Below are 56,895 nucleotides of genomic sequence, written 5' to 3'. Positions count from 1 at the left end.
CGGTCGATACCGCATTGCTATCGATCGACCTGGCCTTGCTGGCCGGATTGATCGCGGTGGCGCTGTTCGCGAACCGGTTCTGGCCGATCTGGATCAGCGCGCTTCACCTGCTCGCGATCGCGGTGCACGGCGTCCGCGCATACGACCCGGACCTTGTGCCCTGGATGTACGCCGCGGCGATCAGCAAGATCGCCTATCCGATGCTGGCTCTGTTGGTGGTCGGCACCGAACGCCACCGCCGGCGACGATGGTCGCATGGCTGCGATCCGGACTGGTCCAGCGCGTCAAAATCGCCCTGACCGCCGAATTTACACCGACACCGACACCGACTTCAAAATATGGATCGACGCCGATGAGCGACCCCCTTCGTTTGCGTTACCCAGCGCACCACCCCTTGCCCGACACCTTACCGCAGGAGGGTACGCCACCACAGATGCCGCTTGGTGACGCTCCCCCCGGCGACACCCCCCCGGGTAACGGGGCTGGATCGGGTATCGAGCCGCCATCGCCGACCGAACTCGACCGCGCCCGCGCCCTGCTTCATCAGCAACGCGCCCGATCGGCCGCATTCGCGTCGGCTCGGGCGCTGTTCCAGGATCCGGCATGGGATATATTGCTAGGGCTGTTCGTCGCGTACGAAGAGGGCACACCGCTGACCATCGACGCGGTGCAGGCCGCCACCGGGCTGTCCGAAGTGACGATCCGACGCTGGCTGCTGACACTCGAGCATCGCGGGTTGATCACGTGCTGGCCGCACACCGCCGCATGGCCGCAACGTTCGCTCGGCCTGACCGACGAAGCCCTGACGATGATGCTGCAATTCCTGCAGGAAATTTAGCAAGCGTGTCCTTTGACACGAAAACTTGCCCTCTCAGGTCAGAACATATCGTGATCTGTCAAAACCAAGTGACAAAGCTTTTGACCGATCAGCGAGAATTCTGACACCGATTTGTCCGGCGCGGTTGAGTTAGGATTCCATCCTACAGGCCGGTTGTGGGAAGGTCGGCATTATGCCGCCACCGTCAAAGCCGTCAGTGCCCGGTAGAGCGGGGCATGTTGGCCCTCGAAAAGCTTGGCTATTCGTGCACCGACTTGCCGGCGCTCGCCCAACGCGGTCCGATCAGATTTGAGCTTGGGCGGGCGTCCGAATCGGACTCCCCTCGCCTCAGCCGTCAACATACCGAATGACGCAAATTCCATCGTTGCATTGACCACTGGCCTCGCCACGCGGTTCGATGTCCGCCTTCGAGCGAGCACCACCTACAATTTGCTGCAACCGATCCATACCTGACAAGCCCGCAATTGAGTCCATGCTGTTGGCAAGGACTGTGCGTCGATGCTCGTTGCGGGATCCGCGTCATTCCGGACCAAGATACTCCAGCAGCATCGTGATTAGTGAACGCAGCTCCCCCCGGAGCTTCTCGCTCTTCGCTGCGTGTTGTATCTCATACCGGTCCGCGAGTTCGAGAACGGCTAGCATGACCGCATCCGAATGGCGCATCAGCACCACTAGCCCCGCTCCGCTCGGACCGTTCCTCCCATAGAGCCAGTTTTGCACCGTCCGCGCGTTCGCTCCCGTAAGACGGGCGATATGCTTCACCTTCGCCGGGGATGTGCCGAAATCTCGACGCAGCGCGTCGGCGATGACACTGGCGAATGACGCCACCGTGTCTGCGGCCGGATCAATGGGAAACTTGTTTCCGTCTCCCGCGCGAAGTTTTCGGTCCTTATCCGACAACGACATTCCATCCTCCCGCGAATAGAAAGACGTCAGTCGGACACGGGAGCGACACGCCCGTGACAAGCGTCAGGAAAAGCGGTGCGGGAAGAACCTCCGGACATGAAGCTGGTGCGGGCCGCTCAGTACATGCGCATGTCGACCGACCTCCAAAAGTACTCGACCGAGAACCAGGCCGAAGCGATCGCGGCATATGCCGCCAGGCGGGGCATCGAAATTGTCCGCACCTATGCGGACGAAGGTCGTAGCGGACTGAACATCGCCGGACGCGATGCGCTCAGACGTCTCATCGACGACGTGCAGAGCGGCAAGGCCGACTACGACGCGATCCTCGTCTACGACATCAGTCGCTGGGGGCGCTTCCAGGACGCGGATGAGAGCGCCTACTACGAATTCATTTGCCGGGAACGCGGCATACACGTCCACTACTGCGCGGAGCAGTTCGACAACGATGGCAGCTTCCAGGCGAACGTAATCAAGACCGTCAAACGGATGATGGCCGGCGAATATAGCCGTGAACTGTCCACGAAGGTCTTCGCGGGGCAGTGCCGCCTAATCACTATGGGCTATCGGCAGGGCGGCCCCGCAGGATACGGCCTGCGTCGACATCTTGTGAACGAGCGCAACGAACCAAAGACGCTCCTCGCAGCCGGCGAACGGAAGAGCCTCCAGACGGACCGCGTCATCCTTGTGCCGGGACCGGACATCGAGATCGAAACGGTGCGCCGGATATACCGATGGTTCGTACTCGAGCATAGGTCGGAGCGCGAGATCGCGACCGCCCTCAACGGCGAAGGCTTCGTCACCGATCTGGGCAAGTCATGGACCCGCTCCGTCGTCAGGCAGATTCTGAGCAACGAGAAGTACATCGGGAACAACGTCTACAACCGCGTCTCCTTTAAACTGAAGAAGCAGCGCGTGGTGAACTCACCGGACATGTGGATCCGGCGGATCGGTGCGTTCGAGTCGATCGTCGATCCGGGGCTGTTCGAAGCCGCGCAGAAGATCCTCGCTGAGCGCGCCCGGCGCTTCTCGGATTCCGATCTCCTGACCATGCTGTCGGACCTGCTCTCCGCCAAAGGCGTCCTGTCGGGCATGATCATCGACGAGGTCGAGTCGATGCCATCAACGGCTGCCTATAGACATCGGTTCGGCAGCCTGCTGCGGGCATACCAGCTGATAGGCTACACCCCCGACCGCGACTTCCGCTACGTCGAGACCAATCGCCAGCTTCGCCTGATGCACCCCGAGGTGGTCGCCAGCACCGTCTTGGGCATCGAGGCGGTCGGCGCCCATGTCTCGGTCGACGGAACGACCGATCTGCTCGTCGTCAACCACGAGGTGACGATCGCGCTCGTTATCGCTCGATGCCGGACGACCGCCGCTGGATCGCTACGCTGGCGGGTCCGCCTCGACGCTGGCCTGCGGCCCGACATCACAGTGATCGTTCGCCTTGCGCCGGACAACAGGACGGTGCGCGACCACTATCTCCTTCCGTGGATTGATCTCGGTGCCGAGCCGCGTTTCGGCATGGGAGAGGACAACGGCATCATGCTCGATGCTTATCGCGCCGAAGACCTCTCGCCGCTGTACCACCTGCTGCGCCGTCACGCCGTGGAGTATGCTCTGTGACGCCCGACATAATCGACATCTCCATCGCGTCGATCGAAGTGCTGAACCCCCGGGTACGCAACCGGAAGGTCTTTGAAGAGCTCGTCGAAAGCATACGCGCGGTCGGACTGAAGCGCCCCATCATGGTCAGGCGTTCACCAATCGGCCAGGGCTTCGAACTAATCTGCGGGCAAGGTCGCATGGAGGCATTCGTCAAGTTGGGCGCGACCGCGATCCCAGCCATCGTCATCGAAGCCACGCGCGACGAATGCTACGTAATGAGTCTCGTCGAGAACATGGCGCGCCGCAACCTGTCCCCGCTCGAGCTAATCCGCGAAGTGGGCGTGCTACGGCAGCGCGGCTACAGCCATACGGAGATAGCGCGGAAGGTGGGCTTCAGCCCCGAGTACGTCTGGACGATCAACTTCTTGCTTGAGAAAGGCGAGGAACGGCTGCTGGACTCCGTTGAACGTGGTGTCATTCCACACACCATCGCCGCCGAGATCGCCCGTGCCGACGACGCGCAGGTGCAGCGGGCCCTTACGGAGGCGTACGAAGCGGGGTCGCTACCGGGCGCTCAGGTTCTCGCGATCCGGAGGATCGTCGATCAGCGGAACCTGATCGGCAAAGGCATCAAGTCCGTTCGAAGCGGACCGAAACGCAGCCAGCCCACAACCGCCGCTGCGCTCGTCCGCGCCTACCAAAAGGAGGTCGAGCGCCAGCGGCTTCTGGTGAAGAAGGCAACGCTAACGGAAGGACGTCTCACGTTCATCGTCGGCGCGATGGGCAAGCTGCTGGCGGACGAGCATTTTGTCACGCTTCTTCGAGCCGAAGGGCTGGCCAGCCTCCCTCATCCTGTCGCTCAGCGCCTTGGCATCGCCGGGGACCCGACGTGACAGATCCGATCCGGATATCGTTCGCTCGCGAGGTGTTGGACCTTCGTCTTGACGCGATCCTGCCGGTCCGCCCCATGACGGTCCGCATAGTCGAGTCGAAGCGCTATGTCCGCATCGCGACATCGGTGCGTGAGATCGGCATCGTCGAGCCACTGGCCGTCACGGTCGCCGATAAGAACGGACGGCACATGCTGCTCGATGGCCATCTTCGTCTGCATGCGCTCCGCGAAGCGTCCGTGGAGTCGGCTCCGTGCATCGTCGCTGACGACGACGAAGCCTTCACCTACAACAAGCGGGTGAATCGTCTGGCTACGGTGCAGGAGCATTACATGATCACGCGTGCCCTTGATCGCGGCGTACCGGCCGCCATGATCGCGGCGGCGCTGGGCATGGACGAAACGCTGGTAGCCCGCCGACGGACCATGCTCGACAGAATATCCTCCGATACCGTCGAGATACTCAAGGACAAGCACGTCAACGCGGTCGTCTTCGACATCCTCCGCAAGCTGAAGCCGGAGAAGCAGTTTGCCGCGGCCGAGATGATGGCGGCGATGAACAACTTCACCGCCAGCTACGCTCGAGCGATCTTGGCCGCGACCCGCCAGTGCGATCTCGCCAAACCCGATCAGCCGAAGAAGATACTTGGCGTCACGCCGGAACAGATGGCGCGGATGGAACGTGAACTCGAAACGCTCAATGCCGATTTCCGTGCTCGGGACTCCAATTTCGGCGACGACGTCCTCGAACTCGTGCTGTCGTCGCGCTACTTGAAACGGTTGATCGGCAACGACAAAGTCGCAAGCTATATCACTTCAAGGCATCCTGAAATTATGAGCCAGTTCCAAGCCATAGTTGACGCGACCTCTCTGGACGCCAGCTGAGGCATTGCTCGGAAGTCGCCTGAGCCGTATTCAACATCTGTACTGATCGACGATCACCGTTGGGCCGGAGCTCGAAGATTTAAGACGAAGTTGCCCCGGTTCTGGCGGCTGTAACGGTAGGGTCGCTACGTTCAGTTAAATCTTGACCGGCGCGGTCCAGCCGATCCGCGCAAGCGTGCCGAGCAAGGTCGAGCGCGGCACCTTGAAGCTTCGGCAGACTGACGCCTTGCTGGCCCCTCCCTCCAACGCGGCAGTAATCCGTTCGAGCGTTTCGGCCTCGATCATCGGCGGTCGGCCACCTTGGCGTCCTCGGCGTTTGGCTGCGGCCAGTCCTGCCATTACCCGCTCGCGTGTCAACGCCCGTTCATATTGCGCCAAGGCGCCAAACAGCGAGAACAGCAATTCGCCGTGCGGCGTGGTCGTATCCATCTGCTCAGTCAGCGACCGGAACGCGATGCCCCGCACTTTAAGGTCTGTGACGATCGTAAGCAGATGCGGCAGCGAGCGCCCGAGGCGGTCGAGCTTCCACACGATCAGCGTGTCACCCGCGTTCAGATAGTCGAGACAGTCTTTCAACCCCGGCCGATCGTCGCGCGCGCCTGATGCTTTGTCGGTATGGAGATGACGATGATCGACGCCAGCTGCGACTAGCGCATCGCGCTGGAGATCGACCGTTTGGCGATCGTCGACCGACGACACCCGCATGTATCCGACCAGCATGTACGACAAACCCTCAAACGCATGTTTCCGAACAAACTATCAAAGCGACAGGGTTTGTCGACTTTTATGAACTGAGAGGGTCTAGGGTTTAGCAAAAGCGGGCGCCGGGGTGTCGCCTATCATGTGTTTGCCGACAGGCGGCAATCGACCAGGCCGAGGCTTACACGTGGGTCCTAAAAACGTCCGATCCGGATAGAAGCTACCGATCAGACTATTCTAATTAGCAAATCGATGAGATGCCGTAGTCGTCGTTCTTCGACGTCGCAGAAACGTTCGCGACCGAGCGCTCTTCAACGACGTCTTTGCCGCGGTGGCAAGCCGAGCGGAGCAAAAATCGTTATCGTACATAACCGGGCATGGTAAGAGATCGCGATGTGGATCTGGCCTACGAAAAACACACCCGCGATTATTCGCAATAATATGATTTCGGTGTCAGGCGGCAATGACGCCGCACCGTCCGTCCACATTGGGCATCGTCGGGCGGTCTGTTGGTGGGAACCGATATACTCTCCCGCTTTGGAAATTGATAAAGCCCCCTATGATTGGAACGCTACCCGCGATGCGGGGCCAGCTAACCGTTTTATCTCAGGATCAAGTTTGAACAGCCAGATATCTCCAGGAGATACCTACACAGTAAAGGGAAAGACGTTTAAGAATTGCGATTTCCAAGGAATGTTTTCACCGACCCCTTTGGTTATGTTTGATGAATGTAACTTTATAAACTGTGACTTTGCATACTCGAAATGGCAAGACGCACATTTCCGCAAGTGCAACTTTTCCGATTCCTCGCTCTCACTGACGGCCTTTAGCGGGTGTGATTTTCGAGAATGTAAATGGCATAACATTGGCATATCTAGCAGGATCGATCTAAACAAAACCTATATTAGTAATCCAGATGATCTTATTAATGCTTCAGTCAGCAGTCGAAATCCGAAGGATAAGACGATTAAGCATCGTCTCAATCAGTGGTTTAGACTGAAAGGAACTAGGGCACACTTCCTTCGTACGGTCATGATAAGCCATCAGTCGGTGGGCGACGAAAGAACATACTATAACACCGTGAAACTTCATGAGCTTCGGAGGTCTACTGAGCGAATGTCGCAGGATATCTTTGAGATCTACACGGAGCCACCATTAAATAAGATCACGTCGGTTTTGAAACTTGCCTTGCATATCATTAATTATGCAATCATGCGCGCATTTGGCTGGCTTAATGGGTGGGGCGAATCCGCCGGCCGACCATGCATCGCGCTGGGCGCCTGTTTTCTACTATTTGGAAGTATTTACAGCTATTTCCCGTCTTTGAAATTTACTGGCCACCCTTTTCAGAAAAGCTTTGATATCACCTTTCTAGTGGGATTTACTAACCAAGGCGAAGCTGTAGGAAGTGACTTAGCCACAATACAAAACGTTCACGTTCTCATTTCTATAGCAATATACTCAGTATTTTTTGCTACTGTTATTTCAAAACTATCTAGAGCACGTTAGATGGCAGATTCTCTAATACTATACGGAAGTCGAGCTCGTGGTGATTCACGTGCTGGCTCCGATGTTGATCTAATATCTGCATCCGACGGCCAAGGCATCGTTTCACCAGTCGAGCTGAACGGTATCAGCGTTCATCGATATTCTAAAGGGTGGCTTGAGCAGCAGGCGTGCGAAGGAAGCCTATTCGCCTATCACGTTGCCTTCGAAGGCATCGGCCTCTTGGATCCCGACAGCTTTCTTTGCCGGCTGAAAGCTGCGTATCGCCCGAAGCACTCATATCGCGATGATGCCAGGATAGCTGCGTTGATTTTACGATTCTTTATGGAGCGAGATTGGAACAAAAGTGACGAGGCAAAGCGCCGGCTATTTTGGGCAATCCGAACGATCTTGATTTGCGCCTCCGCAGACGCCGGCACACCTTTGTTTTCGTCTAGGGCACTTGAGCAGTTCGCTGATCTGGACGGCCTAAGCAGCCTAATTGACCGCCGCTCCTTAGCGTCGTTGGCAGAGGTGAACGCAATGGGCACGCGGGTGTTAGATATGTTTCAACCAGCGCTCGACGATATCAATGGCGAGCGCCTCGCCAAGTATCTTGCTGAAACTGGAGGAATTGCGCGCGACTCTGTGCGGATATTAGGCGAGATTGAAGCCATCGAGTTAATCGGTTTGTCGATCTACATGTGATAATAACGATAAGCCACCAAAACGATTTATTGCTCTCGAATATAACTATCAAAACAAATAAGTAATCTGCACCTAGCTTTGCACATCGCAACGAAAGCCGTTGGACCACATAACTTCGGTAGGCGTAAGACTGACCACCTTAGCGGTATTTAACGATCCTTCGATCGGGTGCCAATCCTCAGCTATCATGGATAACGCATCGCCGACCTGGCGACTTGTCATACCCGAGGCGATCGTAATGTGAGGGAACCAAGTCCCTGGACAGTAATGAGGCAAGCTACCGTGTTGCGTGCCGACTAGACCATGATACAACTCATGGAATTCTATCATTGCTTTCGTGGGCAACGGCGCTGCAAATAAGACCGAACTTGTCCCAGGGAAGCATCCTATACTTGGTATAATAATATCTATAGCTGAAAAGAGAGATAATGAATAGGCTAGAGCTTCAGTTATTTTATCTAAGTCTATGTTTTTATATACACCAATTGTAAGATGGTGAGAATGTCCGAAACGCCTAGGAATGGAAATTGACGGATCTATTTTTGCGATAACGTCGCTCAGCCAATCGAACTTATTCGACGTATCGGGGTCAACTTCAAGATAGACGGCATACGCCACGATACTGGCCTCAGTCTCAGGTACGATGTAAGCTGAACTAGCATCTAGTTTGAAAAATAGCATCCTTCATCCGGATCAATCCCTCAAGTCGATCAAAAACGCATCGTTAGGTGCAAACGAACTACCGCAATCTGGTGTGGGCGGGGCCTAAGGCAGACGCAAGCCTGCTCCTGCTCCTGCTCCTGCTTCGCGCGAGCGCACGACCGGACAAGCGGAGGAATCACGGGCTGGCGCCCTCGATACAGGGAGCTAGCCCGTGATTACGTGCCATTTATCGCTGACAGAACCGTGCCAATTAGCGCTGATATCTACAGGTCTGTTCCATGCCACCGAGTGCGGCTCGTCCATGTCCAGGGGCTCAACGCGCATCATGCCGGTCTTTCGAGCCGCTTCATCCTAGACGAGCAGAAGTGCCCTAGTTTCCTCCGCGGCAGCCTTAGAGAGGCGGTCTGCCTTAGCGCGTACCTCTCTGTCGCCGAGTAATTGTTCGCGTGGGCCCGGGACCATTGGATCGGCAATGCTGGCGTATAAGAGACGATAGAGATCTCGCGCGCGTTCGGCGGTTTGAATCGCGTAATCAAAATCTGCTTTGCGGTAGACCATGATTTTCGTGTCATCGATAGGCATTGGTCTGATCACGCCTCTTCTGTCCGGCAGTTCGAGCACCCGCTGTCTGAAACTGGCGTTGTGCTCGACAATTGTTTTGGGGTGCGTGAGCAGAAGGGCATCCGGAACTTCCGTGCAATGGCCCCAAACCCAGTGTGCGAATTGGTTGCGTTCCGTACGCAGCGGGTCCGTGACGCTCAAGATTACCCGCAGCAAGATTTCTTGCCATTCAGGCAGCGCGGCCTTTGCAGCGGCCTTAAGAGCCGACTTCTGACTGCCCGAACTAACTAGCGCCAGATACATGGCGGTACCAACTGCGATATCCGCTTTTAGCATACGGCTGAGAATAGACGCGATGTCACCATCAGTATGCGCCCAAAGAGCGATTACATAGGCAACGTCGCCTGCGAACGGAGAGCCTCGAAGAACGCCTGCTGAGAAGAACAACTCTCCTTTAATTGAGACGTCGCAAAGGGGTTGTGGCATGTGGTTTCTCATTTGCTAGCAAGCGGCAAAAGGGATCTCTTTCGCGACAAAAACGTCAGAAGGAGATTATTGAATCTAGGTCCTATTTGAGGGGGGCGACCCGCCGTGGCTAGCAGATGCACGACAAACAGATATTTTCGGACGGTAGCCTCTAGATCATCGCAAAATGCTGTCGCCAACCTCGATCGGCGACTATCGTGTGTTTTACGACGTGGGGTTGCGGAAGCGTTCGACCGACTTATGCCGTTCCCCGATCCGGGCGTGAATGGCCGCTCCTCTCAGAACCTGCCGTTTTCGTTCCGCTGAGCGGTCAGGCCGCAGCGCGCCCTAATCGACCGTTCAAAGAACTTTGCACTGTTCCTGAAAGCGCTCGCGATGAGATCAGGGCAGCCGTCGTCATGGAACGGGCGGCCAACAGCTTTGCGCTTGGTTACGTCGCCGCCTCGATGGATATGGCGGCGATGAGGGTCGTTCAGGTAAGACGATGCTATGAACAAACAAGCCATAAAGACGAAGACCGGAGCTGCCAAGCGGTCCATCCCGCCCAAGCCCGCCGCCAGCACCGCAGCGAAGTCGCCCAAGGCGAGGAACGAGGCTGAACTCGAAGCTCGGATCACGCGGGCACTCGCGGAGGCGTTCCCCAACATCGCCGACGATGCGATCGTGCTGCAGCGACATTTTACCGTGCGTCTTGGACACGAGACCCGTGACTTGGACAGTGCAGCACTATGGCACAAGACCGGCCGCGCTGACATTTTGCTGTTCCACGACGATCGGCCGCTAGCCGTACTTGAGATCAAGCGCGACACCGTCGCGATCACGCGCCAGGATTACGAGCAGGCGCAAAGCTATGCAAACATGCTCACCCCGCGCCCACCGTTGGTGATTGTCAGCAACGGCAACGACACCCGATGCTACGAAGCCAATACCGGCGCGGAGTGGAAGCCCGACTCTGACGCAGGCGCTAAGGTGCAGAAGCTGCTGGCCAACACGGCTAAGATTGCAGCGGCAGACATGCGCTGGGCGATCGAGGCGCTGCTGGGCCGTGACCTCGATCTCTGGCCGAGCGCCATGCGGAGCTGCACCGCGCGGTTGCTCGGCGACCTGACCGATCCGCCGGGCGCGAGCGGGCGGCCGGTTGCGCGCGATTTCCTGTTCCCACGCATCGCGACCGCGCAGGCCGCGGCCGCGCTGAAGACGGGCACGCTCTTCACGTTGATCGATGGCCCGCCGGCGGCGGGCAAGACCAACCTGCTGCGCGAGCTGGCGCAGGACACGGCGGCCAGCGACGAGCTGGCGGTGCTCATGCTGCGCGGGAGCGGCCCGGGCCTGTTCCAGTCGATCGCCAACCTGTTTGCTGCGGCGTTCGAATGGCCGCTGACACCACACGACGCGCGCCAATGGATGCGGCGGATGTCGCAAGCCGATGCCGGCCCGAGCTTGGTAATAGCGATCGACGGGGTCGAGCCCGGCACCGTGATGGCGGCGGATCTACACGAACTGGCGAGCATCGAGGTGGGGCCGAAGCTAAAGGTTATCCTGACCGCCGACCAGCGCGAGGGCCTCACGCGCACGACAAACGGGCGCGCGACCACGGGAATCGGCGCCCTGGGCACCGAGATCGAGCTCGGTACGCTCGGCCTGGAGGAGTTCCGCGTGGCCCAGCGGATCCTGGCGGAAGCCCGGATCGGGTTCGTGCCGGGCGCGGAATATTGCCAGGACTATCGCGCGCCGTGGGTGTTGCGCGCGCTATACGATGATGTCGCGCGCGATCCCCGCTACGGCGATGGACGGAGCGGTGTGATCTTGTCTGCGGCGCTCGGCCTGCGACTGGTAGATACGACGCGCGAGACCTATGCCGGCCAATCCGATCTGCTGCGCGGCTATCGCGTGCTTGCACGCGACGCAATCGCCGACAATCATTCGGGCGTTGGCGACTTGGCTATTGCTCAGTCCAACGCCTTCGTCGTGCGGCAGGACGCCTTGTCGCCTGAGTCCCGCGAACGGCTGGCAGGACTGCGTGCGGCAGGACATGTCCGTGTGTATCGCCAAGGCCGCGAGGACGTCGTGCTGCCGACTGTCCCGGCGGTGTTCATGGTGGAACTTGCGGACGCCGCGGCGGCCATCCTGGAAGCGCGCGGCGCTGCCGATGCGAAGGCGGCAGGCGAATGGCTCGGTCGCCGGCTAGAAGGTGTCTATCTCGGCGACCTGGTCGGTGCGCAAGCAATTCGCACTTTGGCCGAGACGACCGGCCGGTTTAGCGAGGGCATTGTCCACGGACTGTTCTCGATCAAACCGCGGGAAGAGCTGGTCGAAGACCGGCTGATCGCGTTCGCGACGCCCGATGGCGAAATCGTCCACCTCAAAATCGAGCGCGGCAAGGCATGGGTGTCGGACCGGTTCGGTAATGTTCGAGGCGAGCCGATCAACATGGGGTCGGAGCGCAGTCAGATGATGGGCGACGTCACCGGCTGGATGATCCTCGGGCAGCTGGCGCAGCTGCCTACCGCACGAGTCGGTGACGATGCCGATCGTATCGACGCGAAGATCCTGTTCGAGGTAGGGCAGTGCCCGTTTCCGCTATTGCGGGCGAACGAGCGCGGCCTCGGCCATCTTGAGCATGATCTCGGCGACCATGGTCGCGTGCTGTGCACCGAACAGGGCGCGATCGAGGCCACGACGCAGGCGATGGCGGAGATGCTGTCGCGTCCTTGGGAGGGGGCGGAGGATTTCGTCGCTGCCGTTCTGGAGGAAGGCTCACTGCCGCTGCTCCACCGGCTGATGATCGCGCTCCGCACCGTGCGTGGCTACCGGGAGGACCGCACGGAATGGGCTAGTGAAGTGCTGCGCGATCACGTCGCGCCGGAGATCAAACGCCTGCTGAAGACCGCGGCCAAACCGAAGCAGGCAACTAGATCCAAGCCATCGATCAAGCGCAAATCGGCTAAGCGGCGATCGCGCAAGCGCTGAAGCGGTCAGCCTGAAGCTCCTGCCACTGTGTGCGATGCGTACTTCCAGTTCGACCGGTTCGCCGAGCCGCATCCCGTTGGGGACCGGTTAGAGGATGTTCGGAAACGTACGCTAAGCGTCGCGGGTTGTCCGTTGGAGGCGTAGCGGCCTGAAGCATTCCCGGAGTTTGTCCATCTCGCTCCACAAATAGTCGCCGGTAAGGCCGATGTGCTCCCAGCCCAGCGGCGCGACATGGGCGAGCAGTTCGTCCGGCACCTCGACACCGCTGGCGCGCAGATGCCGGACGGCGCGGTCGAGATAGACCGTGTTCCAGAGGGTGACGGCTGCCGTGAGAAGGGTCAGCCCGGAGGCACGATGGCGCTGGTTCTCGAATGTGCGGTCTCGCAATTCGCCGAGGCGGTTGAAGAAGATGGCGCGGGCGAGCGCCGGCCAAGACCAGGATTCCCATTTAAGGTTCCCTTTCGAAAGGGCCGGATCGCATGGAACAATCCGGCCAACGAGGGAAAGGACCAGCCGTTACGCGACCTTTGCAGCAAGCGTCACAGCATCAGTACCGGCAGGGATGCGAAACGGTGAGGACGCATCGGTAACGGCCTGCCAGATCGCTTCCGCCACATCAGCCTTAACGGTGACTTCGGCGGGTTGCTGTGGCGCTGCGGAAAACACTTGCTTGGCCCATGCGGCATAGGCTTCGGGAATGCCGTTCTGCGAACGGGCGCGGGCGGTCGCGCTAAACGACGTTTCCGGAGCGCGGCCGGGAATGACTAGCCGCACGCGGACGCCGAACGGCTCTACCTCAAGGGTGAGGTTTTCGCTGAACGCCTCTACAGCCGCCTTGCTGGCGGTGTAGGCGGACAGCATCGGCAATGGCTTGAGCGTTACGGCCGACGAAACGTTGACGATCACGCCCGACCCTTGCGTACGAAAGCCTGGCAGAACGGCTTGCGTCATCGCCATGGTGCCGAACGTGTTCAGCTCGAAGAGCTGGCGCATCGCGTCGATCGACACGCCTTCCAGCGCGCCCATGAGTCCGGCACCGGCATTGTTGACGAGGGCGTCGATCGGTCCTGCTTCCTCTACGGCGCGGGCGATGCTGGCGGCGTCGGTTACGTCGAGCGCGACGACGCGCAGCCCCACAGCTGAAAGTGCACATTGAGGCGGGATTGAACGTCGGGCTTACACGCGATGAGGTCACGGAGATCCTCATGCAGATGGCAGTCTATGCCGGGTTCCCTGCCGCACTCAACGGCTTGTTTGCAGCCAAAGAAGTGTTTGCGGCCAAAGCCAGCATTGCCGACTAGCTCTTGGAAGATGCGCCGACCCTAGCGATGACGAAAAACCCTGTCGCCATCACGGATGCGCGACAAACAGGTGATTTCGGACGGCAGCCCCTTGATGATCGCAGAACGCCGTTGCCAACCCCGATTGGCGACTATCGTGTGCTTCCCGTCATTACCCAGATAGCATCTAGTGCCCGCAATATACGCCATTCGTCATCGACGTTTCACAGCGCCGTTCCTTGCACAGATGTCGCGAAAATCAGGACAAGCGACGAAGGACTGCGACGATCATGCCGCTGTCGTTCCTACCGCGGTGTCAGCTAACGAGCAGACCCGGGATAAGCTGTTCGGCCTCAGTACGGCTGAACAAGCCCGAAGCCTGAGGTTTAACTCCATGAATTCTAGCGAAATTGCCAACTGCGCGCCGGTACAAACGTAATTTTCGGCTCATCTCACTCGTGCAGATATACCTTCGGGCTAATTCATGGGCTGTATCCATAGTTATCTCCCGAAAAGCGGGGCCTGGCCCAAGGAGGAACTCCGAATGCCGACTAAAGTGCGGGGGACTGATGTTCATGATTTCAGCAAGATCGGATTTTGTTACCATGCAGGCGCTCCAATCCATGCCTTCGGTAGGCTGGAAACATTCGAGTGAGAGTATCGCCTCCGATCTTATTGTTATACGATCTGCCAAAGGTGCGTCCCCGTCAACTGCGCTTGCCGCCAAGTCGCCCTCCGCAATCGCTTCAAGCACTCTCGCCCAAGGCTTTGAATACCCGCCAATCCCCCGCATCGCCTCTGTAAGCCTAATTGGATACCCCCCTTTTGACGGGCTTAAACGGCGAGACAACTTGCCGTGGAAAGCCTCCAAACTGTCTCGGCACACGGCAAGCTGCTGAGAGTCTCCACGGCCCGGCGGTACGGATGCAACTGCTACCAAGCCGAGATGAGCCAATTCGCGGATAGCGTACGTCGGCGTACCGAGCATCTCGGCGGCATGAACTAAACGCAGGCGAGGCTTTTTGCGGGTGAGCATTGGCGCCACCGCTTCTCGATCGACGAGAACCTGCAACCTGATCCCGTCAAGCGCCAGGAACGAAGGCAGCTTGCCCGCCTTGCGCATTTCGAAAAGGGTTGGCCGGTCCGCACCGGTCAATTTCGTCATTTCCGCGATGGTAACGCCATTTGAGCGTGCAGCCCGGCATCGCTCAACGAGTTGGGAAAGAAGCTTCTGGACGACAGGCGATAGTCGCGGATCGTCGCGATCGCACAGCACCTGATAAAATGCTTTGCGGGTACTCCCACCTTTCTCGCGACCACCGACGTTAAGCTTTTCGGCGACATGCTGCTCGATCGCGCCGGGCCAGCCAGCTAGAAAGGGCCATGTCGCTGCAAGGGCCGGAACGACATGGTTCCGAGCGCTGTCGATACAAAGCGATCTGTCGCCGAACAAGGAACTCACCCGCCGGTCGACGACTGGAGCGAGCGTGCAAGCGAGTTCGAGCAGATGTCCACCGTTCAACTCGGCCAAACCAGGTGGCAGATGAGACCGGGCGATTCGTCGCCTGTCCGGGTCATGGTGTATCAAGCCGACGAGCATCCCGAGGCATTCACGCAGGTTTTCGGGCACTGGTATTGCCTGAGCCCGCGCAAGTGGTTCTGCGCAATAATCACATAGGTCAATGCCTGCCGTGCGTCGCCAGATCTGACGGCGACGGCAGGACGGGTTCGGACAGTGCTCTTCAAGATACTCCCATGTTTCGGTGCAAATCGGCAATTGGCGGACTTGCCATAGGCCACGATGATGCGCGGACATCGCCAATGCCTTTGGGGAAAAGCGCCTGTACGAAAATTGTAGAAAATCCCGAGGTACGGCCGTCCCGAAGAGATTGAGCATTCTCGCATCGGGTGACCATAGCGGGGAGTGCAGCCGGGTGATTTCAGTACTGACGCCCAGACAGTCGGCAAGGATCTCCAAGCCCGTATCGTCGCAGAAGGAGGCGTGAGGGCGATCCGATTGAATGTCACCCGTGACCTCGGTGATCTTTGCCATTCGCGGCATGTGATGCGCCGCCGCAACGCGCGCGACATAGCCATCCAACGATTCCCCTGCGATTATCGGAAGAACACGCGTCACACGCCATGGCGAACGAGCGGTGCTCATTGCCCAGGCTGCCTGGCAAACGGGTTGCTCTGGCAAAAATCGCGCGGGATGCAGTAGCTATCGACTGCTTCTGCAAGATCGTTCCGATCGATGGAGGCCCGTCCATCGTGAAGGGCAACAGCCATAGCAGCGCGGACGATTTTGCAGATGCGCCGCACTCGGCCCGCCGACGCCTCCCAAAGCGGCCGCGCAATATCCTCGTGCGTAAGACCGGACAGGCAAGCCAGAATGCCTGCATCCACCATCGCGTCGTCGAGATCAGCCAGGAAACTCACAAAGAGTGCCCGATCCCCCTTCGTGTCCCAGCGTAGGGGCGAGAGATCGATGTCATCGTCGAGCCGCTCCATCAGTTCGGGCACCTGCGCCAGGACCGATCCGGCATCTTCCGATCCAACAAAGGCTACCGGCGCGATACCTGCGTCCATGATCTTTTCGCGGATCGCCGTGGCGATAGCACGGCTCATTCGGGGTCTACGTGCGGCGCGGTTGAACTCATCGAAGACGACGATCTGCACACCGCAGCGCTGCATCTCCGAGATCGCTCTTGGCCAGCGCGCCTTTTCAGTGCCAACATCCGGCCTAGCTGCCCCGAGAGCCTGCAGGATTGAGGTTGGCAGGGAGTCGGTCGTCCCTGCCCCCGCCGTCTCGACATGGAGCAACGGTTTGCAGCCTTCATCGGCCGCTACTTCCAGACGACGGCGAAGTGTGACGATGGATTCGGTTTTGCCGCAACCATGTGGGGCTACAAGCATGGCTCCTCCGCAAGGAGCATGTGCCGGGCGGCCTATCGCCGCAACGCGCATCTCATCAAGCGCTGCAACGACCGCCGTTTGAGGTGGGTAATCTACGCGAATCGCATCAAACCTTGCCTTGGCGTTGCCCACGCGGTTGGCTGCGCTGGAGGTCGTCTCTTGCTCGGGTGCAGAGCTGAAATGCTCAGTCATTGGTAGCCCCCCTTGGTCATAGGCAGCCGGCGCTTGCGAGCCGGGGCGTCGAGTTCGATTTGCCCCGCTGCAGCGTGCTCACGGCGACGGTCGAGCGCCGATTTGGCCGGTTTGGTACGCGGATCAGGTCGTGATGAGAGGATGTCCTGGTCGAGCGAGGTCAACCTTGCCCGGTCGTTGGCGATGAAATCACCAAGCGTGACCGAAGAGGGCGTCGCATGAACCAGATCAACTATGTTTCCTGTGGCTTGCCTTATGCGTGGAACTTCGATGAGGGTGGCCAGGCGCTTTCGTGAAGCTGCAAGGTCGCCAGGGCTGATGTTGCGGATAGCGTCAATGAGATGCCCGCGGGCGTTCATCCGCTCCTCCTGCGTGTTGAACGCCAACCCCTGCTTTTGCGCCTCGCGTTCGATCTGCTCGTGCAGCCACAAGGGCATGCCGCTGCTGTACCTCTCGTCGGCGCACATCAGTTCGACATATTTCCGGGTCTTACGGTTCCAGACATGGATGCGACTGATATCCATACTGTCGTAGCGGAACTCGACGGTCGCGGTGGCATCGCTGCGCCGCTGGCGGCGCGGCTCGATGGGCACAAGGTCGCGCAACAGTTCCGGCACCGCCTGAATCTCATGATAGCGCAGGTTGAAAGCGCGGATACCGGAGGGAGAAAGCTGCGCGCCGGAGCGCACCTCCATCACGTCGCGCGCAAACGATGCGAAGTCCGCGAAGTCGTTGATGCCGAAGCGATTGATGTCACGTTCGAATACAAGCGCGGGCTGCTGGCTACCCAGGCCGTCATGCGGCTCGACATTGTACGATGCTATGATCTGGTTCGCGATCGCCTCCAGCTCATCGAGCATGACGATGGCTTGAGCCTCAGCATCGTAACCCCAACGTCTGGCATCGTTCAGCGTCAATGCTCGCCCTGGCAACAGACGGGTTGTCTGATCATTCAGGGTTTTGATCGCACGCTCGCCGATCGCTCGGTAGGTTGGCTGCTTGATTGGGCAGAACCGCACGGAAAATCCCGCGTCCCGCGCTGCCGCTTCGAGCGTATGGCTACGGAATTCGACGGCGTTATCAAGGATCAGGCAGCCTGGCTTGCCGCAAAGCATGGCAAGAACCGGATACCGGCTGGCCATGGCCGACGGGGGACGTTTGGGCAGCACAATGCGCCGTAATATCTCGCTGACCGACCATCTGCATGGATCTTGGAAGGTTATCAGATGCCCGACGATGGCGCGGCTTTTGACGTCGATAGCGAGTGTCAGCCACGGTCGTCCGAGAACCATCTGAAGGGCTGGACATACGACATGTACGTCGAGCCAGGTGTGGTCCACGATCACATACTGCATGACGAAATCAGCCGCGAGCGGCTTGCCGGCTCCTGACCAATCCTGCTTGACGGCCTCTACCTCTATGGAGGTGGCCAAGGTCTTGTCCGACTCTAGTTCGTTGAAACGGCGTCGCACGGTGCGCTCTGAGCAGACCTCAAAAGGCTCGTGCGGCTTGTCGATGGACGGGTGACGCCCGTCATTCACCAGATTGAGCCGATAGGCATAATCGGCATGGATGTCCGCGACGTGGCGCCCCGCCTTCCTGCCCTCGAGCACGCATGTCCAGAGGAGCTGCTGATCGATGCTGCCGTTCGGCGAACGCACGATGCGCCTGCCGGACAGCGGGACCATGTGACGAGGATGGCGATTTCCGATGCTGCCGCGGTTCTTTCGCCAATTCTTCACCGACGATGCAGAAGGTTTTTGTCCGAATCGATGGGCCAACTCGGGCGTCCAGCAATCGTCGAGGGCGGCCTCAATAGCGCCGATGCCTTGCGGAACGCCCCGTTCGTCCAGCATTTGGCAGGCGGTCGCCATGCGCAAAGCGCGGGAAGAGATCGCACCCGCCTGATCGCGTGTCCATTCTGCGCTATCGTTGTAATTGCGGATTGTGTCGGATGAACGCGGCGTCCGGGTCACAGCATCTCCACCGTGCTGCATAAGCTGGAATTGCTCGACGGTCGGCAATTCGAGCGATCCGTCCTTCTGCTCGTACTTGAGGATCTCGCCCGTGATCAGGTGGGTAAGCTGGACCCGGCCGTGAGCATAGGCAGGATGATATTCGGCTCCGCGAACATCGACGATCGCGCCGGGAGAAAAGCGGATGTGCGCCATGGAATTCTAACCTTTCGGAACGCGCCGGTAGGTGGCCGGCATCGAGATGATGCCGGCGACAGGCGCTTCGGATCGAGATTGGATAGTGGCCCAGACCATTGAGGAGATCGGAGCCCGGGCAAACACCGGCGCCTCAGTGAATGGTCACCGGCGTCGTATCCAAGAGCGAACAGGTAAGGTCGATTTCAATGCGCCGAGCAACCGTCAGTGCTTGAATTAGGGCTTCGCCGGTGCGGGGGCAGTTAGGCGCGATCGCTTTGGCGGTACTTCCGAAGGTAGCACCCGTGCCCACCTGCCTTTCGTGAGCTTCCAGACGCTCCAAATGCTCCGGTAGGATCGTCACGAACCTGCGTGAACAAAACAGCATCGCATTGCGACGATGAACTAGACTGTCCCATATCTGGTGACGAAGGATGACCTTGAACCGGATGCCGTGCTCATCACAAATTTCGTGGACCGCCGTCAGCTTCGCGCGGTACTCCGGGTCGGCAAGGTCACGCTGATCTCGCTTGATCTCGATGAGCGTGACGGTGCCATCAGGTGCAACCAATTCGACGTCGATGGTGTAAACCTGCTTTTTGCCTCGCCGCGTGAATTCGAAACGTACCGACTCCGATGCGACCCGAACTACGGCGAACTCCACCTCGGCGCGCGTCAGGAAATCGTACTGCGCCGCACCCTGCCAATGGAGAACACGTCCGGCCTTGCGGCTTGTGTACCAGCCATTTTCATGGGCGAGTCCGCCATTGAAGGTGCGCAGGGCACCTCCATCGTCAGCTCGGATCATTCGGACATGGTGCGCATCGCTATGTTTGTCGCGGGTGAACTCTGGCGTTGGGTCGCCAATTGAGCTGAGCAATAGCTCCGGCAGGTGATCGTGGTCTGCGGCATCGAATGTCATCGATCGTTCCTTCCATCTCGCAATCGGATGCGATGGACGTGAGGGGACATGATCCGGGACGGCCCCGAACCTTGACAGGTTTCACGGAATGAACGAGATCAAGAGCAGTTAGGTCTCTGATCTTCTATAGGCCTCGCTGGTTGCACCCGGCGGGGCCTTTTCATTTCCGTAGCTTGGTAATGTTTCCACGTGTTGGCGCGGCCATCTGCTACGACATCATCTATCTCCTCCCGCTGGTTGCGGATAATGCGCGGGCCAGAGCTGGGCAGGCGTAAAGGCTGCCGCAGCGGCTATGGCCTCTTCGACCCGGCGCGAGCGCACGAGGCCTTTGGAAACTCTGGTGACGGTGCTGGGACTGACGCTCAAATCACGGGCGATTTGCGACAGCGAAGTTCCGCGGCGTTCCAGCGCCCATTTGATGTGCCCGTGCCAATCTTCGCCGCCCATTGCTTGCCTCGCTTGGAACGTGATTTGCGCCAAGTCGCAACGGCTATTTGCCCCGGCGACTTCCATGCGATTCGAATCATGAATCGTTACGACCGTCAAGTTGTGCAAAATAGTATAGCAAAGACATACATAGTATGTCAGTTGAGATAAGGCTATTATAAAAGATATTTTCCGAAATACTCATGGGCTTTTTGTAGTCTGCATAGATAGTTTTATTTTCTTATAGCCTTTTGCGAATAATACAGTTGAACCGATAAAAGACTGCTCATCTATCATTCTTATAACTTAATATGGCTTTCGTTGAGAATTTATCTCTGCGATGCATTCAAATATCGTGAATAAAAATGAGTCCACCTTATCCGTACGCTTAGCAAAAGCGTTTCCTTGGACCCTCTTCCCCGGTGGGTTTTCTAGAATTATTTTTCGCACATGCAGGACTGGAACCACGGCAGAATGCACGAACGGCCGGTCTCGACCCGCGTGGCGCTCTGTCGAAGGCCGGGTGTGGGCAAATGTAAAAGGGGTACTCCCCCGCCCAACAGCTGCCGGTCGCGCCGGGAGAAGCCACTGCATATGCGTCGCCTCAGCACAATTTGGTGGATAGCGGAATGGCCGCGTTGGAGCAGCACACGGTTTAAGCGACCTTGCGTTCAGACTTTCACCTCCGGCAGACCGAAGGGTCGGGAATGGGCCCAGTTAGTCGTAGAGGGGCCCGCGGCGGGCTTCGATCGAGCCGTTCACGGTTTTACATGGACTATCGATGAAGAAACGGCCGTATGGGCACTAACCGTTGTTTTGCCCAAATCGCCTGATTGTGATGCGCGCCTCATCAAGCGTAAGGATAAAAGTCGCCGCTGTCCGTTCGATGTTCACATTCCCATAATGCATCTGGCGGTGGTGGTTGGCGCACAAAATCATGATGTTCGTGGCTGACAATGAGCCAATTTCCAACTCGGACACCGGCGTCGCGTGGTGTGCTTCGACATACGGCTCACCGTTCAACTTGATAAACCCGACAGTTTCTAGGCCCAGTGCGTCGCAAATTTGACACCTGAAGCCATTTGCGCGCTTCAAGCGCGCGCCGATGCTACCTCGTTCTATGGACTTGCTGACGCGCTCGCGAACCATTGGTGGCCTTGTTAGCAACTTCCGTTCTGTCTTTTCCAGATCCTCAACTACCGGCTGCGGGATCGTAGCCGTGCCTGCCTGTTCAAAGGGTATCAGCAGCCCTTCGGCCCAACGTCGGACATACGTTTCGCGCTCGTTCAATTCCTTGCGCCATGGGATTGCGGCTTGCCCAGGCAATAGACGCGCATTCGCCCGGACTTTCGCAAGCGTTGAGCCGGACCAATTGTAGGTTTGAGCAGCCAGGCGCATGTCCGGCACCGGAAAAGCCCAGCGTCGTCCCTCCCGCGACCAGGCATTCGCAAAATACTCGACGACGCACAGCCCAAGCGGCGGAACGCCAGCCTGATAGCAGGCGAAATCGAGACGTGACTGGACATTACCCAGCACGCGCCCGTGTCTGGTCAGGTCATCAAACCCGAGCAATGCCCCCACGTCGGCGTTTGAATATAAGTTCAATGCTCCACTGTGCTGATTGGCACGATCCGCCAGCCAGTCCAGAACGCGTTCCGTTCGCTGCTGGGTCAACGTGCCGAGATCGGCCGGTGGCTTATCACTTTCATTCGCCACGCCCAGAGTCCGGTTGGCATACCAAAGCGCACGGGCGGAAAATTCTTCGGGATTATCGACGATGATCTGCTCGAACGAAAGCGCACGCATTTCCGCTTGGTTGAGCGTTTCAAATCCCTGCGTCACTTTGGAGCGGGCAACGGACACTTCCGCTGCGTCAATCAGGCCACGATTGCGCAAGATGCGGAAGGTATATTCCGCATTCTTGCCGTCGCGCTTTTGCAGCGCAACATAGCGGCCGATCGCGTTGACGATGCGCTTTTCGGCAGAGGAAAGATCGGCTAGGTCAAGGCCGGTTTTCTGCTCGACCATGATACGGCCAAATTCGGCGTATTTGTCCTGCAATGCCTGTTCGATTTCGGGCGTTCCCGCGCCCTTGGCTTGTACATTCCGCTCAAGGGTGTCGAGCTTACCGAGACTGGGCACGCCCCCAATAATGGCAAGAATATCCTGAGCCATTAGGCCGCCGCGATCTTGGACTGGATGAAATCGAAGATAGGGCGGAACGGCTCAAAATTCTGGGCATCAAGACCTGGAACCACTTGCTGGGCAAATGGAACCTTGTCGCCGATGAACTTCACCGGCTGCGCCAATTCGGTCAGATCAGGCGCAAAGTGACCTTCGAGGCCAGGAACACCATAGAACAGTAGCTCTATGGCAAACCGAGCCTGGGAGCCGAAAACTTGGCCGTCGGGCCGAATAACCTGATTCCGCAAGGCATGGGTGGCTGCGACGGGAACAAGCATAGCATAGCTTTGGCAGTTCGCACGTTGTCTTGTCAGGCAGCGCGCCACGTCGGCTTCAATCTCATTCCCCAATTGTACCCAGTCACTGTAGGCCCCGTCGAAATCGAACAGGGCAAAAAATTTCCGGCCTGGATGCCCGTCGTACAACGTCTGGCGCTTCATGAGATTGCGCAGGAATGAGCAGTCGAAGGCTTGGGCGATCTCGAACGGACAGTGCGCATCGTCATAGAGCTTGCGCCATGCCGTTTCGAGGATGGCCACATCCGAAATGCCTTCAGTAAACAGTACCGGCCCGGTTGTGTTGGTAAGCACGAAATCGACGCTCAGCCGTGCTTCCGTCTCGGAAAACGTAATCAATCCAGCTGAAAGCGACCTAACGATTGTGGCCTTGTCTGGCTGATCAGTCGTTACGCCTGTGGCACCTGATGAGAAAAGGCGGACGCGGCTCTCGGATTGAGCAGCTACGGTTGAGGCGCTATGGCTGCTCAGCAGGATGTGATTGGTCCGCGCTGCCTCCGATGAAATAGCGCTCACCTGATCAAGGAAGTCGAATTGCCATTCGGGGTGCAAGAAGGCGTCTGGCTCGTCCAGCAGGATTAGGCAATTCCGCTGCTTGAATAATTCGGACACGGCAAAAACATAGACGGATTGAAACTGACCATCGCTAAAGCGGTTCAGTTCTGACACTTCCAAACCATCAAGTGCGATCCGGATGCTGATGTCGTCCAACATCCCTAAAACACGCAGGGCATCGAACGACCGGAAGATTGTTTCCGAAGTCAAATCGCCATAGGCCTCTCGGAACTCGTCAAGCTCGCATTCCAAGACGTAGCGATCGTTCTCTCTATTGTAGAGAGTGCCGGGGGTGAACGCGCCCGCCATGCAAGCGACAAGCTGATCGAGGAAAGAACGGACAACGCCCGTCGCTCCCCAGAAAAGCTGCTTATCCTCGAACGGGTCGAAATCCGCGGTGCCTGCAAATTCAGGCCGTTTGAGCACGATCGTAACGATGCGGCTGTTGCTGAGAATCCCCAATTTCTGACAAAGATAGCCGCGCGCCAGACTAGCTTCTGGCAGTAGCATCAGCACAACGATGAGCAGCTTTTTGCAGGCCGGGCCAATCCCGACAAAGCGCGGGAGCATCGTTGCGTTCGCCCGGCGGAGGTTGCGACGATAGCGGTCCTCATACCGCGCGACCAGCGCCGTCACGTTGTTGTTCTGACCCGAATAATAGACCAGAACATTGTCCGGCAGTGGTGTCGCTCCAATCGTCCGCCGCCCGGGATTATCATTGATGTTCAGAAGGCCGTTGCGCCATTCGATCCGAGTTTCGGCCCCGGCGATCTCGAAGCCGATAGCATATTCGAAGCCAGGCCCAGCGGCCACGGGATCGAAATCGAAGATGTGGTCGAAAATCTCGATCAGGGCTTCGAGGAAATTGGATTTGCCCGACCCGTTCTTGCCGACGAAGATGTCGATGAACCCGTCGCCATCGAAGCCGATCGAGAAATCGCGGAGGTTCTTGTATTGACTGACCCAGACCGAGCGGAGGCGCATCAGGCGGCAGCCCGTTCGGTGATGGCGTCGGCAAGGTGGCGCTGGGTCTGGGCGGCGTCGGATAGGCGGGCCTTAAGCGCATCGCACAGCGCCATCAGGGCTTTTACCTTGGCGACGATGCGGCGTTGTTCGGCAAGAGGCGGGACTTGCAATGTGGCGTTTAAAACCGTCGTCTGGTTTATTTTCGGCATGCTGCCCGAGGTCCCAGAAGCATTGGCGCGAAAATAATCACGTACTGGCTTCGAGTTCAGTGATATTACTGCAAATTCCGATATGACATCGGCTGAGAACCGCACCTTCATCATCAAGTCCGGATATATAAAACTATTATCAGATCCTGCGTATAATGCAGAAACACCTACATATTCCAGTGAGTTCGCTCTCTGGATAAGTATATCTCCTTTTTTAATCCACAATTCAGACTCGGGGTCGGGAGTTTCAATATCAACAAATTTGTAGTGCAATCCGTCGAAATTACCCTTGGTGGTTGCGGAAAGCGAAAGGCTCTTAATTCCCGTGTCATAATCAACAGCGCGCGGAGAGAATCCGTTCTTTGGTCCGAAAACTAGCAAATCCCGAAGCCTCTTTTGTTTAAAGGCTGCGCTGTTAGTGTTCGTAAAGCCACCACTCACGGCGAGTTCGACAATTGCCCCTTTGAATGATTCAATGCTGGCGTCAGTAGTGAAAAGGTCGTCGAAATGGCTTTCCAGTCGCGCCCAGTTGGTGACAAGAGTGGCGGTATCTTCGCTGCTCATCAGCGTGGCGAGGAGATTTTCAACCAGCGCCTGATGCGCGGCCATTGCGTCCGCGCTCTCCCGCTCCAGCGCATCGCACAGCGCCATCAATTCATCCACCTTAGCCACAATCCTCCGCTGTTCGGCTAGGGGTGGGAGGTTGATCGCAAGCTGTTCCATACGCTCCTTGGTCATGTGCAGCATCGCAATGCCATGACCAGATGCTTTGATCGCGCTCGTCTCATTCTGCAGAAACAAGCGAAGAAAATCGCGGGAAGTGTCGGCCTCTGAGTGCGGTTCGAGTTTCCAGATATGGTAGTGATAGATTACCCGACCACCCTGCCATATGAAGGGCCCGAAGGAAGCGGACCAAGCATAAATCAGATCCCCATCGGTAATATATTTATCGTTTTCGAGATCGATATCGGAATAATACCAATCATTCGACGTGAACAGGTTGCCAACTCTCAACACCGGCGTGCCTGAAGACAGCAGCTCCTGTTTCTTGTATGCTCGACCGTTTATCACCCGGACCAGGGCACCAAGTCTCGTTGCAGTCCAATTCTTGGGCAGGCCGGGGGTAGCAGTGGACATCAAAATTTTTGCTGGTGCTCGAAATTTGCCCCGAGCGATTGCAACTTGCAGCGCTTTTGCTGAGCGCCCTACCAACTCACCCGCCGGTTCATCGCCCTCATCCTGAGGCACCAACTTGCCACGCACCGCCAGATCGAGGGTTAGCGCGCGCAGCCGCTCGACGCCGTAAAGGCTTATACGCCTACCGCCGCCGCGCCCTGCGCGGGATTTGCGCTGGATTGCGCCGGTCCAGATGTCGATATTCTCGGCCACCAGCTCAGCGATGTCGGTCACGCCTTCGTGCCTCCAAGGGCTTCGGCCAAGATGCCCTTCAACTGGTCGCGAATAGACTGGATTTCCGCCTGCTGCGCCAAATAGGCGGCGAGCAGTTCGTCGGGATCATGGCTGATCGATTCCGCCTGATGCGGGTTCTTGCAATCGAGATTGTATCCGCGCGCAGCGACATCGGCGGCGCTGATTTTCCACGCCTGTTCCGTTTCTTGGCGTGCGCGGAAGCCATCGGCTTCGTCGCCCCACCATGCCTGTTCCGCCTCGAATTCCTCGAACTGCATCGGCCTGGTTTTGTTGTAGCTGGTCACCCCGTCCGGATAGGGGTGTTCATAGAACCAGACATTCTTTGTCGGCGTGCCCTTGGTGAAGAACAGTATGTTGGTCTTGATGCCGGTATAGGGGGCGAACACGCCGTTGGGCAGGCGGACGATTGTGTGCAGGTTGCACTCTTCGATCAGGCTTTGCTTCAGCGTGGATTTTACTCCTTCGCCGAACAGGAAGCCATCGGGCAGGACCACTGCTGCGCGGCCGTTAGTTTTGAGCAGGCGGATGATCAGCGCCATGAACAGGTCGGCGGTTTCTCGGGTGCGCAGGTGGCTCGGGAAGTTATTCTCGATCCCGTCTTCCTCCATCCCGCCAAAGGGCGGGTTGGTGGCGATCACGGCGACGCGGTCCTTATCGGTGTAATCGCGAAAGGCTTTGGCGAGCGTGTTGCCGTGGCGGATGCCGCTGGGCGTATCGATGCCGTGCAGGATCATGTTGGTGACACACAGCATGTGCGGCAGCGATTTCTTCTCCACGCCCCGGATCGAGCCGCGCAGCGTTTCTTCATCCGCCGTCGAGGCGACACTTTTGCGCTTATGCTCGATCGCGCAGCTCAGGAAGCCGCCGGTGCCACACGCCGGATCGAACACGGTTTCGTTCAGTTGCGGGTTCAGTCGGTTGACGATGAACTGGGTGACGGCGCGGGGGGTGTAGAACTCGCCCGCATTGCCGGCACTTTGCAGGTCCTTCAGCACCTGTTCGTAGATCGCGCCGAAGGTGTGACGGTCCTGACTGTTGTTGAAATCGATCTCGTTGATCTTGTTGATCACCTGCCGCAACAAGGTGCCCGATTTCATGTAGTTATAGGTGTCCTCGAACACGTCGCGGATCACCTGCGCGCGCTTGGCTACGTCGCCTTGCGCGGGCAGATCGCCCTTCAGCTTCGGAAACAGCTGCATGTTGACGAAATTGAGCAGCTTTTCGCCGGTGTCTCCTTCCTTGTCCGCCGCCCAGCTGCGCCAGCGCAGATGCTCGGGCAGGGGGGACGCGAAATCGTCATCGATCAGCTCAAGCTCCGCCTCGCGATCATCTAGGATCTTGAGAAAGAACAGCCAGACCAGCTGGCTGATCCGCTGGGCATCGCCATCCACGCCGACATCCTTGCGCATGATGTCCTGGATGGATTTGATGACGCCGGATACATTGCTCATTCGTTCGCTGCCTGTTCGTAGATCTGGTCTTCGAGTTCCCGAAGCGCCGCGTCATAGGCATCCTTGCCGCCGAAGGCACCCTTGATGATCTCCATCGGGGTGCCGAGCTGTGCGAACGGCTGGAGGCGCAGGACCTTGGTGTCCTCGATCGTTTCCACACCGTCATCGGCATATTTATCGAGCAGCGCCTCCAGCACAGCGCGCGCCTTGTCGCCATATTTGGCGAAGTAATTCCGCTTCTTGACCTTCTCCGCTCGCTCATGCCGGGTCAGGGGCGGCGCACCGAAAGCGATGTGAATCAGCAAATCGAAATCACCGAAATCCTTGCCGACCGTTTCAGCCAAATTTTCCAGGATGACGCCGCGCTGTTCCAGCTCGTCGATGATCGCCTGTTTGCGCTCGCTGGCGTTCCAGTGCCAGATGAAGTCATCCAGCGACTGATATTCCGAAGCGATCTGTTTGCGGGCGTAATCGCGATAGGATTCGATCACCAGCTTGCCGTCGCTGCCGACATACTCGATCCGCTCATTCATCACGCGAGCGGTCACGCCGCCGACGACGAATTTGCGTATGCCACCGCCGGTATCGTGGTTATCATCACGATCGTCGGACTCGTTCCCCGGATCGCCTTCATTATCTTCGGGACCAAGCGCGTTTGGGTCGTCATTTTCGCCCAGGATCACGATCGGGGGGCCATCGAAGGTATCGTCCCGGAACAATTCCGTGGCCCGCTTGAAATCCATGATCGTGAAGAAGAACTTATTGTTGTCCTCATCGATTCGGGTGCCACGGCCGATGATCTGCTTGAACATGGTCATGGAATTAATCGTGCGGTCGATCACGATCAGCTTGCAGGTCTTGGCATCAACACCGGTGGTCAGCAGCTGGGATGTGGTGGCGATGACCGGATAAGGCTCCTCGGGATCGATAAATTTGTCCAGCTCGGCCTTGCCCTCGGTGCTGTCACCCGTGATGCGCATGACGTATTTGCTGTTGTCTTTCGCCAGCTTGCCCGCCGCGTTGACAATGGCCTTTCGCATCCGTTCGGCGTGATCAATGTCCTCGCAGAAGATGATAGTTTTCGACATCGGATTAGTCGCGCGCAGAAACTTCATCACTCGCTCGGCAACCAGTTTGGTCCTCTGGTTGAGCACCAATGTGCGGTCCATGTCCCTCTGGTTGTATTCGCGATCTTCGATCAGCCCGCCCAGATCATCGACCATTCCGGGGGGCGGGGTCCAGCCTTCCACGTCCCGGTCGATGTCAATCCGGATCACTTTGTATGGCGCCAGAAAGCCGTCCTCGATCCCTTGCTTCAGGGTGTACGTGTAGACCGGGTCGCCAAAATACGTGATGTTGGAGACGTATTCAGTCTCTTTCGGCGTCGCCGTCATGCCGACCTGGACTGCGCTGTTAAAATAGTCGAGGATTTCGCGCCAAGCAGAATCCTCCGCGGCGCTCCCCCGATGGCACTCGTCGATAACGATCAGATCGAAAAAGTCGCGAGACACCGACTTATAAATCTTGTCGGATTCTTCGGTGCCCGTGATTGCTTGATAGAGTCCGAGGTGGATCTCGTATGCCGGGTCGATCGAGCGGTTTTTGATCTTCGTCATCGCCGCGCCGAACGGCTTGAAGTCATTCACCAGCGTCTGATCGACGAGGATGTTGCGGTCGGCTAGGAACAGAGTGCGCTTGGCCGCGCCAGCCTTCCACAAGCGCCAGATGATCTGGAACGTCGTGTAGGTCTTTCCGGTGCCGGTGGCCATAACGAGCAGCACGCGGTTCTGGCCCTTGGCGACGGCCTCTACCGTCCGATTAATGGCATCCAGCTGATAATATCGTGGCTCTTTCCCGGAGGGGTCGATGTGATACGGCTGTTGGACAAGGTTCTGCTCTTCCGCCGTGACTCGATGAAATTTCCGGTAGCGATTCCACAGAGTTTGAGGATCAGGGAAGGCATCCATCCCGTATTCGGTCTCAATGGCCTCTCCAGTGGATGCCGCCCGATTGTGGTCGGCAAATCCGTCCCCATTAGAGCTGAGTGCGCTGGGCACATCGAGGATCTCGGCATAGCCCAACGCCTGTTGCAGGCCGCTGCCAACCGAATGCTTGTTGTCCTTGGCCTCGACCACGGCCAGCGGCAGACCCGGTTTTAAGGAGAGGACATAGTCAGCGAATTTCCGTTTCTTTTTATTGCGGGACGACAAGTTGCCACGAACGACCACCGGGCCGGGAGCGAGCGTAACCTCCCGACGGATTTGCTGCATCTGATCCCATCCGGCCTGCTTGATCGCAGGTGTTATAAACAGGTCACAGATATCGATCTCGCTGCACCTCTTTTTCTCGGACGAGTCCAATCCAGCTACCCTATTCGCAAATTGCTCTTTTCAGCGTCTTGTCCGCCAACGGTGTCGGCACCGTATCGCACGGAGTGGCCAAGTCACCATAATTCCAAGCCCTACGTAGACCGTTTTTCTCGAACCGCGGTAGATAGCCGCCGGTCCCGCAACCGGCGCAGCATTGCTCGTTCGAAGACGTAGCCAAGCTGAATGCGCGAACGTAGGCTCCTGTCGGGACCCGGCATTCGACCGGTCATGCGCGAAGGGCAGCAAAGTCCCAAGCCAAGCCCTTCCGACAGGCGCTCCCGCGACATGAACCAACGGCCGAAGTTGGGGACGCGGAAAAGCCCTGGAGTGTCGACTATTGGGTCTTGCCAACCGCTAGCCGCTCCAAATCTTGGCGGCATACATGAAGGAACACGCCGTCCAACCCGCAAACAGGAGAAATTAGGGTGTTTCGCTACCCTGCCTAGAGAGGAAGCACCTCCTCATCCTAGGGCCTCACGCATTACCGTGCAGCTCGGAACACCATCAAGACGACAGGACCACGCTCTCCCTCCACCGAGGCCAAGCACGCCGACAGAGGCTTCTGTCACGGAGGTCCAGTTTCGATGTCAAAGGATAAAGCGCTGGATGCCCCGTGAGGATTCGAACCTCAATAGGCGGTATCAGAAACCGCAGTCTTACCATTAGACGACGGGGCATCAGCGAGGGCGCGATCTAGGCGGGCAGTTTCGCGCTGTCAACGCCAAGATGATGCCGATCCGCCAGTTCGCTTGCGTAATCGCGCCGCCGCGCTACATTCGTTGCCAAGCACCGGGCGGGTATTTTCCCGCAGCGGCAGATATAGATAGCGAGTTTTGCGGCGATGGGGGATGTTTCCACCCGAATGCCGTTCCGGCAGGGCTCTCCTGCCCGTCCGGCGGCGACCCGGCCCGGTCGAGGGCGGTGGGCCGATGCGCAGGCGTTTGCTGCGCTGGATCTCGGCACCAACAATTGCAGACTATTGATCGCGCGACCGCAGGCTGGCGGGTTCGCAGTGATCGACGCGTTCTCGCGAATCGTCCGGCTCGGCGAGGGCCTGGCGTCGACCGGCAAGCTGAGCGATGCGGCGATCGAGCGGACTATCGCCGCCTTGCGCGTGTGTTCGGAGAAGCTTCAGCGCCGCAACGTCACGCTCGCGCGGTCGGTGGCGACGGAGGCGTGTCGGCAGGCGTCGAACGGCCCCGCGTTTATCGCACGCGCACTGGCCGAGACGGGGATCCATCTCGACATCATTTCCGCCGAGGAAGAGGCGCGGCTGGCGGTGCTCGGCTGCCACGCGCTGATCGAGCCGGGGGAAGATCCCGCGCTCGTGTTCGACATCGGCGGCGGGTCGACCGAGCTCGTGCTGGTGGACACTTCGACGCCGATCCCGACCGTGCTCGACTGGCATTCGGCGCCATGGGGCGTGGTGTCGCTGACCGAGCATGCCGGTGGTGGCGAGGGCGAGGACGGTCGCCGCGCTGCCTATGCGCGGATGCGTCAGGTGGTCGCGGACAGCTTCGCGGGGTTTGCCAGCCGCCTGCCCCGGCATATCGAACGGCCGCGGCTGCTCGGCACCAGCGGCACGGTGACGACGCTCGGCAGCGTGCATCTCGGGCTCAGCCATTACGACCGCTCGGTGGTCGACGGGCTGATCGTGCCGGCCTCCGCGATGCGGAAAATCAGCGCCGACCTTTCCCATATGTCGATCACGGAGCGCGCCAAGCTGCCGTGCATCGGCAACGAGCGCGCCGACCTGGTGGTCGCGGGCTGTGCCATTCTGGAGACGATCATGGATTTGTGGCCCGCCGAACGGCTCGGCATCGCCGACCGCGGCATTCGCGAGGGTATTTTGCGCGGCCTGATGGGTTCGCCCAAGCCTGGCAAAGCCACCGGAGTGGCGGCATGAGCCGGGGCGGTTCCGGAGGGCACGTCCGCGTCCTCACTGCGCGGAAACGGACCGCGCAGTCGACGCGCTGGCTCGAGCGGCAGCTGAACGATCCGTATGTGAAGCGCGCCAAGGCCGACGGGTATCGCAGTCGCGCCGCGTACAAGCTGATCGAGTTGGACGAGCGGTTCGAGCTGATCCGCGGATCGAAGCGCGTGGTCGATCTCGGCCTCGCGCCGGGCGGCTGGGCACAGGTGATCCGGCGGCGGATCCCCAAGGCGACGGTCGTGGGCATCGATCTGCTCCCGGTCGATCCGATCGAAGGCGTGACGATCTTCGAGATGGATTTCCTCGACGATGCCGCGCCGGGCAAGCTGATCGAGGCGCTGGGCGGCGCACCGGATCTGGTGCTGTCGGATATGGCGGCAAACACGGTCGGGCATCCGCAGACCGATGCGTTGCGGACGATGGCATTGGTGGAAACCGCGCTGCACTTTGCGTGCGAGGTGCTCGAGCCAGGTGGCACGTTCGTGTCGAAGGTGTTCGCGGGCGGCGCCGATTCGGAGTTGGTCGCGGAGATGAAGCGCAACTTCAAGACGGTGAAGCATGCCAAGCCGCCGGCGAGCCGCAAGGGGTCGGTCGAGTGGTTCGTGGTGGCGCAGGGGTTTAAGGGTCGGTCAGCGGATTAGCGTGGCTAATCCGCGTCGCGGACCGACCCCGGTCAGCGTTGCGAAGCAACGACTGACGACGCGGCTTTGCCGTGGCGCCCTGCCTCAGGGTGATACCGAACGCGACGTTAGTAAGCATGTTTCCCCGCGAAGGCGGGGATCCAGACTGGGCTCCCGCCTTCGCGGGAGAACAAGGAGGCAGGCGCCCGGACTGATCGCCCTTGTGCCCTGACCACCCCCAAGGTGAAGCCGCAGCCCCCTCCCCTCTCTTCTTCAGAAAGAGGGCTTTAACCAAACACAGAAAAAGCCCGCGGACTTGGATCCACGGGCTCTCTATTTCACGCGCCGCGGCGAAGCCGCGTCGTCGGTCGGGCGATGCCCGCCGGCCGGGGATTCGGCCTAGACGGAGATTAGCAAGTGCTAATCCCCTGCCTCATCCCTCGTAATCAGCACCCAGATTCTGGTTCCGCGGCGGCGCAGCCGCCGTCAGACGCAAAGCCTCGGCCGAGGCGGCCAGGCTGCCGACGGCATCGACCTCGTCGTCGTCGTCGACGCGAACCTTCTGCAGGCCCTGGATGACCTGTTCCTTGAGATGCGCCGGCTTGACGTTCTCGTCGGCGATCTCGCGCAGCGCGACGACCGGGTTCTTGTCGCGGTCGCGGTCGAGCGTCAGTTCTGCACCGCCCGAAATCTGGCGCGCACGCTGGGCCGCGAACAACACCAGGTCGAACCGGTTGGGGATCTTGTCGACACAATCCTCGACGGTAACGCGCGCCATGCGGCTTCCTTCGTAACAACGATAGAATGAGAATGCGTCGCCTACGGGGGGTGGCCCGCAAAGTCAAGAATTGCGCCGCCCCCGCATCGTGGAGGCCGCCGCGGGTTGCCACCCGTACCCCGCTTGTCCATCACGCACGCCATGGACGATCCCACCGAACAGCCGACATTCGCCGTCGACGGCAACCAGATGACGCTGCTCGATACGGGTCCCCGCCGTCTCGACGCGGTGCTAGCGCTGATCGACGGCGCCGAGCGGACTCTCCGCGTGCTGTATTACATCTACGCCGACGACGAGTCCGGCAAACGCGTCAACGCCGCGCTCATTGCCGCCGCCAAGCGCGGTGTGGACGTCGCGCTGATCGTCGACGGGTTCGGCAGCGACGACGCACCGCATGCCTTCTTCGAACCGCTCGAAGCCGCCAACATCTCCGTATGCCGCTTCTCCGCTAGGTTCGGTCGCCGCTATCTCCTGCGCAACCATCAGAAGCTCGCGCTCGCCGACGAAGCGCGGATCATCATCGGCGGCTTCAATATCGAGGACGATTATTTCGGCACCGCCGCCGAACAGGCCTGGCGCGATCTCGGCCTGTTGGTGGAGGGACCGGCAGCAGGGCGGCTGGCCGGCTATTTCGACGCGCTGAAGGACTGGATCCACGAGCCCAAGAACAAGCTGCGTCGGCTCAACGCGGCGCTGTCGCACTGGAGCGAAACCAAAGGCGCCACCCGGTGGCTGATCGGTGGCCCTACGCGGAAGCTCTCGCCCTGGGCTCGCGCGGTCCGCGACGACATGCGCGCCGGGCGGCGGATCGACATCATCGCCGGCTATTTCACGCCTAGCCCCGCGCTCCTTCGGCGGCTCGACAAGGCGGGACGGCGGCAGGCCGACGTGCGGATCGTCACCGCGAGTAAATCGGACAACAACGCGACGATCGCCGCCGCCCGGTTCACCTATGCGGGCCTGTTGCGCAAGGGCGTCCGACTGTTCGAATACCAGCCGACCAAGCTGCACACGAAGCTCTACGTGATCGACGACGCGGTCCATATCGGCTCGGCGAATTTCGACATGCGCAGCCTGTTCATCAACCTCGAGCTGATGCTGCGGATCGAGGATGCAGCGTTCGCAGGCCATGTTCGCGGGTATATCGACGGCGAGGTCGCAAAGTCGACCGAGGTGACCAAGGCGCTGTACCAGGCGAACACCGGCTGGCTGCAGCGGATCAAGCAGCTCGGCGCGTATTTCGTGGTCGCGGTGGTGGACCCGAGTTTGTCGCGCGGGCTGAACTTCGGCATCGACGAATAGGGGCGCCTGATCGACCTGCTCAAATGCCGACCGCCTGATCAATCGTCACGCCCGCCATAACCCGTCACCCCAGCGAAAGCTGGGGTATCCCCGTTGAAGCGGGCATGGGCTCGAACCGAGAGACCCCAGCTTTCGCTGGGGTGACGAAGCTTTGGGGGTGAGGTGTCGGGGTCGGGATGAGCAGTGGATTCTGGATGCGTTCGCGACGCACTCAGCGCCTACGGCAAAGCCGCCGTCGGACGGGTTCGGCTTAGCCGACCCGCCGGCCGGGCCTGACGCTGCGCTCCGCTATCGCTTTGCGCACCGGCGCGGACGTCGCCGCGCCTGCGTCAGTCCTTCCACGCCCAATACAGCTGCGCCGGGGGCACATTCCACCACTCCATATCGTGGTCGATCGACGTAAAGTGCGGGGTCAGGAAGTCCTTCACCTTGGGCGAGAACTGATAGACCAGGAATGCGCCACCGGTGCGCAGAACCGAGTGCGTCGCGGTCGCGATCGCCGGGCCGACACCGGGGGGCAGCGTCGAGAACGGCAGCCCGGACAGCACGTAATCCGCCTTCTCGAAGCCATGATCCGCGACGATCGTCTCGACCTCGTCCGCCGACCCCAGCACCGCGAAGAAGCGCGGGTCGGTGATCGTGTGGCGCAGATACTGGATGAACTCGGGGTTCGTGTCGATCACCACCAGCTTGGCATCCGCCGCCATCCGGTCGAGGATCGGGCGGCAGAAGGTACCGACGCCGGGGCCATATTCGACGAACAGCTTGCAGTTCGCCCAGTCCACCGGACCGAGCATCTTGCGAATCAGCTTGTCCGACGACGGCACGATCGATCCGACCATGACCGGATGTTTCAGAAAACCGGAAAAGAACATCTGCCACGGGGACGGCACGCCGGCAGGGCGGCTGCGTGCACGCCGGGTGGCGGTGGTCGAACTGGGCATCGTGTTCCTTACGATCAGGGGTCCCGCACGGTGGCGGAGCTTTGCCCCCCCCGTCGCACGAATTCCGAACGCGTTTCAAGGGCCGCGGGTTGCATGCGGCGACGAACCGAAGTGGAAGTCGTGCGGCGACAAGTGGTTCCGGCGATCGGCCAATGCCGTTGCCAAGCCCGCGGCATCGCTTAAGCACGGGCCATGCACGATGATCGAACAGGAGAGGTGGCGGTCATTTTCGTGTCGTTTCGTAACGGCGCGGACATGAACGGTTATGCCACGGCCGCCGCGGCGATGGATGCGCTTGCCGTCGCACAACCCGGCTATCGCGGGGTCGACAGCGCGCGCGAGACGGACGGCATGGGAATCACCGTCAGCTACTGGGCGGACGACGCCGCCGCGATCGCGTGGCGCGATCATCCCGAACATGCGGCGATTCGCGATCTTGGCCGAGCGCTCTGGTACGACCGCTATTCGGTGACGGTTGCGCGGGTAGAGCGCGCGTATCAGTGGGCGCGACCAGGATGGGCCCGATGAATAGCCCAGTGATCAGCGGGGCGCCCGAAGGCCCGAAGATCGACCGCCGCTTCGCGCTGATGTTTCTCGTGATGCTGACGATCGCGGCGGGCAACACCGCGCTGCAATCGGTACTGCCAGCGCTGGGGCGATCGCTCGGGGTCGCCGACAGCGCCGTGGCGGCGGCGTTCTCGGTCTCGGCGCTGCTGTGGGTGATCGCCGCGCCGTTCTGGGCGAATCGGTCGGACAAGCACGGCCGGCGCGCGATGATCCTGCTCGGCGTCGGCGGGTTCAGCGTCTCGCTGACCTTGTGCGGCGTGTTCCTGCTGGCCGGGATCAACGCCTGGATCGGCGGCACGACCGCGTTCCTGTGCTTCATCGGTGGCCGGCTGATCTACGGGACGTTCGGTGCGGCTGCCCCGCCGGCGGTACAGGCGCTCGTCGCCGGCGAGACGACGCGCGAGGAACGCACCAAGGCGCTGACGTTGCTCGCCTCCGCGTTCGGGCTCGGTACGATATTGGGGCCGGCGATCGCACCATATCTGATCCTCGGCTCGATCGGCGGAGTCGAGATCGGGCTGGCCGGTCCTGCCTTCCTGTTCGCGGTGTTCGGCGTCGCGGTGTGGATCACGGTGCGACGGATGCTGCCCGACGACAAGATCGTCGCGCCACACGAGACGCACGGCGCGAGTTCGGCCTATCCCTCGATCGGCGGCGCCCCGACCGGCGCGTCGGTCGCCGCCGCCACCGGATCGCATGTCGAGCATGTCGGCTACACCGACCCCCGCATCCGCGCGTGGATGATAGCCGGACTGGTGATGGGGCACGCGCAGGCGATGACGGGGCAGGCGATCGGTTTCCTCGTAATCGACCGCCTCCACCTCGCCCCTGCCCTCGCGCTCGAGCCGACCGGCATCGTCCTGATGATGGGCGCCGGCGCCGCACTGCTCGCACAATGGGGCATCATCCCGCGTCTCAACATGACCCCGCGTCAACTCGTGCTGACCGGGCTCGTGCTGGCGGCGGCAGGAACCGCGCTGACCGGTATCGCGACATCGCTGTACACGATCGCCACCGCCTATGCGCTGGCGAGCCTCGGCTTCGGCTTCACGCGACCGGGGTTCACGGCGGGCTCTTCGCTCGCGGTGGGCGCCAACGCGCAAGGCTCGGTCGCGGGCAAGGTGACGTCGATTAACGGCGCCAGCTTCGTGCTGGGCCCGTCGATCGGCGTCGGACTATACGAGGCGCAACACTCGCTGCCCTATCTGGTCGCGGGCGCGGCATGCGTCGTGATGATCACCTATGCCTGGGTGTCGCTGAAGGATGCCAGGGACAGTTAGAACGGGTCGGCCCGAAACGCATTTCGGGCGCACGCATTATCGTTACGCGTGCGCCTTCACTCGGTCAGGCGGCGCTCGTGTTCCGGTCTGCCGCCTCGCAACCGTCCGCTATTTCGCGGAAACCATGATGCAGTATAAAAGCACCGGCACGCCGATCAGCAGAATCATCAACAACAAGTTCATCTGGATAAGTCGGTTCAGCCATTTCGGCCGCTGCACGGAATGCTCGTCCGCATCCGCTTCCGAATAGTCTTCGACGATATCCATGTCGAACTTGTTGGAAAAGAAATGCCTTGGCCGCATCCGCAAGAAGGGCCGAGGTGAACGAGCGTGATCGTCTATATCCTGGCGCACCGACGGATGATCGCCGGATTTCGAGGCCGAGTCTGACATGATATGGTTTCCGTTTTACTCGAGATCATGGGCCTGCAGAGCACGGCCCAAAGGTCAGATCGAATAAAGCCCGAACTCGAACGGCCTATAGCCGCGAGTTCGGGCTAACCACGTGCGGCGAGTTGCCCGGAATGGTCGCGGAAACGCTTATGTGTCGCAGGAGCGTACATGGAAGTTACATCGGAGCCGGATGAGGTAATGTCAACGTATAGCGGCGCAGACACGGATCGCCGATGGGTAGCCCCCCTCCGCCGGGAGTGGGCGCTAGTCATTCCGCACTTTTCGCGGGAAAGGCGAAACCGATTGGCTGGATCGCAGTGGCGTCCTGCTTCAGGCGGGCAGCCATCTGTTCGTATTCGCGTTCGGTCTCCGGCGTGACGCTGGCGCGCGACTCCTTCAGCGCGCCCTCGAAGTCAGCCATCGTCACGTCTGTCGAGTCGATCGACCTACGCAATGCCACCAGGCCGGCGCGGCGGACGACGTCCTCCAGATCCGCACCGCTGAAACGGTCGGTACGGTCCGCGAGACGATCGAGATCGACGTCGGACGCCAGCGGCATCTTCTGCGTCTGGATACCGAGGATACGACGGCGCCCGGCCTTGTCAGGAACACCAACATAGACGAGTTCGTCGAACCGGCCCGGGCGCAGCAACGCCGGGTCGATCAGGTTCGGCCGGTTGGTCGCGCCGATCACGACGACCGACTGCAACTCTTCCAGCCCGTCCATCTCGGCGAGGATCGTGTTGACGACGCGCTCGGTGACCTGCGGCTCGCCGGCACCCGAGCCACGCGCAGGCACCAGCGAATCGAGTTCGTCGATGAAGATCACGCACGGCGCGACCTGCCGCGCGCGCTGGAACAGGCGGGCGATCTGCTGCTCGCTTTCACCGTACCATTTGCTGAGCAGGTCGGACGATTTGGTGGCGATGAAGTTCGCCTCCGCCTCGCGCGCGACCGCCTTCGCCAACAACGTCTTGCCGGTGCCGGGTGGGCCGTAGAGCAGGAAGCCCTTGGCCGGGCGGATGCCGAGACGGCGGAACGCGTCGGGGTTCTTGAGTGGGAGTTCGACGCCCTCCTTCAACCGCATCTGCGCGTCGTCGAGACCGCCCACATCCGCCCAGCGCACGGTCGGCGCCTGCACCATCACTTCGCGCATCGCCGACGGCTGGACGCGCTTGAGTGCTCCCAGGAAATCCTCGCGCGTGACCGACAGTTCGTCGAGCACCTCTGGCGGGATGGTCCGCTCCTCAAGATTGAGCTTGGGCATGATCCGACGTACCGCCTCGATCGCCGCCTCGCGGGTCAGCGCGGCGAGATCGGCGCCGACGAAGCCATAGGTGGTACGCGACAGCTCATCGAGATCGACGCGGTCGCCGAGCGGCATGCCGCGCGTGTGAATGCCGAGTATCTCGCGACGGCCGCGCTCGTCGGGCACGCCGACGACGATCTCACGGTCGAACCGGCCCGGACGACGGAGCGCTTCGTCGATCGCCTCGGGACGATTGGTGGCCGCGATCACGACGAGGTTTGCGCGCGACTCGAGACCGTCCATCAACGTCAGCAACTGCGCGACAAGACGCTTTTCCGCCTCGCCAGACACCTGACCACGCTTCGGCGCGATCGAATCGATCTCGTCGATAAACACGATCGAAGGCGCTGCCTTAGCCGCTTCCTCGAACACCTCGCGGAGGCGTGACTCCGACTCGCCATAGGCGGAGCCCATGATCTCGGGGCCGTTGATCAGGAAGAACTGCGCGTCGGACTCATTGGCAACGGCGCGTGCGAGACGCGTCTTGCCGGTGCCGGGAGGGCCATGCAGCAACACGCCCTTGGGTGGATCGACCCCGAGCCGCTGGAACAGTTCGGGGTAGCGGAGCGGCAGCTCGACCATCTCGCGCAACTGGTCGATGGTCTGCGCCATGCCGCCGATGTCGTCATAGGTGACGTCGGCACGCCGCGCGGCCTGCGGCTCCTCATACTCGGAGCGCAGTTCGATCTCGGTATTCTCGTCGATGTGCACCACGCCCTTGGGGCTGGCGGCGATCACGGCGAGACGGATCTCCTGGAGCGCGTACGCCGGCGCGTTCATGAACTGCTGGACGTTGGGCGGCATGTTGCCGACCCGCTGATGCCCTGCGGTCGCGACGATATCGCCCTGGCAGATCGGGCGGCCCAGGAAGGTGCGCTTGAGTGCGTTGGTCGAACCCTGAAGGCGAAGGTTCTGCTGCGCGGGGGCAAAGACGACGCGCGTCGCAGGCTTCGATTCGGCTTTCCGCACTTCGACGAAATCGCCCGAGCCGACGCCGGCGTTGGCACGCTGGAGGCCGTCGATGCGGAGGATGTCGAGCCCTTCGTCCTCCGGATACGGGCCAACTGCCCGCGCGGGCGTGTTCTGCTTGCCGAGGATCTCGATGACGTCGCCTTCGCCGATGCCGAGCGTCGCCATCAGCGCGCGCGGAAGGTGCGCGAGGCCGCGGCCACTATCCTCGGGACGCGCATTGGCGACCTGGATTTTCCGCGTTGGGATTTCGCTGTCGGGCATGTCGACTCCATTCGAACTCGTAGCGCCTGAGATAGGGCGCCGGTTCCGATGGTTCGAGGCCTTGAAATCGCCTTCCCGGATGGAAAACGCACAAAAAAAGGGCCGGCCAATAAAGGCCAGCCCATGAAAGTTTTTAGGAGAGGATGCCTGAAAGGCGAGGTCTTTGTGCGGCGAGACGGTTCATGTTGCAAGTGCGAAGGGATCAGCTACGATTGCGCTAACTGCAATCGTATGGCTGAATGCGTCCTGCGGTCTTTGTCACACGCGTCGAGTCGAAAGAGGAATCATGCGCAGGCTGCCGCCACTGGGGGCTATCGAGGCGTTCGTGCAGGTCGCGCGGCTGGGGTCGATCAAGGCCGCGGCCGAGGATCTGGCGCTGTCGGCGCCTGCGCTCAGCCGGCGCGTGCAGAGCCTGGAGCGCTTCATCGCCAAGCCTTTGTTCGCGCGCAGGCATCAGGCGATGGTGCTGAATGCGGATGGCGAGCGGCTGCTGGCTCAGATCGCCCCGGTGCTCGATTCGCTATCCGATGCGGTCGAATCGTTGACCAGCACGACCGAGGTGCTGCGGCTGCGGCTCGGCATCCTGCCGCTCTACGCGTCGCAGAAGCTGTTTCCGCGGCTGGGTGAGTTGCGCAACGCGCATCCCGAACTGCATCTCGACATCGATACCGCGGCGCATCTGGTGTCGCGGCTCGGCGACGGGCTCGACGCTGTGATCGCCCTGTCGCGCGAGATCGATCCAGCGTTTTACGCACGGCGGCTCGATCGCAATTCGGTGTATGTGATCGGTGCACGCAGCCTGCTCGACCGCGCCGATCCGGTTACGCGCCCCGAACAGCTCGCGACACTGACCGCTCTGGTCCACCGCGACATGCCGGATACGTTCACCGCATGGCGGCATTCGGCGGGGCTCGACGATATCGAGCCGTTGGCGATCGATCATTTCGATTCGGGCGCGCTGATGCTGGAGGCGGCCGCCCAGGGGCTTGGCGTCGCGTTCATGCACGCCAGCCATTTCCAGGACGCGAACGATCCGCGGCTGGTGCGGCTGTTCGATATCGAGGTGGAGAGCCCGTACAGCTACTGGTTCGTCTGCCGCCCACGGGCATTGCAGAGCAAGCCGGTGAAGCTGTTCCACGACTGGCTGATCAGGACCGTAGCGGAGGTCTAACCGCTACTCCCCTCCCGCTTGCGGGAGGGGTCGGGGGAGGGGCGTGGCTCACTGAACGGACGCCAGTACGTACTTCGCGCCCTCCCCTAGCCCCTCCCGCAAGCGGGACGGGGATTTAGCTTACGTAGCGCGGCTTGTTCGCTGCTGTCCGCTGCACCCTGTGCGTCACCCCAGCGAAAGCTGGGGTATTCCCGTTGGGAAGCGGCGAGGCTCGAACCGGGAGATCCCAGCTTTCGCTGGGATGACGGGTGGGGTTTGAGGTTCGAATCGGAGTTGGGAGGGGAAGGCAACGCCCGCGCCTCCCCCCAAACCCGAAGCGCGACGCGCCACTCCAAACCAGAAGCGCGTCGCGGCAAAGCCGCGCTGTCGGACGGAGCTTTTGCTCCGCCGGCCGACTTCGACTGTCTCCGGCGCAGCTATGCTGCGCCGGTGCAGCCTTCAGTTTGCGCGTGCCTTGACGATCTTGCCAGGCGTCTTCGGCGGCTCGCCCTTCGGCAGCGCGTCGATCAGGTCCATGCCGTCGGTGACTTCACCCCAGACGGTGTACTGCTTGTCGAGGAAGCGTGCGTCGTCGAACACGATGAAGAATTGCGAGTTCGCCGTGTCGGGCTGGTTGGTGCGCGCCATCGAGCACACGCCGCGGACGTGCGGCTCGGCCGAGAATTCCGCCTTGAGGTTGGGCTTGCTCGACCCGCCGGTGCCGTCGCCGCGACCACCGTCACCGCCCTGCGCCATGAAGCCCGGGATCACGCGGTGGAACGGCACACCGTCGTAAAAGCCTTCGTTCGCCAGCTCGGCGATCCGCTCGACATGCTTGGGTGCGAGATCGGGGCGGAACTTGATCGTGACGTCGCCGCCCTCGAGGGTCAGCGTGAGCGTTTCTGGGGTGTCGGCCATTCATGTTCTCCTGAATTGATGCGCGGCAGATAGGGAGCCGCACTCCGACTGGCAAATGCGCACGCGTCGCGTTAGGGCCCAACCGACCATCTTTTAAGGGAGGCAGCCATGAGCGAACTCGAGCTTCCCGAGCCCGAAACCGATACCGCGCCCGAGACTCAACTCGATCGCGACGACCATTTGCGGCCCGAATTCGTCCGGGCGGTGCTCGATGCGGTAGAGAACGGCAACGACGAGGCGGCGCGCGCCCTGGTCGAGCCGCTGCACCCGGCCGACATCGCCGATCTTTTCGAGCTGACCCCGCAGGAGGATCGCGCGGCCCTCGCGCGTGCGGTCACCGATCTGCTCGGCGGCGACGTGTTCGCCGAGATGAACGATTATGTCCGCGAGGATCTGATCGATGCGCTCGAGCCGCACCAGGTTGCCGATCTCGCATCCGAACTCGATACCGACGATGCGGTCGCGATCATCGAGGACATGGACGAGGACGAGCAGCGCGCGGTGCTACGCGCGCTCGATCCGGACGATCGCGCGGCGATCGAGGAGGCGCTGAGCTACGCCGAGGAGTCCGCCGGTCGCCTGATGCAGCGCGAGTTGATCGCGGTGCCCGAGCATTGGACCGTCGGCGACGCGATCGATTATCTGCGCGGCCACGAGGAACTGACGACCGATTTCTGGGAAATTTTCGTCGTCGATCCCGCGCACAAGCCGATCGGCACGTGCCAGCTGTCGTGGATGCTGCGCACGCCGCGCGGGATCGCGATCGCCGACGTGATGAAGCGCGAGCAGACGCTGATCCCGGTCGACATGGATCAGGAGGAGGTCGCGCTGCGCTTCCAGAAATACGCGCTGATCTCGGCGGCGGTGGTCGATCATGGCGGCCGGCTGGTCGGGATGATCACGGTCGACGACATCGTCCACATCATCTCCGAAGAGGCGGGCGAGGATACGCTGCGGCTCGCCGGTGCAGGCGATGGCGACATCAACGAGCCGATCCGGCTGACCGTGCGGACGCGGTTCACGTGGTTGGTGGTCAATCTCGGCACCGCGATGGTCGCATCGTCCGTCGTCGGGCTGTTCCAGGGGACGATCGCGAGCTTTGCACTGCTCGCGGTGCTGATGCCGATCGTCTCGGGGATGGGTGGCAACGCGGGCACGCAGACGCTGGCGGTGGTCGTCCGCGCGCTGGCGACCAACCAGCTGACGAGCTCGAACACCGCGCGGATGATCGGGCGCGAGTTCCGGATCGCGGCGGCGAACGGCGTGATGCTGGGGGCGCTGATCGGCTGCGGGACGTATGTGATCTTCCACAACGTCAATCTGTCGATCGTGATCGCCGCGGCGATGCTGACCAACAATCTGACCGCGGGCTTAAGCGGCGTGCTCGTGCCGGTGACGCTCGACAAGTTCCGGATCGATCCGGCGGTGTCGTCGGCGGTGTTCGTGACAACGATGACCGACACGATGGGGTTCTTCTCGTTCCTCGGGCTCGCGTCATTATGGGGCCTGCACGGTTGATCGGCCGGTTTTAAGGCCCATTTTCAACGCCATGCCGCTCCACCTCACCAAAGTCGCGTTCGGCGCGGAAAGCGTCGACCATCTCGCCGAGCGGCTCCGCCTGCGCGGCGAGGAAGGGCCGGTGTTTTTGACCACGCGGTATCTGCCGAAACGCCACGAGGAGGTGGCAGGGCAAGGTTCGATGTTCTGGATCCTCAAACACCAGCTGATCGCTCGCTCGCCGATCCTCGGCTTTGGTGAGGCGGAAGGCGGCCGCGTCGCGATCCACATCGATCCCAAACTGGTGCTGGTCCAGGCCCGTCCCAAGCGCGCGCACCAGGGTTGGCGATATCTGGAGGACGCCGACGCCCCCCTCGATCTGGGCGGCGACGCGACTGGGCTGGATGTCATGCCGCCCGCGCTGATGACGAAGCTGGCGGAGTTGGCGCTGATCTGAGGGTGAGCGGTCGCCCCCCGTCATCCCAGCGAAAGCTGCGATCTCCCCGTTTGGCGAGCGTCGCGTGCCCCGTGAAATACCCCAGCTTTCGCTGGGGCGACGGACGTCAGGCAGAGTACGGGTTCATCCTCTTATCCGATTTGGAGAGCATAGCCCCCTTTACGGAGCGTTCCCCGCCCCAGCCTTCCCACACACGACCGGCCCGCCAGCCGCGGCATCCACCCGGCATTTCGCATTGCCGGTGACCGTAACCGACCCCAGCCCGCTGTTCGTCACCTGCGCCGTATAGCGCGCCGCCGCCTTCGTCTCGCCGACGCCGTCGAGGTGGACGGTCAGGTCGTTGACCACCAGCGCCGACGCGTCGATCGCGCCCGGTCCGCTCGTCACCAGTCTCGCCCGGGCGGCCCTGCCCGCGAGCGTCATTTGGCCGGTGCCGATCACCGTCGCGTTCAACTGGTCGGTATCCGCCGCCGCCAGCGCCAGGCTCCCGTTCCCGCTGACCGTTACGTCGACGCGCATCCCCCGCATCTTCGCGATCGTCAGCCGCCCGCCGGCCTCGACGCTGGCCGAGGTCAGCCCGGGCGTCGAGAGCGTGATCACGATCGGACCCGAGCCCCCCTTGCGCGGCTGTTCGCCCCAGCCGCCGGTGCCTTTGCGTACCGACAACGTGGTGCCATCGACGCGGACCGCCACGCTTTCGGTCGTGCGGGAATCGCCCGTGATCGTCGCGCGCGGCGAGCCGATCGTGACGCGCACCTCGAACGGCCCCTCGACACGGACCCGATCGAAGCTGCCGACCGAGACCGTCCGGCTCGCCCCGGATTCTTGGGCGGATCCTTGCGCGAACGCCGGCGAGGACAGGAGCAGCAGCGGCGCGAGCAGGTATCTCATGGGCCTACCGTCGCCGCTTCACCGCCCCCGCGCAAGTCGGACGACGCGACTCAGCTCCCGCAGCGCACGCTCCCCGAACCCATCTTCGAAATCGTGCAGCGCGATTTCGGCCCGAGATCGACGTCGCCCGAGCCCATCATGTCGACCTTGGCCGGACCGTCGACGACCGCGCGGACGCTGCCCGATCCGGCGATCTCGACCTTGGCCGACTTCGCCTGGAGCCTCGATGCTTCGACATTGCCCGAACCCGCGATCTCGACGCTCAGATCGCGTGCGGATCCGCTCGCGCGTGCAGTGCCCGAGCCCGCGATCGAGAATTTCGCCGATTCCACCTGCACCGCGGCGATCGTCAGATTGCCCGACCCTGCGATGCCGCCCTCAAAGCCGCTACCCTCGACGCGGTCCACCGCCATGTTGCCGGAGCCCGAGACGTTCGCCTCGGTCAGCCGCGGCAGCGTGACGTACACCTTGACGTTCGCCCCCTTGCTCCAGCCGAAGCCCGTCCCGTTCTTGCGGCCGATGTCGAGCGTGTCGCCGTCACGCTCGATCCGAAGCCGGTCGAGCTGCTCGCTCGGCCCCTCGGCGCGGACCGAGAAGCCGGTACCGACGCGGACGTCGACATCGTCCGACCCGCGCAGGTCGATCTGGTCGAAACCGGTGACTTGGAACGTGCGGGTCGTGCCCGCCCCCGACGCGGCGACCCCGGATCCCTCGCTGTCGCCGTTCCAGCTGAACGAGCAGGCGGCGAGAGGTATGATCAGTCCGAGCGCAAGAAAGTTCATCGCATCCTCCTGTGTATTGTTCAAGCAATACACCTGATCGCGGAGGCTGCAAAGCGAAATTGCGCGGGCGGCGGATGTGAGTTCCCTAGTATCCTCCCCCTGGCGGGGGAGGAACCCCAGCCGTCAGCGGCGCTTGCACGGATAGGCGTCGCGCAGCGCATCGCGGACGACGAAGGACGGCGCGCCGGTGCCCGTCTTCTTGGCTCGCGCGCGCAGATACTTCCGCACCGTCGCGGCGACCTCGATGTTCGAGGCGCGGGCCGGCAGCGGGCAGATGTCGCCCGATGCCGACAGCGCGTCGAATTCGCCAAGGATATAGCCGGTACAGAAATTGGCGGTCGGATCGCCGTCCTTGCCTTGGCAATATTCCAGCAGCTGCTGGGTGGTGAGCGAACTCACCACCACCGGCCGGCTGGCAGGTCGATCGGCGGCGGCGAGTGCAAGCATCAGCAAAATCATTACGGTCCCTTCGCGCCGGGCACTCTAGCTGGCGGCGGCAGCGCCGACATAGGGCAGCAGGCGCACCCGGGGGAAGACGTCGTCGAGCGATTTGGTGTCGGGCAGGATATAGACGACCCCGCCCTTCTTCTGGAACAGCGGCGTGAGCTTGCCGGTATAGAATTTGGTGCCGACGTTGATGCAGCCAAAGCTGATCCGGTTGTCGTCGGGCGTTGGCGACAACAGTCGCTCGACGCGGTGCTCGCTCTTGTGCGTGGTGATCACCGCATGCAGCGCGACCGAATTGGCATAATCGACCCAGATCACGCGCTGATGACCGAAGGCACGCCCGAATTTGCTGACAAAGCGTCCTGCCGGCGTGGTCCGCTCGGCAGGACCGATGTCGGCAAGGTTCTTCGCACCGACCCCGGGAGACGAATCGTCCCCGATCCCGACGCCGAGCAATACCGGCGTCTGGCCGAGAAACTCACCCTTCGCGCTGAACAGGAGCAGCGACGCGGCCGGCTTGTCGATCACGACATAGGGCAGGCCCTTATTATCGTGCTCGGCCGCGATCCACGCGAGCATGCGACTCGCCGGTTCGGACTGCGGGGGGAGCAGCAATGGCGGCGCCACCACGGCCACGGCCTTGGCCTTGCTCTTGCTCTTGCTCTTGGTCCGCGAACGCGCCGGGTCCTTGGCCTTGCGCGCCTTGGCCGCAACCGGCGCAGCCTTCGTCGGAGCGGCCGACACTGGTGCAACCAGCGCCAGCGTCAGCCAAGCGACCGCGGCCGTACGGCAAACGCGACGGAACAGCCCCGTGGACCAGATGCCCGGGATCAAAATGGGCGTGTCCAACAGGGCCGTCCGTCGATGCAAGCGCGTGCGAAGATAGACTTAGCCGCGCGGCTTGCGCTGGCGCTGCTTGGCCTGCATCTGGACCTGCTGGTCGATGCCGTCGACACGACCGGTCAGCTGGTCGATGCGCTGGCCGTTCTGCTGCGACTGGCCGGCAGCCGCCTGAGCCTGGGCAAGTGCCTGGCCGGAGGTGCCCTCGACCGTGCGCAGCTGACCGTCCAGGCCGTCGATGCGCGTGTTGACCACGGCGATCTGCTCGCGGACGAAGCCCTTCGTGGCGCAACCGCTAAGGCCGATACCGGCGATGAGGATCAGGGCGACCGTCGGGTATTTCGGGAGATTCGTACGCATAGACTTAACCTTTCCAAACATGGATGGCGTCAGTCAGCGGAGAGTCGATGGAATAACAATCGATATCCGGCGAGACGTTCGCTCCGTGCGGCGAGAGTTGTCCAGCGATGGAGCCTGCGACTGGATTTGAGGCGTAACGAGACTGCCGGTCGCTTTCTTGATCTATAGCAAGGTTACGTTCAGATTAGCGGAACGAACGATCCATATAACAACGGATACTTGTAATACTTGCACCACCCCCACTTGCACCACCCGGCGAAGGCGGAGGCCCAATTGGAAAGGCTGGAGTAACGGAGCGCTGCCTTAAGTTGGCGACGCCTCCCAGTTGGGCCCCGGCCTTCGCCGGGGTGGTGGGAGAGGTGCGCTGCAATCCTCCCCCGCCAGGGGGAGGTGGCTGGCGCTTGCCAGACGGAGGGGGCGGTAAGGGTAACGTAGGTTCCGTGTCCTCCCCCTCCGTCACCTTCGGTGCCACCTCCCCCTGGCGGGGGAGGATCGTTCGCTGAGCTTACTACCCATACGAAAGGGCGGCCCCGCAGGACCGCCCTTTCGTATTCGGATCAGATGCGCGGGCGGTTAAGCCGGCACCTTGTCCTTGTTATAGATCGCGGCCGCCGCGCGGAGGATGTCGAGGATCTTCTCCTGCGCCTTAGGCTCGTCGAGCTCTTCCATCGCCGCCAGTTCGCGCGCGAGGCGGCTGGTCGCGCCTTCGAAGATCTGGCGCTCGGAATAGCTCTGCTCGGGCTGGTCGTCGGCACGGAACAGGTCGCGGACCACTTCGGCGATCGACACGAGGTCGCCCGAGTTGATCTTCGCTTCATATTCCTGCGCACGGCGCGACCACATGGTGCGCTTGACCTTGGGCTTGCCCTTGAGCGTATCCATCGCCTCGCGCATTGTCTTGTCGGACGACAGCTTGCGCATGCCGACGCTTTCGGCCTTGTTGGTCGGCACGCGGAGCGTCATGCGCTCCTTCTCGAACCGGAGGACGTAGAGTTCCAGTGTCATGCCGGCGATTTCCGAGCGCTGGAGCTCGATCACACGGCCGACCCCGTGCTTGGGATAAACGACGAAATCACCGACATCGAAGGACAGTGCCTTGGCAGCCATTTGGGGCCTTTCCGGATCAGGCCTCCACGCGACGCCTCGACGAAGGACTCGTCGCTGCTGCATCGGGGGAGGGATAGGTCTGTACGTCAAGCGGATGACGTGAATCATCGCGCCCGTCGCGGACCCATCTAGCAGCTTTGCAACAAAATTACCAGCCGAACGTGGCAGACGGCTTGCCCTTTTCGGGATTCGCCGCCTCTTATCAGTCGCCTGCGCCGGGCTCGGGCGAGAAATACTTGTCGAACTTGCCCTCGACGCCCTTCATCGCGTCGGCATCCGGCGGGGTCTGGTTGTCGTTGCGCGTGACGTTGGGCCATTGCGCCGAGAACGTCGTGTTCAGCTCGAGCCACTGCTCCAGCCCGCTTTCCGTGTCGGGCAGGATCGCCTCGGCGGGGCATTCGGGTTCGCACACGCCGCAATCGATGCACTCGCTGGGATTGATCACCAGCATGTTCTCGCCTTCGTAGAAGCAGTCGACCGGGCACACTTCCACGCAGTCCATGTACTTGCAGCGGATGCAGGCATCGGTGACGACGTAGGTCATTGCAGAACTCCTGGGCCGGATTCCTTTCCGGCGACGAACGCGCCAGCGACTATGCGCGCAGGCCGGTCGCGTCAATCATAGCAAGCCTTCTGCGACACGTTATCAAGCTTTGCCACCCTCGTATCCTCCCCCGCCAGGGGGAGGTGGCTGGCCCTTGCCAGACGGAGGGGGAGGACACGCAACGGCGGTGATCGCCTACCTCTCTCTACGTCACCCCCTTGCATGGGAGCATATCAAGGCCGGCGTTGGCCGAGGTGCGGCCAGAACCACTCCGTCTCCCCGGACTGGTTCCGGGGTCCACGGTCCCGCGAACCAAACTCTATCGACTGTGCGGCGCGGTGGATGCCGGAACGAGCCCGGCATGACGAACTATTAGGTACGTTGTCGTTCGAGCCGGTTATCGATCGGGTCGAGGATCATTCCGACGCAGGATCGCGCACCGTTCCCGCCGGTGTCCGCCCCGCGATCAAATCCTGATAGCATCCTTGAGCCTCAGGTGCCGGCCCGCGCCGCGCGGGCAGCGCCTCCACCCGAATCACCCGCACCCGCTCCTCCACCGCAAACGTCAGCACATTCCCAACCCGCACCGGGCAATGCGCGCGATCGATCGGCCGCCCGTCGATCCGCAGATGCCCCCTCTCCGCGATCGCCTGCGCGGCGCTGCGCGTTTTCGCGAGCCGCACGAACCACAGGAACCGATCGATCCGCATCGCGCCTTCAACCATGGCGAACCAGTGCGGCAAGCCCGGCAAAGGCGTTTTGCCGCGAAGGATCGATCGGCGTCGGCGCCACAGCCCGCGCCGGGGGCCGCCCACGCCAGACCCAGCGCGGCGCATCCCCCGCCAGCGCCTTGAACCCGAGTTCCGCCATCAACCGCTCCAGCGACGCCGGATCGACACCCATCGAGGTCGCCAGCGCCGGATCGGGCGCGAACGGCGTGCGACCCTGCCGCGAATCGTGCGCCGCCCGCGCGATCCGCTCGATCAGGTCGATCCGGACCGCCCGCAAGCCCAGCGGACGGAACCCCGCCTCGAGGACAGCACCATCGCTGCCCCGCGCCAATACGGTCGCGCCATCGCGCGGGGCGGTGATCGTCACACCGCGAGCCGCCGCAAGGATACGCCGCCACCGCGCTGACTCGGGCTTCAGCAACCGCGCATCGAACAGGTCGAGCGCCCCGACCGTGATGCCGATCTTGCGCAACCGCTTGCGCTCCTCGGGATCGATCGCATCGAGCGCCAGCCGCATCGGCAACCGCGGCAGGATCCCGCCAGCCTCCTCGATCGCACTGGCGACCGCGCGCAACGCCGGCGTCGCGTTCGGATCGCGACTCACCTCGGCTAGGTGGACCAGCACGGCGATCCGCCGCTTCAGCATCCCGGCAAGCCATAGCGCCAGCCGCGCTTCAATCCGCTCCCGCGCGGCCTTGTCGAGACAGTCGAGCGACCGATCGAGGATCAGCTTCGGCCGCGCGAACGACGGCCCCGCACCAAGCTTGGCCACCGGATGCCCCGCCCAGATCACCTGCGCCGCATCGTCGAGCGCGATATCGGGGTCCGGCGCATCGACCAGCGACTGCCCACGCCGCGAGCGCTCGCCCGTCAGCCGCTTTTCAGCCGCCGCCAGCAACAACCTTTTGTCGCTCGCCCGCGCATCCGCCGCCACCGTGAACCGGAACCCGTCGAGCCGCCCGATCGGATGATCCTCGACCATCACCTCGCCTTCGGGCCCGATCACCACCGGCAGCGCGCCTGCATCAGCGCCGATCTGGCGCATCAGCGCGGTCGTGCGCTTGTCGACGAACCGCTGCGTGAGGCTCGCATGCAGCGCATCCGACAGCCGCTCCTCCAGCGCCGCGGTCCGCGCCGCCCACAGCGTAGGCTCGGCCAGCCAGTCGGCGCGCTGTGCGATATACGCCCAGATCCGCGTCGCCGCGATCCGCCCGGCGATCACCGGCACGTCCCCCGCCACCGTATCGAGCCGCGCGATTTCGTCCGCGAACCACTGGTGCGGAATATGCCCGCGCCCCTCGCTCAGATGCCCGAATACCCGCGACACGAACCGCGCATGCGGATCGAGACCGACTTTGCGGAAATCGGGCAAGCCACACGCCGCCCAAAGTCGCGCAACCATCGCCGGATGCCGCGCCCGCTCGCGCACCCAGCCCTCCTCGGCCAGCCGCTTCAACACCCCCAGATCCAGCGCCTGAGGCGCGGCGCGCAGGACACCCGCGGGAGGCCGCGCCTCCAGGCTCGCCACCAGCGCATCGATGCTGGAGAAGTCGGGCTCGCCCTGCCGCCAGTACAGGTTCTCTAGCCGCGGAAACCGGTGTTCCTCGATCGCCAGCACTTCCTCGGGCAGGAACGCGCCCGGACCATCGTCCGACAGCGCGCCGAACGTGCCGTCGCGCTGGTGCCGCCCGGCACGCCCCGCGATCTGCGCCATCTCCGCCACCGTCAGGCGACGCTGGCGTTTGCCGTCGAACTTGTTGAGGCTCGCGAACGCGACATGCGCGACGTCCATGTTGAGCCCCATCCCGATCGCGTCGGTCGCGACCAGATAGTCGACCTCGCCCGCCTGGAACATCGCGACCTGCGCGTTGCGGGTCCGAGGGCTGAGCGCCCCCATCACGACGGCCGCACCGCCGCGCAGACGCCGCAGCATCTCGGCCACCGCGTAGACCTCTTCCGCCGAGAACGCGACGATCGCCGAGCGCTTGGGCAACCGGCTGATCTTCTTCGCGCCGGCATAGGTCAGCGTCGAGAAGCGCGGCCGATTGACGATCTCGGCGCCGGGCACCAGTTTCTTGATCATCGGCCGCAAGGCTTCCGAGCCGAGGATCATCGTCTCCTCGCGCCCGCGCGCGCGCATCAGGCGATCGGTAAAGACATGCCCGCGCTCGGGATCCGCCCCCAGTTGCGCCTCGTCCAGCCCGACGAACGCAACGTCACGATCGGGCATCGACTCGGCGGTGCACAGGAACCAGCGTGCATCGGGCGGGACGATCTTCTCTTCGCCGGTAACGAGCGCAACACGCCCGGCCCCCTTGATCGCGACCACCCGGTCATAGACCTCGCGCGCCAGCAAGCGCAGCGGAAAGCCGATCATGCCGCTGGAATGCGCGCACATCCGCTCGATCGCGAGGTGCGTCTTGCCCGTGTTGGTCGGGCCGAGAACCGCGGTCACGCCAGCGGAGACATCGTCGCTCATGGCCGACAACATCGGGGGTAAAGCGGGCGTGCGCAATGACCTGCGCGCAATTGCGTCGCCGGATCGTCGGAACAGTCCGTCAGGCGAGGCAGGCGCGCGTTGACCATCCCGGCCGACACGCTAGGCCGGGATCATGGCAAAACCCGACCGCCTCGCCCGCCTCGACGCCCAGCGCGAGGATCTCGAAACCGACTATCGCGCGACCTTGATCGCGGCGCTGGAAAAGACCGCCGCCGGTTCGCTCGGGTTGTTCGACCGCACGCCGGACCGCCGCGTCCGCGCCGCGATCGCACCGACGATCGACGCACTTACCGAGATGGGCGACGACATTGCCGCGATGCGCGAGCGGCTGATGCTCGAACCCTTCGCGCTCCACCGCGACTTCTTCGCCGCCCGCGGCCCGGTCAGCGCCAGCGCGGTCGGCGAACAGAAGGAGGCCCGGTTGTGGCTCGACCGGCTGAAGGCATAGTCAGGACAACGGCACCGCGCCCTACCCCTCGAACCGCCACCCGACATTGGTTCCCGCGAGGAACGGCACCACCGCCGTCTCCCCCGACCCGATCGACGCCGGCACCTCGGCATCGCCGCGCACCAAAGTCACAGTCCCCTCGTTCAACGGCAACCCATAGAACCGCGCGCCATGCTCGGACGCGAACCCCTCGAACCTGTCGAGCGCCCCCTCCTCGTCGAATACCCGCGCATAGGCCTCCAGCGCGAACGGCGCATTGAAGATCCCCGCACACCCGCACCCGGACTCCTTCGCCCCGACGACATGCGGCGCGCTGTCCGTCCCCAGGAAGAACCGCGGCGATCCCGACACCGCCGCCGCACGCACCGCGAGCCGATGCGTCTCGCGCTTCAGCACCGGCAGGCAGTAAGCGTGCGGCCTGAGCCCCCCGTCGAACAGCGCGTTGCGGTTGATCAGCAGGTGCTGCGGCGTGATCGTCGCGCCGATCGGATGATCCGCCTCGGCCACGAACGCCGCCGCCTCCGCGGTCGTGATATGCTCCAGCACGATCTTCAGCCCCGGATAGTCGCGCACCAGCGGCGCCAGCGTGCGCTCGACGAACACCGCCTCGCGGTCGAAGATATCGATCGACTTGTCGGTCACCTCGCCGTGGATCAGCAGCGGCATGCCGATCCGCTGCAACGTCTCGAGCACGCCGGTCAGTGCACGGATATCGGTCACGCCATGCGCGGAATTGGTCGTCGCATGTGCCGGGTACAGCTTGCACGCGGTGAACACGCCCTCGGCATAACCGCGCTCGAGCTCCGCGGGATCGGTGCCATCGGTGAGATAGCACGTCATCAGCGGCGTGAAGTTCGCCCCCCCCCCTTCGCTACCATCCAACGCGGCCATGATCCGCTCGCGATAGGCCTTTGCGGCCTCGATCGAGGTCACCGGCGGCGTCAGGTTGGGCATGATGATCGCGCGCGCGAACTGCCGCGCGGTATGCCCCGCGACCGCCTCCAGCATCGCGCCGTCGCGCAGGTGGACGTGCCAGTCGTCGGGGCGGCGGATCGTGAGGCGCTCGGTCATGAGGCCCTCCTATCGGCCTGCGCAGCGAGATGCCAGACGCCGCCCGCTTGGAAATCGCGCCCCGCACACTAGGTGGTAGGCATGGACCAAGCCGCACCCGTAACGATGCCCGCAACGATGTTGCCAGATCGCAGCGTGATCCGCGTCGCCGGCGAAGACGTGCGGGGCTTCCTCCAGGGGCTGATCACCGCCGACACCGCGTTGCTGACCCCCGACACACCCGCCTGGGCCGCACTCCTGTCGCCACAGGGCAAGGTGCTGTTCGACTTCATTCTCTGGGCCGACGGCGACGACGTGCTGATCGACGCGGAGGCCGCGCAAGCCGAGGCGCTGACCAAGCGCCTGACGCTCTACCGGCTGCGTCGCAAGATCACGCTCCAGCCCGACGACGCCAGGGTCCACTGGTCCCCGACCGGCATTCAGGGCGTCCCCGACCCACGCCTCGCGGAACTCGGCCGCCGCTGGCTCGCCCCCGCCGGCGACCCGGCAACCGGCTGGCACGAGCATCGTCTGTCACTCGGCGTCACCGAGGGCATCGCCGAACTCGGCAGCGGCGAGACGCTCTGGCTAGAATGCAACGCACGCGAGCTGAACGGCGTCAGCTTCACCAAGGGGTGTTACGTAGGCCAGGAGAACACCGCGCGGATGCACCACCGCTCCAAGGTCAACCGCCGCCTCGTCGTCGCGCCCTTCACCGAACCGAGCGCCCGCACACGGGTCACCTACCCCGACCTCGCCCTGATGGTCGAACACCGCCGCGTCGAGTCGCTCGGCGACGCGCTGACGCCACCCTGGCTAGCCGCAGCACTGGTAGAAACGCCCTAACAAGCCCCCCACGATCCTCCCCCGCCAGGGGGAGGTGGCACCGAAGGTGACGGAGGGGGAGGACACGAAACATGCGTGGCGCCAGCCTCCCCTCCGTCTGGCAAGGGCCAGCCACCTCCCCCTTGCGGGGGAGGATTACTGGCTCTGGCACTCAAGAGTTAGCGCGCGCCCAGGCGCCCGCATCCGCCACCTGCGCCGCATCGGGCGTCACCCCGGTATACAGCACGAACTGCTGCACCGCCTGCAACGTCGCGACATCCGCGCCGGTAATGCACCGCTTCCCCGCCGCCGCCGCCGCGCGCAGGAACGGCGTCTCGATCGGATACTGCACAACGTCGAACGCCACCTCGCAGGCCGCAATCATCGCCGCCGGAAACGCGAGCGCCTCGGCATCCGCCCCGGTCATCCCCAGCGGCGTGACGTTGATCAGCAACGCCACCTCCCCCTCGGCAACCGCCGCCCAGCGATACCCATAGAGATCCGCCAGCGCGCGCCCCGCCCGCTCGTTCCGCGCGACGATCGTCCCGTCGCGAAACCCTCTGTCGCTGAGCGCCGCCGCGACCGCCTTCGCCATCCCGCCCGAGCCCTGCACGACAAACGGCATCGCGCGATCGAGATCCGCGACCAGATCGACCACCGCGCCGTAATCGGTGTTGTGCCCGGTCAGCACGCCATCGTCGTTGACGATCGTATTGACGCTATCGATCGCGCTCGCGGTCTGCGCCAGCCCGTCGAGCAGCGGGATCACCGCCTCCTTGAACGGCATCGAGATCGCACACCCACGGATCCCCAGCGCCCGGATCCCGCCGATCGCCGCGTCCAGATCGGTGGTCGAGAACGACTTGTAGACGAAATCCAACCCGGTCAGTTCGTACAGCCGGTTATGAAACCGCGTCCCAAAGTTCCCCGGCCGCGCCGACAGCGACATGCACAGCCGCGTATCCCGGCCAATCAGCGGCTTCATCTGCATCTCCTCGCCAAGCCCGTTGCACTACAACCGCGATCCGTCGTGGTGAAGCGTCGATAGATGTGTTCACGCGAAGGCGCGAAGGCGCGAAGATGTCGGCCCCAGCCAAGCGCTCCGCCTCCCACACCTGCGGCAGCCCTGAAAATCCCGTGAGAGAGCCCCGCTACACGCGTATCCTCTTCGCGCCTTTGCGCCTTCGCGTGAATACATCGACGTTCCGCCAAACACCGCCGTCGCGAACGGTCCAAGCGTTGATTTTGTTCGCGCGGAGACGCGGAGGCGCGGAGAGTAAGAAGCAGGTTTTGGGCAGCGTTTCCCGTCATCGCCCCGCCTCGGCGAAGCCGATCATCGAAAGCCGCATTCGCGGGTGCGCTCACCCGGAAAGAGCCATCTCCACTCTTACTCTCCGCGCCTCCGCGCCTCCGCGCCTCCGCGTGAACAAAATCGACGCCGGCCCAAACCGCCGTCCCCGCAACCAACAAGCTGATGCGCGACGCACAAAAGAAAAGGGAGGCCAGCTTGCGCTGACCTCCCCGATCTTCATTCCGTAACCGACCCGAGAGCCGGTTGGCGAAAGTCTTACTGGCCCGAACCCGGACCGTAGGTGACTTCCACGCGACGGTTCTGCACTTCGCGAACGCCATCGGCGGTCTCGACACGCGGACGGCTCTCGCCGAATGCTTCCGTCGAGATGACGCTGTCCGGGATGGCATGCGAAGACAGATATGCCTTCACGCCATCTGCGCGGCGCTGCGACAGACCGACGTTGTACGAAGCCGAACCCGACTTGTCCGCGTGACCTGCGAGCATGACCTGTGCGTTGCCGCACGACTGGTACTGCGTGATCGCGTTGTCGAGGATAGACGCTGCCTCTGGCGTGATGTCCGACTTGTCCCATTCGAAGAACACGATGAACGGACCAGGCGAGCAGACCACTTCGACCGGCGCCGGCGGCG

General features: G+C 61.8%; 51 protein-coding genes, 1 tRNA gene and 1 pseudogene (2 of these 53 only partly in view). 19 read left to right on the top strand and 34 right to left on the bottom strand.

Translation table 11 applies throughout. The features are described from left to right. Positions 1 to 299, top strand: partial view of a hypothetical protein gene (locus C8J40_RS13755; protein ID WP_132897475.1) — the 3' portion only. 157 nt of this gene lie to the left of the window's left edge; 299 of the gene's 456 nt are visible here — the last part of the coding sequence; its start codon lies beyond the left edge, outside the window; it ends in the stop codon at positions 297 to 299. A gap of 53 nt (positions 300 to 352) precedes the next feature. Continuing rightward, positions 353 to 838 carry a hypothetical protein gene (locus C8J40_RS13750; RefSeq protein WP_132897474.1) on the top strand — a complete coding sequence of 162 codons (486 nt, stop codon included), beginning with the start codon at positions 353 to 355 and terminating at the stop codon, positions 836 to 838. 519 nt (positions 839 to 1,357) lie between these two features. Here C8J40_RS13750 and C8J40_RS13745 read toward each other — a convergent pair. Further along, positions 1,358 to 1,744, bottom strand: a complete 387-nt coding sequence (locus C8J40_RS13745; RefSeq protein WP_132897473.1) for a hypothetical protein — start codon at positions 1,742 to 1,744, stop codon at positions 1,358 to 1,360. 96 nt (positions 1,745 to 1,840) lie between these two features. On the opposite strand from C8J40_RS13745, the gene C8J40_RS13740 reads away from it, so the two are divergent. The 3 genes from C8J40_RS13740 to C8J40_RS13730 all read left to right on the top strand — a co-directional run bounded on the left by C8J40_RS13740 (position 1,841) and on the right by C8J40_RS13730 (position 5,126). Further along, complete coding sequence (locus C8J40_RS13740) at positions 1,841 to 3,370, top strand: recombinase family protein (RefSeq protein WP_243693385.1); 1,530 nt, start codon at positions 1,841 to 1,843, stop codon at positions 3,368 to 3,370. Continuing rightward, complete coding sequence (locus tag C8J40_RS13735) at positions 3,367 to 4,245, top strand: plasmid partitioning protein RepB C-terminal domain-containing protein (RefSeq protein WP_132897472.1); 879 nt, start codon at positions 3,367 to 3,369, stop codon at positions 4,243 to 4,245. Before C8J40_RS13740 ends, C8J40_RS13735 begins: the two co-directional genes overlap by 4 nt. 74 nt (positions 4,246 to 4,319) lie before the next feature. Further along, positions 4,320 to 5,126 (top strand): plasmid partitioning protein RepB C-terminal domain-containing protein, encoded by an 807-nt coding sequence (locus C8J40_RS13730; RefSeq protein ID WP_132897565.1) that lies wholly within the window; start codon positions 4,320 to 4,322, stop codon positions 5,124 to 5,126. A gap of 135 nt (positions 5,127 to 5,261) precedes the next feature. Here C8J40_RS13730 and C8J40_RS13725 read toward each other — a convergent pair whose 3' ends face one another. Beyond that, positions 5,262 to 5,846 carry a recombinase family protein gene (locus C8J40_RS13725; protein WP_132897471.1) on the bottom strand — a complete coding sequence of 195 codons (585 nt, stop codon included), beginning with the start codon at positions 5,844 to 5,846 and terminating at the stop codon, positions 5,262 to 5,264. A gap of 372 nt (positions 5,847 to 6,218) precedes the next feature. Here C8J40_RS13725 and C8J40_RS13720 point away from each other — a divergent pair, with 372 nt between their 5' ends. Both C8J40_RS13720 and C8J40_RS13715 read left to right on the top strand, forming a co-directional pair. Further along, positions 6,219 to 7,334: a pentapeptide repeat-containing protein gene (locus tag C8J40_RS13720; protein ID WP_132897470.1), complete on the top strand. Its 1,116-nt coding sequence runs from the start codon at positions 6,219 to 6,221 to the stop codon at positions 7,332 to 7,334. Beyond that, a complete protein-coding gene (locus C8J40_RS13715; protein WP_132897469.1) occupies positions 7,335 to 8,018 on the top strand; it encodes a nucleotidyltransferase domain-containing protein in 684 nt (227 codons plus the stop codon). It abuts the gene before it with no gap. A 72-nt stretch (positions 8,019 to 8,090) separates the two neighbouring features. Here C8J40_RS13715 and C8J40_RS13710 read toward each other — a convergent pair whose 3' ends face one another. After that, positions 8,091 to 8,699, bottom strand: coding sequence for a 2'-5' RNA ligase family protein (locus C8J40_RS13710; RefSeq protein ID WP_132897468.1), 609 nt, complete (start codon positions 8,697 to 8,699; stop codon positions 8,091 to 8,093). 333 nt (positions 8,700 to 9,032) lie between these two features. Continuing rightward, positions 9,033 to 9,728, bottom strand: a complete 696-nt coding sequence (locus tag C8J40_RS13705) for a hypothetical protein (RefSeq protein WP_132897467.1) — start codon at positions 9,726 to 9,728, stop codon at positions 9,033 to 9,035. Positions 9,729 to 10,217: 489 nt separating this feature from the next. Between C8J40_RS13705 and C8J40_RS13700 the strand changes: the two genes are divergently transcribed. Beyond that, positions 10,218 to 12,698 (top strand): type I restriction enzyme HsdR N-terminal domain-containing protein, encoded by a 2,481-nt coding sequence (locus tag C8J40_RS13700; protein WP_132897466.1) that lies wholly within the window; start codon positions 10,218 to 10,220, stop codon positions 12,696 to 12,698. A 111-nt stretch (positions 12,699 to 12,809) separates the two neighbouring features. Here the strand turns inward: C8J40_RS13700 and C8J40_RS13695 are convergent. Beyond that, positions 12,810 to 13,124: pseudogene (locus C8J40_RS13695) on the bottom strand (Tn3 family transposase); the annotation flags it as partial. A 90-nt stretch (positions 13,125 to 13,214) separates the two neighbouring features. Continuing rightward, positions 13,215 to 13,835 carry an SDR family NAD(P)-dependent oxidoreductase gene (locus C8J40_RS13690; RefSeq protein WP_243693384.1) on the bottom strand — a complete coding sequence of 207 codons (621 nt, stop codon included), beginning with the start codon at positions 13,833 to 13,835 and terminating at the stop codon, positions 13,215 to 13,217. 8 nt (positions 13,836 to 13,843) lie between these two features. On the opposite strand from C8J40_RS13690, the gene C8J40_RS13685 reads away from it, so the two are divergent. Next, positions 13,844 to 13,999 carry a carboxymuconolactone decarboxylase family protein gene (locus C8J40_RS13685; RefSeq protein WP_243693383.1) on the top strand — a complete coding sequence of 52 codons (156 nt, stop codon included), beginning with the start codon at positions 13,844 to 13,846 and terminating at the stop codon, positions 13,997 to 13,999. Between the two features lie 295 nt (positions 14,000 to 14,294). Here the strand turns inward: C8J40_RS13685 and C8J40_RS13680 are convergent, their stop codons facing one another. From C8J40_RS13680 to C8J40_RS13630, 11 genes are all read right to left on the bottom strand, one after another. Continuing rightward, entirely contained in the window at positions 14,295 to 16,031 is a 1,737-nt protein-coding gene (locus tag C8J40_RS13680) for a hypothetical protein (protein WP_347812473.1), read from the bottom strand. Between the two features lie 107 nt (positions 16,032 to 16,138). Then, positions 16,139 to 17,086: a TniB family NTP-binding protein gene (locus tag C8J40_RS13675; protein WP_132897463.1), complete on the bottom strand. Its 948-nt coding sequence runs from the start codon at positions 17,084 to 17,086 to the stop codon at positions 16,139 to 16,141. Then, entirely contained in the window at positions 17,083 to 19,257 is a 2,175-nt protein-coding gene (locus tag C8J40_RS13670; protein WP_132897462.1) for a DDE-type integrase/transposase/recombinase, read from the bottom strand. Before C8J40_RS13670 ends, C8J40_RS13675 begins: the two co-directional genes overlap by 4 nt. A 133-nt stretch (positions 19,258 to 19,390) precedes the next feature. Then, positions 19,391 to 20,158, bottom strand: a complete 768-nt coding sequence (locus C8J40_RS13665) for a TnsA endonuclease N-terminal domain-containing protein (protein ID WP_132897461.1) — start codon at positions 20,156 to 20,158, stop codon at positions 19,391 to 19,393. Positions 20,159 to 20,374: 216 nt separating this feature from the next. After that, positions 20,375 to 20,704, bottom strand: a complete 330-nt coding sequence (locus tag C8J40_RS13660; protein ID WP_132897460.1) for a helix-turn-helix domain-containing protein — start codon at positions 20,702 to 20,704, stop codon at positions 20,375 to 20,377. 684 nt (positions 20,705 to 21,388) lie between these two features. Beyond that, on the bottom strand, positions 21,389 to 22,759 hold the full coding sequence (locus tag C8J40_RS13655) for a hypothetical protein (RefSeq protein ID WP_132897459.1): 1,371 nt from the start codon (positions 22,757 to 22,759) through the stop codon (positions 21,389 to 21,391). After that, on the bottom strand, positions 22,759 to 24,603 hold the full coding sequence (locus C8J40_RS13650; RefSeq protein ID WP_132897458.1) for an AAA family ATPase: 1,845 nt from the start codon (positions 24,601 to 24,603) through the stop codon (positions 22,759 to 22,761). Before C8J40_RS13650 ends, C8J40_RS13655 begins: the two co-directional genes overlap by 1 nt. Beyond that, on the bottom strand, positions 24,603 to 26,204 hold the full coding sequence (locus C8J40_RS13645; protein WP_132897457.1) for a restriction endonuclease subunit S: 1,602 nt from the start codon (positions 26,202 to 26,204) through the stop codon (positions 24,603 to 24,605). Before C8J40_RS13645 ends, C8J40_RS13650 begins: the two co-directional genes overlap by 1 nt. Continuing rightward, positions 26,201 to 27,676 carry a class I SAM-dependent DNA methyltransferase gene (locus C8J40_RS13640; protein WP_132897456.1) on the bottom strand — a complete coding sequence of 492 codons (1,476 nt, stop codon included), beginning with the start codon at positions 27,674 to 27,676 and terminating at the stop codon, positions 26,201 to 26,203. Before C8J40_RS13640 ends, C8J40_RS13645 begins: the two co-directional genes overlap by 4 nt. After that, positions 27,673 to 30,036: a DEAD/DEAH box helicase family protein gene (locus tag C8J40_RS13635; RefSeq protein ID WP_132897455.1), complete on the bottom strand. Its 2,364-nt coding sequence runs from the start codon at positions 30,034 to 30,036 to the stop codon at positions 27,673 to 27,675. The genes C8J40_RS13640 and C8J40_RS13635 overlap by 4 nt, the downstream gene beginning before the upstream one ends. A 612-nt stretch (positions 30,037 to 30,648) precedes the next feature. After that, positions 30,649 to 30,722: transfer RNA gene (locus C8J40_RS13630), tRNA-Gln, on the bottom strand. Between the two features lie 185 nt (positions 30,723 to 30,907). Here C8J40_RS13630 and C8J40_RS13625 point away from each other — a divergent pair. Then, positions 30,908 to 31,951, top strand: a complete 1,044-nt coding sequence (locus tag C8J40_RS13625) for a Ppx/GppA phosphatase family protein (RefSeq protein ID WP_132735192.1) — start codon at positions 30,908 to 30,910, stop codon at positions 31,949 to 31,951. Beyond that, complete coding sequence (locus C8J40_RS13620; protein ID WP_056487962.1) at positions 31,948 to 32,619, top strand: RlmE family RNA methyltransferase; 672 nt, start codon at positions 31,948 to 31,950, stop codon at positions 32,617 to 32,619. The genes C8J40_RS13625 and C8J40_RS13620 overlap by 4 nt, the downstream gene beginning before the upstream one ends. A 412-nt stretch (positions 32,620 to 33,031) precedes the next feature. On the opposite strand, the gene rpoZ is transcribed toward C8J40_RS13620, so the two are convergent. Further along, the gene (gene rpoZ / locus C8J40_RS13615) at positions 33,032 to 33,376 is read right to left on the bottom strand and encodes a DNA-directed RNA polymerase subunit omega (RefSeq protein ID WP_055882033.1); all 345 of its coding nucleotides are present in this window, start codon (positions 33,374 to 33,376) and stop codon (positions 33,032 to 33,034) included. Positions 33,377 to 33,517: 141 nt separating this feature from the next. Between rpoZ and C8J40_RS13610 the strand changes: the two genes are divergently transcribed. After that, positions 33,518 to 34,678 carry a phosphatidylserine/phosphatidylglycerophosphate/cardiolipin synthase family protein gene (locus C8J40_RS13610; protein WP_132735190.1) on the top strand — a complete coding sequence of 387 codons (1,161 nt, stop codon included), beginning with the start codon at positions 33,518 to 33,520 and terminating at the stop codon, positions 34,676 to 34,678. A 329-nt stretch (positions 34,679 to 35,007) separates the two neighbouring features. Here the strand turns inward: C8J40_RS13610 and C8J40_RS13605 are convergent, their stop codons facing one another. Continuing rightward, on the bottom strand, positions 35,008 to 35,622 hold the full coding sequence (locus C8J40_RS13605; protein ID WP_132735188.1) for a methyltransferase: 615 nt from the start codon (positions 35,620 to 35,622) through the stop codon (positions 35,008 to 35,010). 192 nt (positions 35,623 to 35,814) lie between these two features. On the opposite strand from C8J40_RS13605, the gene C8J40_RS13600 reads away from it, so the two are divergent. Together C8J40_RS13600 and C8J40_RS13595 are read left to right on the top strand one after the other, a co-directional pair. After that, on the top strand, positions 35,815 to 36,150 hold the full coding sequence (locus tag C8J40_RS13600; RefSeq protein ID WP_132735186.1) for an antibiotic biosynthesis monooxygenase: 336 nt from the start codon (positions 35,815 to 35,817) through the stop codon (positions 36,148 to 36,150). After that, on the top strand, positions 36,147 to 37,469 hold the full coding sequence (locus C8J40_RS13595; protein ID WP_132897454.1) for an MFS transporter: 1,323 nt from the start codon (positions 36,147 to 36,149) through the stop codon (positions 37,467 to 37,469). The genes C8J40_RS13600 and C8J40_RS13595 overlap by 4 nt, the downstream gene beginning before the upstream one ends. A 108-nt stretch (positions 37,470 to 37,577) precedes the next feature. On the opposite strand, the gene C8J40_RS13590 is transcribed toward C8J40_RS13595, so the two are convergent. Further along, positions 37,578 to 37,862 (bottom strand): hypothetical protein, encoded by a 285-nt coding sequence (locus C8J40_RS13590; protein WP_132897453.1) that lies wholly within the window; start codon positions 37,860 to 37,862, stop codon positions 37,578 to 37,580. Positions 37,863 to 38,130: 268 nt separating this feature from the next. Then, on the bottom strand, positions 38,131 to 40,404 hold the full coding sequence (locus C8J40_RS13585; protein ID WP_132897452.1) for a CDC48 family AAA ATPase: 2,274 nt from the start codon (positions 40,402 to 40,404) through the stop codon (positions 38,131 to 38,133). A 286-nt stretch (positions 40,405 to 40,690) separates the two neighbouring features. Here C8J40_RS13585 and C8J40_RS13580 point away from each other — a divergent pair, with 286 nt between their 5' ends. After that, positions 40,691 to 41,575: a LysR substrate-binding domain-containing protein gene (locus tag C8J40_RS13580; protein WP_132897451.1), complete on the top strand. Its 885-nt coding sequence runs from the start codon at positions 40,691 to 40,693 to the stop codon at positions 41,573 to 41,575. 438 nt (positions 41,576 to 42,013) lie between these two features. On the opposite strand, the gene C8J40_RS13575 is transcribed toward C8J40_RS13580, so the two are convergent. Then, positions 42,014 to 42,472, bottom strand: a complete 459-nt coding sequence (locus tag C8J40_RS13575) for a peptidylprolyl isomerase (RefSeq protein ID WP_132735176.1) — start codon at positions 42,470 to 42,472, stop codon at positions 42,014 to 42,016. A 108-nt stretch (positions 42,473 to 42,580) separates the two neighbouring features. On the opposite strand from C8J40_RS13575, the gene mgtE reads away from it, so the two are divergent. Further along, positions 42,581 to 43,990 (top strand): magnesium transporter, encoded by a 1,410-nt coding sequence (gene mgtE, locus C8J40_RS13570; protein ID WP_132735174.1) that lies wholly within the window; start codon positions 42,581 to 42,583, stop codon positions 43,988 to 43,990. A gap of 31 nt (positions 43,991 to 44,021) precedes the next feature. Then, positions 44,022 to 44,426 carry a DUF1489 domain-containing protein gene (locus C8J40_RS13565; RefSeq protein WP_132897450.1) on the top strand — a complete coding sequence of 135 codons (405 nt, stop codon included), beginning with the start codon at positions 44,022 to 44,024 and terminating at the stop codon, positions 44,424 to 44,426. Positions 44,427 to 44,585: 159 nt separating this feature from the next. On the opposite strand, the gene C8J40_RS13560 is transcribed toward C8J40_RS13565, so the two are convergent. The 9 genes from C8J40_RS13560 to C8J40_RS13520 form a co-directional block, all read right to left on the bottom strand. Then, positions 44,586 to 45,317, bottom strand: coding sequence for a DUF2807 domain-containing protein (locus tag C8J40_RS13560; RefSeq protein WP_132897449.1), 732 nt, complete (start codon positions 45,315 to 45,317; stop codon positions 44,586 to 44,588). Positions 45,318 to 45,367: 50 nt separating this feature from the next. Then, positions 45,368 to 46,123, bottom strand: a complete 756-nt coding sequence (locus C8J40_RS13555; protein ID WP_347812472.1) for a head GIN domain-containing protein — start codon at positions 46,121 to 46,123, stop codon at positions 45,368 to 45,370. A 99-nt stretch (positions 46,124 to 46,222) separates the two neighbouring features. Continuing rightward, a complete protein-coding gene (locus tag C8J40_RS13550; protein ID WP_132897447.1) occupies positions 46,223 to 46,558 on the bottom strand; it encodes a Rap1a/Tai family immunity protein in 336 nt (111 codons plus the stop codon). A 24-nt stretch (positions 46,559 to 46,582) separates the two neighbouring features. Then, complete coding sequence (locus C8J40_RS13545) at positions 46,583 to 47,395, bottom strand: hypothetical protein (protein ID WP_347812471.1); 813 nt, start codon at positions 47,393 to 47,395, stop codon at positions 46,583 to 46,585. A gap of 39 nt (positions 47,396 to 47,434) precedes the next feature. Next, the gene (locus tag C8J40_RS13540) at positions 47,435 to 47,746 is read right to left on the bottom strand and encodes a hypothetical protein (RefSeq protein WP_132735164.1); all 312 of its coding nucleotides are present in this window, start codon (positions 47,744 to 47,746) and stop codon (positions 47,435 to 47,437) included. Between the two features lie 573 nt (positions 47,747 to 48,319). Beyond that, positions 48,320 to 48,853: a CarD family transcriptional regulator gene (locus C8J40_RS13535; RefSeq protein WP_056053923.1), complete on the bottom strand. Its 534-nt coding sequence runs from the start codon at positions 48,851 to 48,853 to the stop codon at positions 48,320 to 48,322. A 202-nt stretch (positions 48,854 to 49,055) separates the two neighbouring features. Further along, positions 49,056 to 49,397: a ferredoxin FdxA gene (gene fdxA, locus C8J40_RS13530; RefSeq protein WP_031393648.1), complete on the bottom strand. Its 342-nt coding sequence runs from the start codon at positions 49,395 to 49,397 to the stop codon at positions 49,056 to 49,058. Between the two features lie 416 nt (positions 49,398 to 49,813). Then, positions 49,814 to 50,122, bottom strand: coding sequence for an RNA-binding S4 domain-containing protein (locus C8J40_RS13525; RefSeq protein ID WP_243693382.1), 309 nt, complete (start codon positions 50,120 to 50,122; stop codon positions 49,814 to 49,816). Continuing rightward, positions 50,115 to 52,607 carry a helicase-related protein gene (locus C8J40_RS13520; RefSeq protein WP_132897445.1) on the bottom strand — a complete coding sequence of 831 codons (2,493 nt, stop codon included), beginning with the start codon at positions 52,605 to 52,607 and terminating at the stop codon, positions 50,115 to 50,117. The genes C8J40_RS13525 and C8J40_RS13520 overlap by 8 nt, the downstream gene beginning before the upstream one ends. Positions 52,608 to 52,740: 133 nt before the next feature. Here C8J40_RS13520 and C8J40_RS13515 point away from each other — a divergent pair, with 133 nt between their 5' ends. Then, positions 52,741 to 53,076, top strand: coding sequence for a hypothetical protein (locus C8J40_RS13515; protein WP_132897444.1), 336 nt, complete (start codon positions 52,741 to 52,743; stop codon positions 53,074 to 53,076). A gap of 21 nt (positions 53,077 to 53,097) precedes the next feature. Here the strand turns inward: C8J40_RS13515 and pyrC are convergent, their stop codons facing one another. Then, positions 53,098 to 54,147 carry a dihydroorotase gene (gene pyrC, locus C8J40_RS13510; protein ID WP_132897443.1) on the bottom strand — a complete coding sequence of 350 codons (1,050 nt, stop codon included), beginning with the start codon at positions 54,145 to 54,147 and terminating at the stop codon, positions 53,098 to 53,100. An 81-nt stretch (positions 54,148 to 54,228) separates the two neighbouring features. Between pyrC and C8J40_RS13505 the strand changes: the two genes are divergently transcribed. Continuing rightward, positions 54,229 to 54,972 carry a folate-binding protein gene (locus C8J40_RS13505; protein WP_243693381.1) on the top strand — a complete coding sequence of 248 codons (744 nt, stop codon included), beginning with the start codon at positions 54,229 to 54,231 and terminating at the stop codon, positions 54,970 to 54,972. Positions 54,973 to 55,123: 151 nt separating this feature from the next. Here the strand turns inward: C8J40_RS13505 and C8J40_RS13500 are convergent, their stop codons facing one another. Continuing rightward, positions 55,124 to 55,942, bottom strand: coding sequence for a shikimate 5-dehydrogenase (locus C8J40_RS13500; protein ID WP_132897442.1), 819 nt, complete (start codon positions 55,940 to 55,942; stop codon positions 55,124 to 55,126). A 576-nt stretch (positions 55,943 to 56,518) separates the two neighbouring features. Continuing rightward, positions 56,519 to 56,895 carry the end of an OmpA family protein gene (locus C8J40_RS13495; RefSeq protein WP_132897441.1) on the bottom strand. Its footprint extends 742 nt past the window's final position, so 377 of the gene's 1,119 nt are visible here — the last part of the coding sequence; its start codon lies off the right edge, out of view; the stop codon is at positions 56,519 to 56,521.

The sequence above is a fragment of the Sphingomonas sp. PP-CC-3A-396 genome (assembly GCF_004343105.1).
In the GTDB taxonomy this organism is placed as follows: Bacteria; Pseudomonadota; Alphaproteobacteria; order Sphingomonadales; family Sphingomonadaceae; genus Sphingomonas.
This window is presented reverse-complemented; position numbering and strand designations above follow the sequence as displayed.

What these genes read in the sequence shown, in the direction of transcription:
- C8J40_RS13500 (WP_132897442.1), bottom strand. Translation starts at nt 55,942, where the DNA reads ATGCAGATGAAGCCGCTGATTGGCCGGGATACGCGGCTGTGCATGTCG.
- C8J40_RS13540 (WP_132735164.1), bottom strand. Translation starts at nt 47,746, where the DNA reads ATGCGTACGAATCTCCCGAAATACCCGACGGTCGCCCTGATCCTCATC.
- C8J40_RS13585 (WP_132897452.1), bottom strand. Translation starts at nt 40,404, where the DNA reads ATGCCCGACAGCGAAATCCCAACGCGGAAAATCCAGGTCGCCAATGCG.
- C8J40_RS13610 (WP_132735190.1), top strand. Translation starts at nt 33,518, where the DNA reads ATGGACGATCCCACCGAACAGCCGACATTCGCCGTCGACGGCAACCAG.
- C8J40_RS13750 (WP_132897474.1), top strand. Translation starts at nt 353, where the DNA reads ATGAGCGACCCCCTTCGTTTGCGTTACCCAGCGCACCACCCCTTGCCC.
- C8J40_RS13745 (WP_132897473.1), bottom strand. Translation starts at nt 1,744, where the DNA reads ATGTCGTTGTCGGATAAGGACCGAAAACTTCGCGCGGGAGACGGAAAC.
- C8J40_RS13665 (WP_132897461.1), bottom strand. Translation starts at nt 20,158, where the DNA reads ATGACATTCGATGCCGCAGACCACGATCACCTGCCGGAGCTATTGCTC.
- C8J40_RS13525 (WP_243693382.1), bottom strand. Translation starts at nt 50,122, where the DNA reads ATGGTTGAAGGCGCGATGCGGATCGATCGGTTCCTGTGGTTCGTGCGG.
- C8J40_RS13505 (WP_243693381.1), top strand. Translation starts at nt 54,229, where the DNA reads ATGGACCAAGCCGCACCCGTAACGATGCCCGCAACGATGTTGCCAGAT.
- rpoZ (WP_055882033.1), bottom strand. Translation starts at nt 33,376, where the DNA reads ATGGCGCGCGTTACCGTCGAGGATTGTGTCGACAAGATCCCCAACCGG.
- C8J40_RS13605 (WP_132735188.1), bottom strand. Translation starts at nt 35,622, where the DNA reads ATGCCCAGTTCGACCACCGCCACCCGGCGTGCACGCAGCCGCCCTGCC.
- C8J40_RS13520 (WP_132897445.1), bottom strand. Translation starts at nt 52,607, where the DNA reads ATGAGCGACGATGTCTCCGCTGGCGTGACCGCGGTTCTCGGCCCGACC.
- C8J40_RS13590 (WP_132897453.1), bottom strand. Translation starts at nt 37,862, where the DNA reads ATGTCAGACTCGGCCTCGAAATCCGGCGATCATCCGTCGGTGCGCCAG.
- C8J40_RS13675 (WP_132897463.1), bottom strand. Translation starts at nt 17,086, where the DNA reads ATGACTGAGCATTTCAGCTCTGCACCCGAGCAAGAGACGACCTCCAGC.
- C8J40_RS13740 (WP_243693385.1), top strand. Translation starts at nt 1,841, where the DNA reads ATGAAGCTGGTGCGGGCCGCTCAGTACATGCGCATGTCGACCGACCTC.
- pyrC (WP_132897443.1), bottom strand. Translation starts at nt 54,147, where the DNA reads ATGACCGAGCGCCTCACGATCCGCCGCCCCGACGACTGGCACGTCCAC.
- C8J40_RS13650 (WP_132897458.1), bottom strand. Translation starts at nt 24,603, where the DNA reads ATGCGCCTCCGCTCGGTCTGGGTCAGTCAATACAAGAACCTCCGCGAT.
- C8J40_RS13515 (WP_132897444.1), top strand. Translation starts at nt 52,741, where the DNA reads ATGGCAAAACCCGACCGCCTCGCCCGCCTCGACGCCCAGCGCGAGGAT.
- C8J40_RS13670 (WP_132897462.1), bottom strand. Translation starts at nt 19,257, where the DNA reads ATGGCGCACATCCGCTTTTCTCCCGGCGCGATCGTCGATGTTCGCGGA.
- C8J40_RS13680 (WP_347812473.1), bottom strand. Translation starts at nt 16,031, where the DNA reads ATGGCAAAGATCACCGAGGTCACGGGTGACATTCAATCGGATCGCCCT.
- mgtE (WP_132735174.1), top strand. Translation starts at nt 42,581, where the DNA reads ATGAGCGAACTCGAGCTTCCCGAGCCCGAAACCGATACCGCGCCCGAG.
- C8J40_RS13720 (WP_132897470.1), top strand. Translation starts at nt 6,219, where the DNA reads ATGTGGATCTGGCCTACGAAAAACACACCCGCGATTATTCGCAATAAT.
- C8J40_RS13625 (WP_132735192.1), top strand. Translation starts at nt 30,908, where the DNA reads ATGCCGTTCCGGCAGGGCTCTCCTGCCCGTCCGGCGGCGACCCGGCCC.
- C8J40_RS13565 (WP_132897450.1), top strand. Translation starts at nt 44,022, where the DNA reads ATGCCGCTCCACCTCACCAAAGTCGCGTTCGGCGCGGAAAGCGTCGAC.
- fdxA (WP_031393648.1), bottom strand. Translation starts at nt 49,397, where the DNA reads ATGACCTACGTCGTCACCGATGCCTGCATCCGCTGCAAGTACATGGAC.
- C8J40_RS13700 (WP_132897466.1), top strand. Translation starts at nt 10,218, where the DNA reads ATGAACAAACAAGCCATAAAGACGAAGACCGGAGCTGCCAAGCGGTCC.
- C8J40_RS13600 (WP_132735186.1), top strand. Translation starts at nt 35,815, where the DNA reads ATGCACGATGATCGAACAGGAGAGGTGGCGGTCATTTTCGTGTCGTTT.
- C8J40_RS13620 (WP_056487962.1), top strand. Translation starts at nt 31,948, where the DNA reads ATGAGCCGGGGCGGTTCCGGAGGGCACGTCCGCGTCCTCACTGCGCGG.
- C8J40_RS13715 (WP_132897469.1), top strand. Translation starts at nt 7,335, where the DNA reads ATGGCAGATTCTCTAATACTATACGGAAGTCGAGCTCGTGGTGATTCA.
- C8J40_RS13640 (WP_132897456.1), bottom strand. Translation starts at nt 27,676, where the DNA reads ATGAGCAATGTATCCGGCGTCATCAAATCCATCCAGGACATCATGCGC.
- C8J40_RS13655 (WP_132897459.1), bottom strand. Translation starts at nt 22,759, where the DNA reads ATGGCTCAGGATATTCTTGCCATTATTGGGGGCGTGCCCAGTCTCGGT.
- C8J40_RS13535 (WP_056053923.1), bottom strand. Translation starts at nt 48,853, where the DNA reads ATGGCTGCCAAGGCACTGTCCTTCGATGTCGGTGATTTCGTCGTTTAT.
- C8J40_RS13730 (WP_132897565.1), top strand. Translation starts at nt 4,320, where the DNA reads ATGACGGTCCGCATAGTCGAGTCGAAGCGCTATGTCCGCATCGCGACA.
- C8J40_RS13560 (WP_132897449.1), bottom strand. Translation starts at nt 45,317, where the DNA reads ATGAGATACCTGCTCGCGCCGCTGCTGCTCCTGTCCTCGCCGGCGTTC.
- C8J40_RS13580 (WP_132897451.1), top strand. Translation starts at nt 40,691, where the DNA reads ATGCGCAGGCTGCCGCCACTGGGGGCTATCGAGGCGTTCGTGCAGGTC.
- C8J40_RS13550 (WP_132897447.1), bottom strand. Translation starts at nt 46,558, where the DNA reads ATGATTTTGCTGATGCTTGCACTCGCCGCCGCCGATCGACCTGCCAGC.
- C8J40_RS13725 (WP_132897471.1), bottom strand. Translation starts at nt 5,846, where the DNA reads ATGCTGGTCGGATACATGCGGGTGTCGTCGGTCGACGATCGCCAAACG.
- C8J40_RS13705 (WP_132897467.1), bottom strand. Translation starts at nt 9,728, where the DNA reads ATGCCACAACCCCTTTGCGACGTCTCAATTAAAGGAGAGTTGTTCTTC.
- C8J40_RS13710 (WP_132897468.1), bottom strand. Translation starts at nt 8,699, where the DNA reads ATGCTATTTTTCAAACTAGATGCTAGTTCAGCTTACATCGTACCTGAG.
- C8J40_RS13575 (WP_132735176.1), bottom strand. Translation starts at nt 42,472, where the DNA reads ATGGCCGACACCCCAGAAACGCTCACGCTGACCCTCGAGGGCGGCGAC.
- C8J40_RS13595 (WP_132897454.1), top strand. Translation starts at nt 36,147, where the DNA reads ATGAATAGCCCAGTGATCAGCGGGGCGCCCGAAGGCCCGAAGATCGAC.